The sequence below is a fragment of the Natronocalculus amylovorans genome, assembly GCF_023638035.1.
Taxonomy (GTDB): domain Archaea; phylum Halobacteriota; class Halobacteria; order Halobacteriales; family Haloferacaceae; genus Natronocalculus; species Natronocalculus amylovorans.
Genome location: NZ_JAKRVX010000002.1, coordinates 503,188 through 560,253, shown reverse-complemented (window position 1 = coordinate 560,253; position 57,066 = coordinate 503,188). Strand labels below are relative to the sequence as shown.

Genomic DNA, 57,066 nt, shown 5'->3' with positions numbered 1-57,066 from the left:
TCTACGACGTGAGACTCGACCATCTCCAGTGACCCATTTGCCGTCTCGATAACGTCGATTCCGCGTTCTACGCGTTCGTGCACTGTCTCAAAGTCTGCAACGGTTCGATCGGTCTGTGCTTGCAGGTCATCGACAATTGCTTCGATCTCATCAGCTGCTTCTTGGGTTTCCCCAGCCAGCGACTTGACTTCATCTGCAACAACCGCAAACCCAGCACCCGCCTCGCCTGCACGTGCGGCTTCGATCGATGCATTGAGTGCAAGAATATTCGTTTGCTCAGCAACATCACTAATAAAGTCGGTAATCTCTCCGATATCGCCCGCTCGCTCGTCTAACGCGTCGATCGCCTCAACGGTCTGATCTGCTTGCTGTTTGATGTCGTGAATCTCCGAAATAGCTTCGTCCGTTGCATCTTGGCTCTCAGTGACTGCCGTCACGGCCTCTTCGGAGGTTTTTGCCACTGCCTCCGAAGAAGAAGCGATCTCTTCGATCGTTGCAGAGAGGCTGTTCATCTCGTTTGCCACCTGATCGAGATTTGACTGCTGTTCGTCTGCTCCTTGTGCAATTTCGTCGATCGACTGTGCAACCTCCTCGCTTGCGTCACCAACCTCATCAACGTCCGCTACGAGCGCTTCATTCGACGCGTGTACTTGCTCAGCGAATGATTGGACTTCAATAATTGTCTCTTGCCACTCATCAAGCATCAAATTGAATGAGGTCCCAATCTGTTCAAGTGCCTCACTCTCTGACTGCGGATCAAGTCGAGCGGTTAGATCACCGTCTCGACACGTGTCCATTGTCTCTTCATACTCGCGGGCTTTGGTTTCGAGATGGTCTGCGAACGCTTCTGCCTCGGACTGTGCCTGTGCTGCTTGTGTTGCCTGCTCTTCGACCTCGGTGAGCCTCTTTTTTAGCGTATCTCGTATCCGTGTAAAAAGCACAGCCAATTGGCCGAATTCGTCGGTTCGTGAGCGGTCGATACTGACATCGAGATTGCCTGACTCAATCGACTCAGCATAGCCTGTCATCTCGTCCAATGAGTTGTTGATATCCCGCGAAATCACCACCCCGAGCCCTGCAAGCCCGAGGAATGCAATGCCAATGAGAATAAACAGATTCTCCGTTATTTCACCGACTGCTGAAAAGACAGTGGACTCAGGTGCTGCAATCGTCACCGTCCATGGCTCACCATCAACTGGTACAGAGGCGACAACCATCTGGGTGTCATCGATCAGTTCGTGATCATTCGAAACGGTATCGACCCGTGGTTCAGAAACGGGGCTATTGAGATGCGGGAGGCGGTCAAGCCCAAAGTACTGGTTCAAAATCGCACCGGTATCCTGTGCAATAACGACCTCACCATTCGCGTGTGAAACGACTTCGACAACTGAACCATCGATCGGTGTCGCAAGCAACTCTCCGCGAGCAGCAAGATCAGTGACAATGACGATTGCGCGACTGGAGTCACCACCCACGGGACTAATAAACGCCATTCGCTTTTCACCATCTGCTTCGTATGGGTGCGTTGTTTGGACGTGATTAACGCTGTAGAACGTTGATGAATCACGGGCCCATTCTGCACCATCTGCCTCTGGATTGTATCCAATCCGGGACTCGTCAGTGCTTGTCAGAACCTCATCTTCGGCCATATCATAGTAATGAATAGACCGTACATGATCCGGTAGAATATCTAAGTCAGTGAAGAGAAGCTGTTGAATCTCATCGGGATCGCCGTCTGTTACTTCACTCGATCGTGAGATTGTTTCAATATCGTTCTCTCGATCATCGATCCACCCTTCGATCCCTTGTGCTTCACGCTCTGCAGCGGTAATCAGTGTCTGCTCTGCATCCTGCTCAATGGTTGCTTGGGTCTCAACAACGGTGTATGCCCCCGCAACAAGGAGTACCCCGACAACAAGCAGCGCTGCAGCACCGATCTTAATTACATAGCGTCCACGTAACCGGTCATATATCCGCCGAGCAGCGGTCGGCGATTCCTCATCAGCAGCCATATCGAAACAGGATAACAGAATACCAATAAGCCCGTGGGTGAAAATATCATGTGCGATATTTACACACAGTGACTACGTATTTTTGGTCCCACCATCTGTTGATATTGAGGCCGTTTGTGGGCCTAATCCATGCTGTTCATTCTGTTCGTCCACATCCCCCACAGGCAATACCTCGGTGCTCTCTGTCAACTCCTGCTCCGGTTTCTCTTCCACAATAAACTGCGAGAGTTGCTCGCCGAGTGCTGCAACCCGATCGGAAAGCACGGCAGTTCGATCTACGACATCATCAAGTACCACTCGCTGTTGTTCGGCTGCGGATGTAACCGATCGAGCCTCGGCTGTTGATTCCTCAGAGATCGTCACGACATCATCAACCGTAGACGCAACCTCTTCGGTCGAGACTGCCTGCGTTTCGGTTGACTGGTTAATATCTTGAATGTTTGAATTCGTCTCCCGAACGTGTTCGGACACTGTTTCAAGTGAATCGTTGGCGTTCTCAATAACATCGATTCCTCGCTCAACGCGCGTGTGGACAGTCTCGAACTCTTGGACTGTTTGATCCGTCTGCGCTTGCAGGTCATCGACAATTGCTTCGATCTCATCGGCTGCTTCTTGGGTTTCCCCAGCCAGCGATTTGACCTCATCTGCAACGACCGCAAACCCAGCACCGGCCTCACCTGCGCGTGCGGCTTCGATCGATGCGTTGAGTGCAAGGATGTTCGTCTGCTCTGCAACGTCACTGATGAAGTCCGTAATGTCGCCGATATCGGTTACACGCTGATCAAGTCTCTCGATCGCATCCACGGTCTCGTCCGCTTGTGTTTTGATCCCTCTGATTTCTGCAATTGCCGCTTCAGCGTCTTCTTTGCTTGAATCGACGGACGAAACCGCCTCTTCGGACGTTTCCGCAACGGCTTCCGACGAGGAGGCAATCTCTTCAATCGTTGCAGAAAGGTTGTTCATCTCTCCGGCAATCTGATCAAGGTTCGATTGCTGTTCGTCAGCACCGTGTGCAATCTCATCGATCGACGACGCAACCTCGGTACTTTTGTCGTTCACGTCATTGATGTTTGAGACAAGCGTCTGATTTGACGATTCAACGTCTGTCGCAAACTGTTGCACAGAGATAATTGTCTCTTGCCACTCTTCGAGCATCCCATTGAATGACTGTGCGATCTGTTCGAGTGCCTCACTTTCCGACTCTGGATCCAGCCGCCGGGTAAGGTCACCATCGCGGCACTCATCCATGACCGATTCGTACGCTTTGGCCTTCTCTTCAAGATGCGCCGCAAACCCTTCTGCGTCTGATTTTGCTTCTTCTGCGGCTTGTGCTTGTGCTTCAACTTCGGAAAGCTGCTCTTTGAGTGTCTCTCTAATTCGAACAAAAAGTACCGCAAGCTGCCCAAACTCATCGGTTCGTGACTGATCAATATTGACATCGAGATTCCCGGATTCGATCTCTGTCGGGTAGCCGGTCATCTCTGTTAATGACGTGTTTATGTCACGAGAGACGACTGCCCCAAGTACAATAAGGCCAACCAACGAGATCCCAACTAACAATAGAATATTCTGTGTGACTGTCCCAACAGTTCCATAAATGCTGCTTTGTGGTGCGGCGATCGTTACGACCCATGGCTTTTCTTCGATCGGGACGGACGCAACAACCATTTCGGAATCATCAATCAGTTCGTGATCGTTTGTGACGGTATCAATACGTGTCTCTGTTACGTCTGACTGTAGATGCGAGAGTGCATCTAGTGCAAAGTACTCGCGTAAAATGGCATCTTCATCTTCTGCAATGGTGACGGTCCCGCTTTCGGTTGACATTACCTCCATTACTGAGCCATCGATCGGTGAGGCAAGCAGTCCCCCACGGGCAGATAGATCGGTAATAAGAACAATAGCATAGGTTTCCTGTCCCTCAACTGGACTCATAAATGCAAGCAACTTGTCGCCATCCGCCTCGTATGGCTCGAATGACTGCACATGAGAGTCATCAGCAAAGCTGTTTGGTCCAACAGCCCATGGTCGATCGGTGTCTCCTGCATTGAACCCTTCTCGGTTCTGCTGTGTACTCAGTTCGACCTCACCGGTCTCCATATTGTAGTAGTGGATCGATCGTACATGATCCGGTAGCACATCTTGGTACTGATATAGCGTGGATCGGATTGCTGATTCGCTCCCCGATCGAACATCGAACGTTGATCCGATCGCGACGACATCGTTATTCCGGTCGGAAATCCAGCCATCGATCCCTTGTGCTTCCCGTTCGGCTGCTGTCAGCAGCGTTTGCTCTGCGTCAGATTGAATCTCTGCTTGCGTTTGTGTGAATGCATATGCACTCCCCGCAAGCAACAGTGTCGCAATAACCAGTACGGCTGCAGCAATCTTGAAAATATACCTCCCGCGCAACTGGTCATAGAGGCGGCGAACCCCATTCTCACCGCCCTCGTTATTTTGCATGTACGGCAGTCATAAGGTTGGAATATTAAACCCCTCCTTTGAAAATATCAAATCTGATATCGAATCTACGCAGGGTGGCCTACCTAAGCGTATATTACTTTTCGTACGGCCACCGACCACCTGTTTTTAGTTCTGTGACATATCCATCATCGATCTGTTGACGAACTGTGTCGCGTGGTTTGTGTGGAACCTCACAATCCGTTACTGCCACTCGATACACTGCATCCGCAACTAATGTTGCCAGATCACGGATATCTCGGCTGTCGAGTTTATCGATCGTATCGGCGTGGGTGTGACCCCACCCACGGCCGCTTGCATCTGAGGTACTCCCTGCCATAACAGCAGGCACGCCTTCTTGGACAAATGCCCACTGATCGCCGTGTGGTGAGATTGTTTGGTTCACTGATAACGGTGCATCGAACGAGTCCGTAACATCAGTGAACAGCCGCTGGAGCGAACAGAAGCCGTTTGTATACACCCGGAGATTCCGTGAGGTGCCTGCACCATCGATATTGATCACACACGAGACATCAGAGAGGTCGTGTGTCTCAACCCACTGGTAGGCACCGCGAAGGCCAATCTCTTCGGCTCCAAACGTAATGAATCGCACTGGACGTTTCAAATCGGACTCAACGGCAGTAAGTAACCGCCCGACCTCTGCAACGATCGCGGAGCCTGCCGCATTGTCTGCGGCTCCGTCACTAATATCGTGGCTGTCGATATGTGCTGTAAGCAGTACCGCATCTCCCGACTCGGGCCCAAGCTGTGCTTCAACATTTCGTGAGTATGCTGGCTCGTTTCGACACTCCGTAGTCAGCGTCACCGTTGTCGAATCGGTTTCTGCATACCGCGCCAGCCGCTTTCCAACCTCTGCGCTGACACCGATCGCTGGAATGGCCCCCGGCCGATTGTTGTAGCCAACCTCACCAGTTGGAGGCAATGAGCCATCAATGTGATTTCTGAAGATAAATCCGATCGCGCCTCCGTTGACTGCGTTCGAATACTTTTCCATCCGGTGGATCCATCGATCGGCAGTCTCTGGTGTCTCACTTGAGGCCATGACGATCGCTCCTTCCAGCGTGTCTCCTGCGATCTCAAAACTGTCGTACCCACCTGCATCGACATCAACAAGCGGTGCCGTAACGGAGCCGGATGGGGAGCCAGGAAGCGAAATAACATCGTGCGTTCCAGTATGTGTCCGTTCGTGTGGTGTGTCGATCGTCAGTGACGAAGACGCTCTCCACCAGCCCGGAATCTCAAACTCTTCAATCGTTGGTGAGCGAAGTCCGGCCTCTCTAAAGGCAGCTTTCATAACCTGAGCACCACGCCTTTCGCCGTCTTGACCAGCCATTCGCCCGCCGACATCAACTAGCGACGTAAGGGTGTCCCACGCAAACGTGCTAGTCTGTGCATCACCGATAACGTTCGGTGGAAGTGCAACCATACCACATTCTGTATCCCTGCTGGTATCAACGTGCGGAAACCGGAAGTGGATGTTAACCCGATTTGATGTGTATAAGGCCGTAAGGATCATTTAGGTGTGTTACCAATAGACACAATATGTCTATAGATGGTGACAAGCGCGGAGGTGTTCTCAACGATGCCGATCGGCGCGTCCTGATACACTTGCGAGACTTTGGAGCGGAGTATCCCGCACTTGTCGCTAGCAACACCGGGCTCCACATTCCACTTGTTGAACGCCATTGCCAGACGCTTGCACAGCGCGGACTGATTGAAGCGGTAAGCGGGGAGATAATCTATCGAATCACTGACCAGGGAATTGAGCGACTTGAGGCGCTCACGGATCAGCCACGAAAACTGTAGCCTTATACAGTTGATGTGACTGCTGTTTTAATAGCACTCTCTACTGCCCGTTGTTGTAGCTCTAGCGGTAGGCTTGGCTCTGCGGATGCACCACGTACGGCTGTTTCGTGTGCATTTTCTGCTGCCATCTTAGTCGTCAGTGGAAGATGCAGAAATCCAAATTTCGTGTTGTATCCACCGTCTTCGATCGCTGAACCAAGCGTGTACAACGCATTATTGCACAGGTGTGTTCCGGCAGTATTCGAGACATACGCTGGGATCGATGCATCCAGCAGTTCGGTGACTACCGTTTCAATCGGAAGTGTGGACAGATATGCGGCCGGGCCACCGACAGCAATTTGTTCATTAACAGGATCGTTGCCAGCGTTATCCGGTGTTGTCACTGCATCATTTACGTTCACGCCAATCCGTTCGACACTCACTGCCGATCGGCCCGCGGCGAGCCCACATGCGATCGCCACTGACGGTGTATACTCGGATAGATACGCTCGAAGCTGCTCGCCTGCAACGTCAAACGCAACCGGCAACACCCGGCCAACAACCTGCTCACCAGCGATCGTCTCACCGTCAAGCCGCTCTGCGATCATCGCAGTGGGATTCTTTTCATGCTCGCCAAACGGCTCATACCCCGTAATGAGAACCGTCATCTTACCACGCGTACTCCTCGCGTGGGTCTACCGTGTCCTGCGCTCTGTCGAACACGTGTTCGCCATCAACAAACACATGCTCAGTTTGGCTATCAAACTGGTAGAACGGCCCGTCCCAGACTGCAATATCAGCGTCAGTTCCGACGTCCAATGTTCCAACCCGGTCGTCGATCCCGAGAATCTCTGCGGGGTATCGGGTGACTGACGCAAGCGCCTTTGATTGTGGGAAGCCTGCACGCACGGCAAGTGCGACACAGACATCAAGGTGCTGTTGTGGGAGCACTGGTGCATCGGTTTGGATTGCAACTTTCACGCCTGCTTGATCAAGGATCGCTGGTGTCTCGAAGGTGATGTTTCGGAGCTCATACTTTGCACCGGAGTAGAGTGATGGGCCACAGATTGCTGGCACGTCTCGCTTGCGGAACTCCTCTGCAATGAGATGGCCTTCGGTTGCGTGCTCGATCGAGAGGTCCGACAGGTCGAACTCATCTGCGATCCTGAACACGGTCATAATGTCGTCTGCTCTGTGTGCATGTACTCGGAGCGGGAACCCATCTGTCAGCACCCGTGACAGATGCTCCATCCCGAGATCACGATCAAATGGCTCACCGTTCTTATCTGCAGCCGATCGCTTTTCAACGTAATCCTCTGCCTGCATGAGTGCGCTTCGGAGAAGTGCTGCAACACCCGGTCGGGTTTTTGGGGCTCTGTTCTGCTCTTTTCCATGGAACCGCTTGGGATTTTCACCTAATGCCGCCTTCATTCCATCCTCTTGGATGAACATCTCATCAGCCGTGAGGCCATACGTTTTCATCGAGCAGATAACACCGCCAATGACGTTCCCTGATCCCATCCGCGCAGAAACCGTTGTCACCCCGTTTTGGAACGCATGCTTGAGCTCCTCATCTCGGGGGTGAAAGCCATCGAGTGCGTGTACTTCCGGCGTCACTGGATCTGAGCCCTCGTTAATATCGCCATCTTCTGGCTCACCCCACTCAGCCATCCCCGCATGGCTATGGGCTTCGACGAGTCCCGGCGTGACGTAGCTTCCATCCACGTCAATTACGGTTGCGTCAGTTGGTGGTTCGATCGACGGCTCGATCGCTTTAATTACTCCATCTTCAATGAGTAGGTCACCCTCAACGGTCCCCGTATCCGTTGCAGTCTGAATCCGTCCATTTTGGAGAAGGTACATGCGTGTGACAATCCGGGACGCACACAAAACCGTTCGCTTCCAAGCAAGCGAGTTGATTTAGTCAGTCAATCCGTAGCCGCGTTTGAACAGCCACACGTCGATCGATGCAACGACAACGGTTGCACCGGCCAAAACGGCGAGCGAAAGGTTTGGATCGACCTCTGCAACGCCCAAGAATCCATATCGAACTCCGTTTACCATATACACCATTGGGTTCAGAAGCGAAATATCTCGAAGCAGTGGTGTCAGATCATTCAGCGAATAAAAGACCGCGCCGAAGAACACCAGCGGCCGCAGGATGAACTGATTCATCATCGTCAGATCGTCAAAGTCAGTCGCAAGCAGCCCACCGACAACGCCAAGACTTGCAAAGAGCAACACGATAACGATCATAAATGCCATGAGATAGAATGGGTTCTCAACGGGCACTGGTTGATAAAGCGAGCTGATAATTGCTACCCCAACTGCTGCGATAATCACGCCAACTAACAGCCCACGGAACGCAGCCGAGATGATGTACGCCCACACCATCTGTGTGTACGATAGCGGCGATGTAAGCGTTTCATGAATATACTCGTTCCATCGGCCGTGGAAAATCGAAAACGACGCATTTTCGAATGCGTTTGAGATCGCACCCAACACGATCAATCCTGGCAGAATGAACAGAATATACGGCACGCCGATAATCTCACCAACCCGCGCACCCAAGACAACCCCGAACACCGAAAAGTAGAGAATGTTCGTGATGAGCGGCGGTGCAAACGTATTCTTGGGTCGTCGGACATACCGAAGAATCTCACGCTTTGTGAGCGTATAAAATCCAACAGGTAGCGGTGTCCGCGCTGCAAGCCGATCGATCGCGCTCATTGTGTACGCTCTCCGTGTCCGCCATCCGTTGCGATCGGTGCTGCGTGCTCTTTCTCGTCTTGGTCCGACGGTGTTCGATCGACACCCGAATGTGTCATCTCAACAAAAATCTCCTCGAGCGAGGTTCGAGCAATCTCCATATCCACGATCTCAAGGCCTTCCCGGTCAAGCTCTCGAACCAGTGTCGGCGCAATCAGGCCACCCTCTCGTGCCGTCACGATGAGTTGGTCATCGTTCCACTCGATCGATTCGACGCGATCGTCACCCACCAATAGCTGTGGCCGACTGTGTGGGGCGTTGTGGAGGTGGATCGTAATATGGTCCGCACCGCGACCTTTCAGCGCTTCCGGACTTGCGACTGCAACAACGCGTCCCGAATCAAGAATCGCAACCTCATCACAGAGCCGCTCTGCCTCTTCAATATAGTGTGTTGTGAGGAGAATCGTCGTCCCTTGTTCGTTGAGTTCGGTGACGAGATCCCATAGATCACGTCGCAGTTGCACATCAACGCCAGCGCTTGGTTCATCAAGAATCAACAGCTCCGGCTCGGTGACGAGTGCGCGTGCGATCATAAATCGACGCTTCATTCCGCCGGAGAGCCAGTCGAACCGCGTGTTTCGCTTGTCGTAGATACCAACCCGTTTGAGTGCGTCTGCAGCACGGACGCGTGCCTCCGCAGCCGGAATCCCATGGTAGCCGGCCTTGTGTTCTAACACCTCGTGAATTGGAAAGAACCGATCGACGTTGAACTCCTGTGGTGCAAGGCCGATCGCGTCACGGGCTGCACGGTAGTCTGTTTCAACATCGTGCCCAAAGACGAGCGCCTCACCGCCGCTTTTCCGGACAAGACCGACAAGAATGCTAATAAATGTCGTTTTTCCTGCTCCGTTCGGACCGAGAAGACCAAAAAAACTCCCCTCAGGGACGGTTAGTGAGACACCATCCAGTGCCTGCACGTCCCCGTATGATTTTCGGAGATTGGTAATCTCCAGTGCGTTTGTCATTGTATGAAAATCGGCGCTGAGCGGGTTAAAACGCGCGAAACAACAGTGAGTGCTACTCTTCGTCAAACAGCTCGTCGAACAGTTCGCGTACGTTTGTTTCAATCTCGGAGCGAATCGCTCGAACGCGCTCTGGATCTTTGCCATCCGGATCTTCAAGCGCCCAGTCACGAACGTCCACGTCATCTGCGTCCAGTTCGAGCGTTGAACAGCCCATTGTTGCGACAACATTGCACGACTCCAGCGCTTCTGTTGAGATCTCTTGTGGTGTTTTTTCTGAGAGATCGATATCAAGCTCGGACATCGTTTCAACAACGCCCTTATGGACGTGTCCAGCAGGGTGTGTACCGCCAGTAAGAATCTCGACGTTGGTTAGCCCTCGTCTTTCAACCTCTCGTTCTGCAAACGCTGCAGACATTTGGCTGCGGCCTGCATTCTGGACACAGACGAATGCGAGACGTGTTGTATCACCAGCAGTCTCTGCGTCGTTCGACTCCGACGCGTGGGATTCTGACATAGCGATAGATTTCACAACAAGCCCAATAAACGTATTGACTCAAACGCCGAATTTGGTACGTAGGACTATTGAGAGCTCCATATACAACATATCTTTAGATATAGTGTCACCGTGTGTCATGGTTGGAAAACGTTTATGATAAATCCACCAGATAGCTCAGGTACGGCGTTGTTCACCAACGCACTCACACCACAATGATCACCACACCCTCTCGCAATCGGTCCGCTGTGAATCCTCACAGTGTGGCGGCTGCGATCAAAGGGGCGTGGATGGTCATTGTACGTGTAACACCACTTGCGGCTCCATATGGGGCGGCAGCTGGTGTTACTGGTCGCTTCACTCCCCTCGCGGCATAACATAACTTGTTCACTGCGCGGGACGCGGTTCGATGCCGCATGGGATGGTGCGACCGTCTATCCTTCTTCCTGCGCAGCGACACGTTGAGCCGTGACCCGAAACTGAAACTGAACCGACCGATCCGCTTCCACAGGCGCTGCCTGGGGGCGAGACGGCGGGCCAACTGGCCACGGTCGCCGTTGCTCTCGACGTGTTCGACTCACGATGGAAGCGTTATGTCAGTCACAATCTGCAAACTGACGGTACAAGCCGACCTGACCGTGACGATCTCGCGCCATGCACCTGGCGATCTCGAAGCTGGCGTTCGACGACAGCTCGAGCGAATCGCTGGCGTCTCAGTCCGATCGCTCACGCTCTGTGGTCTCCAACCAGGGTTAAACGATCTGACGGTTGAGGCACATGCAGAGCTGTTGACCGACGATATTGACGAGATCGAGGATTCGACGAGCGATGCTGTTGCAGCGCGGCTTGCATCTGGATTTGGTGTCTCACCACAACAGGTTCGGATCCAACAGCAAGATAGCCTTCCCGATCGCTAGCCCGACTCAAAATTAGTCGTCTGCGGGATAGCTTCGACGCTGCGTTTGGTTTTCGGACTGTATCGCCGAGATATCAACATACTCGTTTTCAACGCTATGCCCACGGCTGAGGCGCGCTTGGATGTGAATAATCTGCGAGGAGACGGTATCCCACTTCAATAAAACAAACCCAACGAAGATGACTGCAAATCCGGAAACGGTCTGTCCGGTGATCGATTCGGATAACATCAGCCAGCCGAAAACTGCTGCAACCACCGGGACAATATAGTTCACGAGGCTGATCTCAATCGCACCGATCTCTTCAAGCAGATCAAAGTAGATCACAAAGCCGATCGCACCGGCGACGATTGCCAAGTACAGAAGCGAGATGACGGTCTCAATGTTCCAAACAACCGTGGAGATCCCAGCCTCGCCACGGAGCGGGCTTCCAATATGCAGGCTAAAAGCGCCAATGAGCATCATCCACGCCTGTGATGGAATAAGCTCCATCCGAGCAGGGAGCCGCTTGACAAGAACAGCTCCAAATGCAAAACTCGCCGCAGAGAGCACAAGCAAGAGGACACCGACGGCGGTTCCGTCAACCGCGCTTGGATCCGGTGAGGCGATGAGTGCAACGCCAACGAGTCCAAGCAGAATGCCGATCGCACCGGAGATCCCAACGCGCTCATCAGGGAGCAACACCCATGCAAAAAGCGGTGTCAGGATTGGTGCCGTGCTCAGAACGATCGCTGCAATTCCACTCGTCACGTAGGTCTGTCCAATGAATAAGAATGCAAAGTGGACGCCGATCACAAGGATACCTCCAACGGAGACGAGAAGCCACTCATCTTTCCCGTGCGGTCGCCACTGATCTGCTGCGATCGCGGCATACGCTAATAAGAGGACGCCAGCGATGTCGTACCGGAGTGCCGCAAACAACAGCGGTGGAAGCGCTTCAAGCCCAACAGAGATGGCTACAAATGAAGTTCCCCACAGAACTGAAAGCAGTGCAAACAGGATCGTATTTCTATATTGTATCAGATTTATAAACATTATCTATGTATCGTGTGTCTGTCGTGGAAAACACGTATGAGGGGCTTAAACAAAAGTATTCTCGGAGTTCTGCTAGCAACCCACACGACTCATTTGGCAGTAAAGCTCGAATAATCGATATATTTCAGTATGGTACCATACCACAGATCTTGCTCCGCAGAAGGGCAAGACAGTTATTCGTTCGCTTGGATGTGTCGGTATGGGTATTCTCGCGGACGCACAGGCTGTTATTGATGCGGGTCCTGTGTGCGATGGCTGTCTCGGTCGGGTTTTTGCCGATCGAAGCTTTGGGTTGACAAACGAACACCGAGGACAAGGGCTTCGAACAGCCGTCGCGCTGGATGACGATGAGCCGTATGAACCAGTTTCCCCGGCGGAGTGTTGGGTTTGTGAGGGCCACTGTGACACCTATGATGAATGGGCTGAAAGAGCAGCAACAGCGGTTGCAGACATTGAGTTTGGAACGTACCAAGTCGGCACTCGAACACCACCGCTCATTGAAGAAAACGATGTGCTCCTCCGCGAAGATGCTGGGCTCGATCCGGATGCAGGCGAGCTATTCAAATCCGCATTCAACCGTGAAGTTGGGAAACGTATTGGCGCACTGACCGGGACCGACGTTGATTTCACCCGGCCGGATGTCCAGTTCACGATCGAACTTGCGGTTGATCGGATTGACACGAACATCAACTCCGCATTTGTCTATGGACGCTATCGGAAACTCGAACGAGATATCCCACAGACTGATTGGCCATGTAGAGAGTGTCATGCGAGCGGACGAAACGGACGACAGTCCTGCGACCACTGCGGTGGTTCTGGCTACCTCTATGACGACAGCGTTGAGAGCTACACTGCACCGATCGTTGAGGATGTCATGGATGGAACGGAAGCGACGTTCCACGGTGCAGGCAGAGAGGATGTTGATGCACTCATGCTTGGAACTGGCCGCCCATTCGTTGTTGAAGTGATGGAACCACGGCGACGGATGATCGATGTTGACCAGCTAGAAGGTGATATTAACGCCTTTGCAGACGGTGCAGTCGAGGTTGAAGGGCTCCGACTGGCTCGCTACGATATGGTCGAACGGGTGAAAGAGTTGGACGCCTCAAAGACATACCGAGCGGAGGTTGAGTTTGGTGATGATATCTCTGCGGATGCACTCCAATCGGCTATTGAGACGCTTGATGGGGCGACGATCGAACAGTACACGCCGCAGCGGGTTGACCATCGTCGTGCAGCACTCACCCGTGTCCGAGAGGTACTGACTGCAACTGCAGAACATGTCGACGATCGGCATGCGATTGTTGAAATTCACGGTGAAGGTGGACTCTACATCAAAGAACTCATCTCCGGTGATGATGGGCGAACCGAACCAAGCCTTGCTGGATTGCTCGATGTCTCAGCAGTTGTCACTGCACTCGATGTTACCGGTGTCGAGGGCGTAGCGGAGCCATTTGAACGCGAAGAGTTCTTCATTGGGGAGTAGTCACACATATGCCAGCGAAGATTCGATGTGGCGTTGATGAGGCTGGGAAAGGACCAGTTATTGGACCGATGGTCGCTGCGTGCGTTCGTGCAGATGAAACCGCACTCCCCTCCGGTATCAACGACTCAAAACAGGTCACCCCAACGAAACGCGAATCGATCGCACAGACGCTTGTTGCCGATCCATCGATCGAGATTGGTCTTGGTATCATTACGGTCGAAGAGATCGACGATCCAGAGACGGATATGAACTCACTCACTGTACGTGGGCAGGTGCGGGCGATCAACGCAGTCGTCAACGAAGCTGATGAGGTCGTTGTTGATGCGGGAGATGTATCTGCAGAACGGTTTGGGAATCGAATTGTTGATGGGGTTTCAACGCCAGTGACTGTTGTCTCTGAACATCGTGCTGATGAGACGTATCCACTCGTTGCTGCAGCGTCGATTGTTGCCAAGGTTGAACGCGATCGTCGAATTGAGACGCTCAAAGCGGAGTATGCTGACTTTGGTGATCTTGGAAGCGGCTACCCGAGTGATCCAAATACGCGATCATTCCTTGAGACATACATTGCTACCCACGGTGATGTACCAGCATGTGCGCGCCGATCGTGGGCGACGTGTGATGACTTGTTGGCGGCCGCCTCACAGTCAGGGTTGAGTGATTTTGACTGAATCAACCTCCCATTGTCTCTTATATATTGATGTCGTACTCATACGTCTGTGACGAGTGTTGATTCCACTCCGGTAGACCCTCCGTTTCATCGATCGCGTCAGCGAGAGTTTTATTCGCTGTGGATTGCAGCAACTTCGACGTACGGCGTCGGTGACATCGTTACGACGATTGCACTCGTTGACTTTGTTTCCGAACTTCGTGAAGCAAATCCGCTTGTTCGATGGGCCATGAGTGCGTATGGTATCGAAGGACTCGTTGCGATCAAACTCGCTGCATTCATGATTCTCATTTGGGTGAGTCTGTTGGGCTCGCGCGACCACGATCGGTTTCTGTACTATTTCCCACCGATCGTACTGACGCTCGTTGGAGTATTTTTAACAGCCTCCAATCTCTGGCTGTTATTCACCGTGTAAAATAGGGGTATTGCAGACCGCAGCGTTACTTATCGGTAAGCAGGTACCGAAGAATGTCACCGTACGCTGGACGGGTGACAAGCACACCAACAAGCACACCGAGGATGGTAAAGATCGCGAATCCACGAAGATCACCGAGCGAAAGGATCGCAAGCGGTGACATCGCAATGATTGTTGTTGCGGCAGCCGCACCAATGACCCAGAAGGCCTTCCGGAAGCGTGAGTCGAACACCTTCCGGCTATGCACATCGCCTTCGGCCATCACCCCATCAGCGATAATAATCAGATCGTCCACGCCGGTACCGATCACCGCAATGAATCCTGCAATGACTGCAAGATCCAGCGGATAGCCAAGTGCAGCAGCAAATCCGAGGAGAATAAACACCTCGGAAAGCGCTGTTACAACCATCGGGGCAGCAACTTTTGGCTCACGGTAGCGTAAGAAGACGAATCCCGCGACACCAAACACGGCCACGATTCCAACAATCAGAGAGTTCGTTCGGAACTCTTCACCCTGTGTTGGCGAAATGAACGAGGTTGTTCCTGCTTCAATATTAAGCGGTGCTGGAAGTGCACCTGCGCGGAGGTTTACCGCAACACGCTGTGCATCTTCGAAGTCACCGGTGGTGAGGATGAAGTTTGGACTCTGTGACCACTCGCCCGATCGCATGCTGTCTGCAAGTCCAGGGTTCATTCCGAATGAGTTGACCACATTGTCATCAACAACAAGCAGGAGACATGGGTCGGTGTTCTCTGGACTCTCCTCATATCGACAGGTAGAGCCACCCGCTTGTGCAACACCAGTATCAACAAGCAGTTGCTCGAACTCCGGTGCCACCGAACTACGCACCGTCACTGGAACGTGCGGGCCGCTTTGGTCATCTTGTTGGGCAGTTCCGATCGTCTGGAAATCATCCTGTGTCAGTGCAGCGGTTTCAGTGACGTACTCGCCGTCATCATCCTGATAATAAATATCAATTCGCACTGACCCTCGCTCTTGAATGAGGTCAATCACATCTTGCCGACCTTCACCAGGGACTTCAACCATGATGAAGAACTCGCCGGCCTCACGGACGGTACTCCCTGAGAGCCCTGCCTCGTTGACTTTGCCTTCAAGAACGCTGATTGCCTCTTTCCGAGTTTGTTGGGTAACGCCTGTGCTTATGTCACCGTACTCGTATCCAGCAGCATCCATTGCAGCTGCGAACTCCTCTTCTGTCACATTCTCATTGACAACCTCAACTGTCCCTGGCTCGTCTTCAAACTCCTGTCTTGCAAGGACATCGGTCTCCTCTATGCCCTCCAGTTCGTCTGCGACGTTCGACGGAACGTCTGCCTCACTATCACCACCAAAATCAACCGAATCTGCAGTCATCCCGATTAATGGCGCTTGGATTCGGGTTCCACCAGCAAGATCAAGCCCATACTGGAGGTTAGTCACTCCTTGTCGTGCATCCGCATCTTCACCCCCGACACCAGCCTCTGGCGCCATCGTTGGAGAGAACAGTGCAAACGCTGCCAGTAAACAAATGATGATGAGCAGCGTCACACGGTAGTTTTCCTTGATTTTCTCGAACATCTATCGTTTCACCCCTTCGTATTTATACCAGCGAAGCAGGCTGACATTCAGCAGATATGTGTTCATCAGATCAGTCAGCAAGCCAATAACGAGAATGATCCCGATCGCCGTTAGGAGACCAATCCCAAAGATCCATGCTGCGATCGTCATCACCGTCATCGCTGCGATCGACGTCACGGTCATCGTGACACCGGTCCGCATCGCCCAGTTTGTTGACTCATAGAAGTCACCTGTTCGCCTGAGAATGCTATTGTTCAACAAGATATCGGAGTCCACACTGTAACCAATCAACATCAGTAACGCAGCAACGGTTCCGAGCGTCAGTTCAATCCCAAGCAGATTCATCATTGCAAGCGGGACCATCACGTCAGAGAATGCCGATGCAACGACCGCAACGGATGGGACAAACGTTCGGAACATGGCAAATACAAGCACGCTCATTCCAGTGAACGCAACTAACAGCCCACCAAGTGCGAGGAACTGCGTATCGGAGCCGAAGCTCGGTGAAACCGAATCGATCGCCCGGACTTCAAACCCTGCATCATTCGCTTGGGATTCCAACTCGCTCGTTGAAGCATCACCTGCCCGGAACGTAATAATGTATGAGCCATCGCTTGCAACCTGTCTCACCGAGTCTGGCTCTGCTGCAAATGCTTCATCGATCTGTGCGCGCGCATCGCCGTCCTCGACGTCAATTCGTAGCTCTGTTCCGCCGATGAACTCCAATCCCGGATTCACCGGATACCCGGTTGCGACATACCAACCACCAATAATAAGAAGGGCAACTGCAAGCACGGCAAGCGGCACCGCCGCAAGTTGCCGGTTGCTGTAGTCGGTATAATCAATCTCCGGTACCTCAAACTCAACCATACAGTTCGGTGGTTGTGGGCGTTGAATAAGCCTTCTCATGTATTCGGCAGAAACCGCCCACTTTTCATCGCTATTGTGACGCTACATTAGAGAATACACGTCCGAAGCTACACACCTGTTAGATCACGGTAGATATCGGATACTCACAACGCCAGGCTCCGATCGAACTTCAACACGATTGACACCGATTCGAGCTGCACGAGAGAGCGTTCCTTCTCGATCGTCCACTACATCTGCAACGGCCTCGTCAGTTGTCTCTTCAGGGACGGTCAACACATGTAGCTCGCCAATCCCTGCACGCGGTTCTCGCGCTAATTCGCCAACAGCTTGCTCAGCTGCAAGCTCGCGTTCTTGTTGTGTCGGTGGTTCCTCGCTTTCGGCAATCGAGAGCGATCGGCGTTCTTGTACGTCCACAAGCTGCCATGAGACCTCAAGCGGTGGATCTGGCGCAACAACCCCTTCGACGGCATCATCGACAGCAATACCCGGGTTTGTTGAGAGCGTGTGTACCTGTCCGTCATGGACGTCTTTGAGCACGGCAGAATCTGCATCTGCATGGGTTACAAGAAACGTGCTCTCTTTTTTTGATTCCTCTGCAGTCATTGACAGCGTTTGGGCAGCAAAATGTTTGGGCGTTTCGGAGCGGAAGAACCGCACCTTATGTTGAGAGTGTTTTGTGTGCGATATAAATTACAATCCCTGCGATCGTTGGTGGGACAACCCCTGCCACTTGTGGGAGTGCATAGAGAAACCCGATGATCGGCGCATGCACACCGGTCACAACCTCTTGTTGCACCGGCTGAACGGTGATAACCAGCCCAACATAGAGCGAGAATAAAAAGACGAATCCAGTGACTGCGAGCATGCTATCATATCGATCGGACACCTCGATAGAGCGTCGATGTCGCCGCGCAACATACAGTGTTGGTGCGAGAAGTGGTCCTGCCAAAAACAGGCCGATCAGCACGTAGAGCGATCGAGAGAGCGTGAGCGCCCCTCCAGGTGATTCTGCGGTCTCACCAAGAAGCACAACAAGCCCTGACAGGACAACCACGGCAATGCCAACCGCCGCTAGCGTTCCGATAACAACATACAGTTTGAAAAGCCGTGAGCTACTCCGCCGGAACGCGTACGGAACTGCGCCAATGAGACCACGGTAGCCGTCTGCCATTGTCTGCTCTATGTATGCAACTCGTTTAATGGCCACGGGATTCCGTTGGGTGGTGTTAGGCACACTGATAGGAAGGCTAAACCATTTTACGACCACGACACGCCACGTTATGTATGTACGTCGACCTCGGTAACATTCTTGAGACTACACCAGGTGTTACGCCGGATATTCTTGACCGACTTGACAGTCGGGTCGCCACTGCACACGATCGTATCCAAACAGGGATGGAAAACGAAGAACACGGCTATGCAGCGCTCAATCTTCCAGAGACCGTTGATACAGACGAGATCAAAACTGCCGTTGATCGGTTTGACGATCCCGAGTCAATTATTACCGTTGGGATCGGTGGCAGCGCACTTGGTGCCGCAACGATCGACGCAGCGCTTTCAACACCGGATCATGCAGACACGTACTATCTGGATAACGTCGATCCGGAGGCAATCAATGCACTCCTCGAAACGATCGATCTTGAAGACACGGTTGTAAATGTTGTCTCGCGCTCTGGAACCACTGCTGAGACGCTTGCAAACTTCCTCGTCGTGCAGGAGGCAATGGCTGATGCCGATGTAGAGTGGAGCGATCGGACGGTTGTCACGACCGGTGATGAAGGAAATCTCAGAGACCTTGCAGATGCGCACGACCTCCCCGTCCTTCGTGTCCCTGATGGCGTTCCTGGGCGATTCTCTGCGCTCTCGACCGTTGGTCTGGCTGTTGCAGCACTCCAAGGCTACGATCTGGATGCAATTGTCGAGGGGGCAGCAAGCGAGGCCGACAAGCTCTCCGGATCGCTGTATGACTCACCTGCGTATGCATATGGTGCTGCAACCTATGCACTCGCTGAACGTGGTGCACTCACGAACGCACTGATGCCGTACAGTGAGGACCTTGAGTACTTCGCGGAGTGGTTTGCACAACTATGGGCAGAGAGTCTTGGCAAAGATGGCGTTGGACAGACACCAGCTCGGGCACTCGGTGCAACGGACCAACATTCCCAACTCCAACTCTACCGTGCAGGACCGCGAGACAAAGTTGTCACATTGGTCCGCCCACGTAACCGACGCGATCGACAGATTCCAGAGACTGACTTGGATGGGCTTTCGTATCTTGGTGGTTCCTCGCTCGGTGAGCTGCTTGCTGCGGAGTTCGAGGCCACCGAAGCAAGCCTTGCGGCAGCCGGTCGGCCGAATATCCGAATCGAGATCGATCGGGTGGACGAGCGTGGCATTGGTGAGCTGCTCTACGGCATGGAGGCCGCCTGTATCATGTACGGCGAACTCGCAAACGTGTCTACGTTCACACAGCCTGCTGTTGAGTGGGGTAAACGTGCGGCCCGCGGACTGCTCGGTGGCGGTGAGTTCGAGGAGGCAGCGGCAGTTGCAGACAAGCGTGAGTTGTTGATTGAGTGAGAGACGAGAAAGATCGGAGCCGCTAACACGCCACAGCACATACTACCGGGCGAATGGCGGAATCCGATGGGTCCCAGACGGTAACACGAGCGCAGACACTCATTGAGGGGATTTTAATCGTCCTCGGTGCGCTCTTTTTTGCGAGCATCGCAGTTATCGCAATCCAAGGAACCGCAGTCGATGCAGGCATATTTGATGCGGAAAGCACCGGTTCGCAGCTGCTTGGGACTGTTGTACAGTTCCTTGCGTTTGGTATTGTTGTGTTCTGGTATCTCCGAACGACCGATCGCTGGGAGACACTCAAACTCGGCGTACCAACGGCTCGCCAGTGGGGTATTGTTATTGCAGGGACGATCGGCCTGCTTGGTGCACAGATCGGGCTCACGGTGGTATTAGATACGATCGGTATCTCAACCGGTGCGAACAGAGCAGTTACCGCTGGACTCGGGAATCCTGACTACTTTCTTGCAATGATCGTTATTTCGATCCTGCTTGTTGGACCGGCAGAGGAACTCTTATTCCGAGGTGTGGTCCAAACTCGGCTTCGTGAAACATGGGGCGCGTGGCCAGCAATTTTACTGGCAACGGTTATTTTCGGCGTTATTCACCTTCCCGCAATTGTTGGTGATACTGGCCAGCAGTGGGCGACGATCGCCTTGATAACGCTCCTTGGTGTTGTCCTCGGCTACCTCTATGAACGTACGCAAAATGTTGTTGTCCCCGCACTCGTCCACGGGGTACACAACGCTGTGATATTTGGGCTACAGTATCTGTCGGCGATCGGTGTCGCCTAAGCCGTCAGTTCAGTTTGGATTCTTTCGAGTAAGCTCGCTGCCACAGATTGGACAGCGCTCGTGTTTTTCATCGTACTCTCGGCCACAGCCCGCACATTGGAAAATCCATGCGCGCTCTTCGGCGATTCCATCCTGGGCGATCACTTCGACAGCGATGCCAAGATGCTCTGCAACGTTCTGCATTGCATAGTCATCAGTGACGAGCGTTCCATCGAGTTCAAATGCTGCGGCTAACAGCCGTGTATCTGTGTCAGAAAGGACGTCTGCATCACCTGTTTCGGCTGCCGCCCGGCCGATTTTTTCCACAGTGCCCTCCGCAGGGATGTGTATGTGCATTCCAGCACCCTCATCTGCATCAAACCGGAAGGCATGTTCGCCTTCAAGCTCATCTCGAACAAGCGGGATCGAAGCCGTTGGCTCGTTGGTGTGATACTCGTGAATAAACGCGGACGAATCGAGAATATGCATTTAACGAGCAACAACAATATAATCTTTCACTGCCTGTACTGACTGGACCGGAATCTGGATCCGTCCTGTCTCGTCTGTGGAGAATCCGTGATTCGTTGGAATGATCCCCTCGTTTGGTGAGACGAGGAGATTGTCGAGCGCGCCGGTTTTCAGGTCCATCGTAATATTGTACAAATCACCAAGCTCAGTGCCGTCTGCCCCCATGACAGACTTCCCCGAGAGGTTTTCTGCGAGTATGTCGACCATATTGGGCGTATTCGGTTGAAATTATATAAACACCATGGACCGTCTGACGCAGCGACAATCTTTCTCGTGTACTCACAGTAATCGTTACGTACGTTTGAAACCCCAACTGGTGCCGAGATACCTGCTGGCCGTATATTTATCTTCTCTGATAATTAATATACAATTGGTATTACCGTGGAAGCATCATTACTGCCGATCGTTACCCTCATTTTTGCACTTGGGATTGGTGCACAAGTATTCGCGAAACGGGTACAGGTCCCCAGTGTCCTATTTTTGATTATCATCGGTGTCGCATTGGGTCCACTCGGTGTTGGACTCATCACGGTCGACACCTTCGGCGATGGGCTGTCAACGATCGTTGGATTGAGTGTCGCAATTATTGTCTTCGATGGTGCGTTCCAACTTCGTCGGAAAAAACTTGCTCGAACAAAAAACACCGTTATTGGGCTGTCAACGATCGGTGCCGCAGGGATGCTTATTGGAACTGCTCTCACCGTCCGGTTCTTTCTCGACACCTCGTGGGGGATTGCATTTGTCATTGGTGCATTATTGATTGCAACCGGCCCGACAGTCATTACACCAATCTTGGATGTGGTTCGGGTTCGTGAACACGTTCAAACTGCAATGGAGGCAGAGGGAATCATCAACGATGTTACCGCTGCGGTACTTGCGATCGTCCTCTTTGAGTTCCTTGTCTTAGAGTCAAATATCATGGGTATTCCTGGCGGACTGCTACTCCGGCTTGCAGTTGGGATCTCAATCGGCATGGGGATCGCAATTGCGGTCCGATCACTCCTTGGTTGGCTCAAGATGCCTGCAAACGATGCCCCGCAGATTGCTCGCTTTGTCGTCCTCGCGGGTGCGCTTCTTTCATACGGGCTTTCTGAAGGTGTCCTCCCTGAGACCGGCGTTGCTGCTGCTGCAGCCTGTGGATTTGTACTTGGAAACAGTGGGCTCAAACATGAAGAATCGATCGACAGCTTTGCTCGAGATCTGACACTTATCGTTCTCTCATTCGTGTTCATTTCGCTGGCTGCCTTGGTTGATTTTGATGCGTTGGTTGATTTAGGGATTGCCGGGCTTGCGGTCGTCGTTTCGGTGACATTGCTTATTCGACCGATCGCAGTCTTTCTCTCAACACGGGACCCACAGTTCAGTCGGAATGAAGTGTACTTTTTGAGCGTCGTCGGCCCACGTGGGATTATCCCTGCAAGCGTCGCGACGCTGTTTGCGATCGAACTTCAGGCCGCAGGCCAGTTTGCAGAGGCACAGACACTGGTCGGGACGATCTTTTTATTGATTTTTGTAACTGTTGTTCTTCAAGCTGGACTTGCAAGACAGATTGCAGAGTGGCTTGATGTGATTCCAATGCCTACAATACTTATCGGTGGTGGCCGGGTCGGCCGGGCACTTGCCACACGACTGGAGAACCGAGGCGAAAATGTCGTTGTCGTTGATACAAACCCCCCTGTTGTCGAACAGTTACAAGCGGATGGCTTCCATGCGATCGAGGGTGATGGAACCGATGTGTCCGTTCTCAAAGATGCTCGGATCGAGAACGCAAAGATCGTTGTTGCAGTCACCGGTGATGATAATACAAACCTGCTGATTTCACAGCTCGCAAAGACAAAATTCAATATCGCATCTGTGTTTGCTCGAGTGAATGATCCTGATAATGTAGATGCGTTTGATGCATTAGATGTGCGGGCGATCGACGCCTCGCTTGCGACGGCATGGTCGATCGACAACGAAATTGAACGGCCTGCAATTTCACACTGGATGAACGAGCTTGGTGACGGCCACGATGTCCAAGAGGTCACCGTTACCGCTGATGACCTTGTTGGCCAGAGCATTAGAGAGCTAAATGCAGAGATCCCTGATGGCTGTATTGTTGCTGTCATCGGACGAAATGGTGAAACACATGTTCCAACGGCAGATGAAGTGATCCAATCCGGCGATCGAATCACGTTCCTTGGGCAGTCAGAATCTGTCAATAAAGCCGTTCGGCGATTCCATCCCCACGAGTAACCCAGACGAGATTTTTGCCTCGGTATACGTATGCATACAACCGGTGAGTTGAAACACTTAACTCGAATGGCCGATTTTCACACAGCAAAGACTTCTTTGGGGTGTGTTCCATGTCCGACAATTCATCTTCATCACTTCGTACACCGATCGTTGCGGTCCTTGGCCACGTCGATCACGGGAAAACGAGTCTCTTAGATAAGATTCGAGGCTCTGCCGTGAGCGAGGGCGAAGCCGGCGCGATTACCCAACATATCGGTGCCACTGCCGTACCGCTTGAAACTGTCTCCGAGATGGCCGGCGATCTCGTCAAGGTCGAGGACTTCGACCTGCCTGGATTGCTCTTCATTGATACACCGGGACACCACTCGTTTTCGACGCTCCGATCGCGTGGTGGCGCGCTCGCAGACATCGCCATTCTTGTTGTCGATGTCAACGATGGCTTCCAGCCACAAACTGAGGAAGCAATTGACATTCTCAGACGGACTGGAACGCCATTTGTCGTTGCAGCAAACAAAGCCGATACAACGCCCGGGTGGAATCCGAACCCGGACTCGCCAATCAAGCCGAGCTATGATGGGCAAAGCGATAACGCTCGAAAGCGACTTGATGAGAACCTCTACCGAATTATTGGTGAGCTCTCTGATGCTGGTTTCTCGGCCGACCTCTACTGGCGGGTTCAAAATTTCCAGCGAAATATTGGTGTAATTCCAGTTTCAGCGCTCACGGGTGAGGGTGTTCCCGATCTCCTTGCTGTGTTGATGGGGCTGTCCCAGCGGTTCATGAAAGAGGAGATGGAAATCGATGTTGGCGGTCCAGGGAAAGGGACTGTCCTCGAGGTCAAAGAGGAGCGAGGGTTTGGCTCGACGCTCGATGTTGTTGTCTACGATGGGATTATCCGTGAGGGAGATACGATCGTTGTCGGTGGAAAAGACGAGCCGATCGTCACCGAAATCCGTGCACTCTTGCAGCCGCGTCCAAACGCAGAGATCCGTGTTGAGAAGCGATTCGATCGTGTCGAAGAGGTTGGCGCGGCAGCCGGTGTGAAGATCGCCGCACCGGATCTCGATGATGCGATCGCGGGTGCCCCAGTTCGAGTTGTGCGCGACCAACCGCTTGCGGATGTTATCGAAGCGGTCGAAAGCGAGCTCGCAGAGATTGAGGTCGAGACCGAAGACAACGGTGTTGTTGTCAAAGCAGACACACTTGGTAGTCTCGAAGCGATGGCAAACGCACTAAAAGAGGCAGAAGTCCCAATTCTGCGTGCCGAGGTCGGAGACATTGCCCCACGAGATGTTGCAGTCGCAGGAACCGCAAACCAGCCGGAGGAGAAAGTCATTCTTGGATTCAATGTGGACGTGCTCTCGAACGCTGAGCGAGAACTCGAGAACTCGGATGTTCGGCTGTTCAACGATGATGTCATCTACCAGCTGATTGAGGAGTATGAAGGCTTTGTTGAGGAACTCAAGCGCGCCCAACAGGAGACAATCTTGGACAAAATCGTTCGCCCGGCACGATTCCGAGTGCTCGAAGATCACGTTTTCAGACAGTCCAACCCAGCGGTGGTTGGTGTCGAGGTGATGTCCGGGACGATGAAAAACAACATGCGCGTCGTCAAATTCGAAAACAACGAGCCACAGCGTGTTGGTGAGCTTTCAGGAATCCAAGAGCAGGGAGACGACGTCTCGCAGGCTCGTGCAGGAACGCGTGTGAGCGTTGCGATCGACGGCCCAACTGTTGGCCGCCAGATCGACGAAGGTGACGAACTGTGGATCGAACTTCCTGAAAAACACGCAAAAATTCTTGAACAAGAGCTTCGAGACGAGATTCCAGCGGATGAGTTGGAGGCGCTTTCGGGCTATCTCAGCAAACAACGCAGCCGTGACCCATTCTGGGGTAAATAAAATCAGATTAAGAACCCTCATTCTACTTAATTGACGCTCTTCGATAGCTCGGCCCCCGCTTTGAATTTTACAGTGTTCGCTGTATTCCCGTCATCCACGAGATGTAAATATGAACCATCGAACGGTGTGGCTACACAGTGAATATCGGTATCACGAACTGAGGCTGTTTGAGCAACAGTTTCTGCAAACTCACTATCTGGAAGCACCCCTATTTCTTCTGCATCACGTAGCGCCCCAGAGAACAGCTGTGACCCAATGGGCAACACATCGTCTGGTAACAAGCGCTTGATTGTGTCGCCGGTAATATCTCTTCCATCTGAGAGTGAAATGTCAACGAACACCGCTTTTCCTGCACCCCCACCCCGCCCACGAGTAGCGGTTAAGACGGTTGTCGAGTTCTCATACAGACACGAATCATCGATTACCCATCCACACGAGTAGACGTATTGATCGTTGTTTTTGTGTCGTTGGACATGTAGCAATGCTGGGAACGGGCATGGGCATCCTTCCGGTTGGACGAGTACCTGACAGACAAAAGCGGATGTGGATGATGCGGACCCATACTCTCGGCCCCACTCATCTAAACGATTACCATCAATCTGTTCTCCATCGGGTGTGACGCCAATCTTTGACTTCTCGTCGGTTGCTACTGGTGGTGTGTTTATTATACCGACTCCGGCGTTCGTTTGAATCACTTCGAGGCTGCCATATGTGTGAATCGGACTTGATATCGCCGTGCTGGAGGTAGATCCCCAACAGTACACCTGATCTGCACTCGAGAGCCCTCCTCGAGAAGCGTTCTGTTCACAAGACGCATCGTCATAGTCCGCGTCGTCTTCGAAAGCCATTGAGGCTGGACTTCGCCCCCACGAGTATACTTTCCCCTCGTCATCGATTCGGCCAGTGACGAACTGGATAATTCGATCTGGGGTAATCAACTCTTCGAGTGTTGGCCCACCGCGCGGTACCCGCGCATCTGGAAGTGTAATAACCGTTCGCTCGCTTATCACCGGCTCTTCTTCGAGATACTCGTACATTGCCCGTATCTCGTCATCGCTCGCACCGGTTAGCGATTGTAACCGTTCAATTGATCGACGGAGATGCGTTTGCGAGTCGTCATCCGAGTCGGCATCATCCTCCTCAATTAACTCTTCGCTAATGCTGCTTCTTCGTTTGTTTGAGCGAACCGAGTTGTAGTCGTTAGCTTTGGCCGTAAAAGATGTGTTCGTCATCCATGCTTCAAGCTCAACCTCTCCTGAGACAAACTGTTCTTCGACACGCACAGTTGGTAGAAATAGCAGGGTGTCGTTGGGTGTCGCCGCGGTCAGGCGATCGTCTCGAACGCCCCCGAACATCGCTGCAGGGGATGCACCCGTATTCGTTGCAACAGATGCAGCACGGCCGAGACAGCCGCTCATGCTTCCAAGAGCGATGAGACCGGTTGCTGTAAGGAGATGGCGACGACTGATGTTGCCATGTAGCATGCCTTGTTCGCCACCGCCCGGTCTCTGTGGATTCATTATCGAACATGAAAAGCGAGGTGTAATGATAAGCTTTCCTATATGTCTGACAATTCACATTTTTATTGCGGCTATCAAAAATGTTTATTTTGTTGTGTATAGCTACTGAGGCCGCTCCGAGAGCGAGTTTAAGCTCTTAGTAATCACCAGTAATCAACAATAGCTTGATACTATTGAATTGAGAAGCCGATCGGTTCAGCAGTCGGTACGATCGGGCTCGCTGGGAGCTCCGTCTCGGAATCCGGATCGTTGTAGACGCTTGGGGCCACATCGTTTGGCGTATCTGGATACCACAGTGAGGCAAGCGTCTGGATGTGATCGCGCCCAACACCAAGCTCGAACTGCCCACCACCATACATTTCGATGTCATTTTCGTTGCAGTAGTCGATCGTCGCAAACAGCGACTGTAGCGAACCAAATCGAGACGGTTTGATGTTTATCCACTCCGGCTCGATCGGCATCGATTTGATATCATCGACGCTGTTGATCGGATAGTCAAACGAGAGTTGGCTCGCATACGATTCAAGGAGTGCTGTCGTCTCGGGAGTGAATGCAGCATCTTCGATGATCGTGTTCGGGAACTGTTCTACAAGCTGTTGATACAACACCGGGTCGGGCTCTTGATCGACCTCGGTTCCCTTGTACCAGCCTTTGAGATCGAAGATTCTGATGCCACCGATCGCCTGTATCTCGTCGATTATCGCGTCGTCCCACTCATCTGTCGGATCAAGCTTAAATTCAGTCTCCGGCACTGCCTCCCGGAGATCAGTGAGCCGATCGGTTGTTGGCGGCGATCCAAGCCGCGTACTCGCAACAAAACGAACGGGATTGTATGGCTTTGCAACCACGCTACCCAGATTCGTATCTGCCTGTTCAAGTGCTAGATCGAGGGCTGCACTCTCAAGAGCCCACTGTCTGTAGTTCACCGAGCCGCTTCGTTCCGGCTCTTTCGTTGGAAACAGATTCAGTTCGGAAACTGCAGCGGAGAATGTGTCGATCGTCCACTCGCCATGCAACTCATCGAATACGGTATCGGGTGCATCCGCAAGCGCTTCATGATCTGGTGTATCATACGTTACGTCTTCACCACGACCGGTGACACCAGCGCCGCTGAATTCGAATGTCGTCGTCCAGCGAACAAAATCGCTTGTTGTATCGGCTGATTGTGTTTTTCGGTCGATCGATTCGAGAGAGAGCGGGAGGTCTGCAAGGGAGTCGTAGGTCGCCATAGAACATATACTGCCGGGAATTATTTAAACAAAAGTGACTGTTACTGCGACTGTCGGGATTCGAGCTTTTGTACCCGCGTTGCGAGTGCAAAAAAGAGCGGCACAATTGTCAGTATCACCGCTCCCCACGCTGCGATTTGAAACGCATTTGCACCACCGATAATGATCGTGTCATACAGGACCGGAATCCGGGTGTGGTGTGGTTGTACCGCGAGGAAATCCGCTGCTGCAGGCTGTCCAACGATCGGAATAAAGTAGTCCACAGTCAGGTCGATCGTGTACCATGCAAGTGCGACTGCGACGGCTTTGACCGGGAAATCAGTGATTCGGTGGAGCACAAACGCTTGTACGACCATTGCGAGATGACTCACAAAGAGAAAGCCGTACATAAGCGGGCCATTGAGCCCGAAGAACGCCTCAAAAAAGGCTGCAAGCACCCATGGCGTCCATAGCCCAAGTTTAATATTGCCAAAGAATGCAAGCGCAGTCACATAGTCGTTTGATCGACCAACAGCCCAGAGTCCGAAGGCGATCGCAATAAACAGCGTCGCCATCGGGCTATCGGGGACAAAAATCCACATGCTCATTGGCGTTTCAGTGAACTGGAATCGATAGTACCAGAATCCGAACGCGGTTCCACCAATGTTGATCGCAACAATGAGCCATACGAGCCGAAGCCCGAGGTCTTCGATCGCTTTTGGAACCGGTGCGATCCACCACGGGAGAGCATCACGTGGGGGCACCTCCTGTGTACTTCCGAGGACACGAGTCATACCAGTCAGTTATCGTGACTCTGCATAGCAATGGCGATCGTACCGGTTCCCTGATGTTGATGTACTCGCGCTGAGCAGAGAGTGTATGGAACCTCCACAGACGGAACGTCGGCCGGTTACAGAGCTGCTCCACGGAACGGAGATCACTGACCCATATCGATGGCTCGAAGCACGTCCAGATGAGGATGATGCCGTTGCGGACTGGACGGATGCACAGAACGAGTACACCGATCGGCTCCTTGCTCTCGACAGCCGATCGACGCTTGAAGACCGATTCGAGACGCTCGCATCGATCGACGAGTATGGCCCACTCAACCCCGTTAATGGCCGATACTTCCAACGATTCCGCCATGCGGATATGGAACAGTCGGTGATTGCGGTTCGAGACAGTCCCGATGCAGAACCACGAGTGCTCGTTAACCCGAACGAATGGAAGGGTGACGCTACTGACTCCGTTGATTGGTACGTACCGGATGATGGTGGCGATCGGCTCGCCTATGGTGTCAGCCCTGGTGGCACTGAGAACTACGATGTCCACGTTATCGATGTTGCATCCGGCGAGGAGATCGACGTCCTCGAAGAGACTGGCCGAACACACAGTTTAGCGTGGGCGAACGATGGCTTCTACTACGTTACCACAGGCACTGCCGATGACGACAACGAAAGCGACGGCCAGCTTCAAAAAGCAGTACAGTACCACGCACTTGGCACGGACCGCACAACCGACCGAACCGTCATAGACGACGTGGGCGAAACAACCTGGCCGGGAGTGAGTACAGATGGCGACACGCTTGTGGTCACGCTTTCGGAGGGGTGGGACAGCACAGAGGTTCATTCACTCCGTGCATCCGATCCGACGAGCGACCCGCTTGAGCTGACACCGATCATAACCGAGATCGAGCAGAGTTTCATGCCTATTCTTGACGGCGAGACGCTCTATCTGCTGACTGATTACGATGCGCCTCGATCGCGGCTCCTCTCAGTGCCGGTTGCCCATGCTCTTTCCACGACCGTCGACCCAGCGACACTCACTGAGGTGCTCCCGGAGTCCGAGGGGGTCCTTCGTGGTGTAACACCAACTGAAACAAAGCTCATTGCACACTACCACGAGGATGCCTGTTCTATCCTCTCTATTCACGAAAAGGATGGCACTGAGGATTCAACGATCGACCTCCCGACAATCTGTTCGGTGGGTGGTGTGTTGGCCGATGATGAGGCGGACGAAATCTCCTATACAGTACAGAGCTTTGACCGACCAACGACCGTCCACTTCCGTACTCTCGATGACGACTCCGATCGGATCATCGCAGAAACCGCGATCTCAGTAGATGTCGATCTCACAGTAAGCCAAGCGTGGTTTACGTCTGCAGATGGGACTGACATTCCTGCCTTTGTTGTTCACGCCGAATCGATCGATTGCGATGGTAGTAACCCCACACTGCTGACCGGATACGGTGGCTTTCGCGTCAACCGAACGCCCACATTCAATCGCTTTTCGCTTCCATTTTTTGAAGCAGGTGGGGTGTACGTGCTTGCAACGCTTCGCGGTGGTAGCGAGTACGGCGAGCCGTGGCATGAGGCGGGCCGCCGCGAGCACAAACAACGCGTCTTTGATGATTTCATTGCCGTTGCAGAGGGGCTGATCGATCGAGAGTACACGAGCCCCGATCGGCTTGCGATCGCAGGCGGCTCCAATGGAGGGCTGTTGGTCGGTGCTGCGATGACACAACGACCGGAGCTGTTCGGGGCAGTGCTATGTCAAGTACCCCTGCTTGATATGCTCCGATTCTATACGTTCTTGCTTGGGGCATCGTGGACAGTTGAGTACGGCAATCCAGACGATTCGGAGGCATTCGAGTACCTTCGTGCATACTCTCCATATCATAACGTAGAGAACGTCGCATATCCAGCAACGCTCATCACGACCGCAGAAGGCGACACGCGTGTCCACCCATTCCACGCACGAAAGATGGCCGCGCGGCTTCAAGCACAGACAACTGGTGATGCGCCGATTCTGCTCCGGGTTCGAACCGACACCGGACACGGAACTGGTAAATCACGATCGATGATCGTTGACGAGCAGGCCGAACAGTGGGCATTCCTCTTTAATGCGATCGGTGTTGACCAATAGTGGTCCGGTAGCGATCCGGGTAACGATTTAATCCCCGTAGGGAGAACAGTACTGTATGAGTATGGCGACCGCTGGCTTGGAAGACGAATTCCGAAACTACGGAATCGATGTCGTAGAGGTAACTGACCCCGGCGATCGCATCGAACTAACGTACATGACCGCATTTCCTGGCTTTGAGATTCACCACTGGGAGATGGGCCGTGCGCTCAATGCGCTCATTGATTTAGAAGCCGATGGCGAGTGGGAGCCAACACGGCTTGATGCCACCGTCGTCAGAGCGCCCGGCGATCCGATGGGAACCTGGTATGCAAAACAAGCGTGGTTCGAAGGCTATGCAAACTACCGACTCTCCGATGAAGATCTGTCGGAAAAGGTGATCAGTACGGTTGAACACGTAGACGAGGAACCCTAACAGTGACTAGACGCAACCCAAAGAACTTCGCACAGAAACGGCTCAAACGACCTGCCAGAGACGCATACTCGACCCGACGCGTTGAGTTTCCAAGCCCACACGACGCAGATCCCGACGATCGAGATTTGGTTGTTGGAACGCTCTATCTGCCCGATCGGCCGAAGAAGCCGCCGCTAATCGTTATGGCTCCCGGCCTTGGAATGTGGCGAACGTTTGGCTATCCGGCATATGCCGAACGGTTTGCGAAGGCAGGCTATGCGGTGTTGTTATTCGACTACCGCCACCACAACGAGAGCGAGGGCGCCCCCCGATCGCTCATTGATGCAACAAAACAACAGCAAGACTACGAAGCGGCGATTAAAGCCGTCAAGCGACTTCACGAGGTTGATGGAAACCGGGTTGTGCTTTGGGGCTTTTCGCTTTCGGGTGGGCACGTCCTCGCCACGGCCGCCGATCGCTACGATGTGAGTGCAGTCATTGCAACGTGTCCATTCACTGATGGCCGATCGGTGATCAAAAGCAATATCAAACGCCCAAAATACTTGCTGGGCTCGATTGGACGGGGGATCCGCGATCGGCTCGGTTCATTCGTGGGATTCGGTCGGACAGTCCCAATTGTTGGCGACCCCGGTTCTGGAGCCGTTGTTGATACCCCTGGTGCGCGGCGAGAGTTCCTCGATCTGGTTGATCGGGAATCCAACTGGAACAACAAAACACCGGCAAGACTCTTCCTTTGGATTGCTCGGTATCGTCCAATCATACAAGCCTCCAATATTCGTGCTCCAACGCTGCTTATCGGTGGGACCGAAGACGAGATCACGCCCGTTGATAACGTTGCGGCCGCAGCAAACGCGATCGAAAATAGTACATTTGTCCGGTTCCCCGGCACCCATTTCAGCATCTTTGCCGAGGACTTCGAACAGACGATCGGCCATCAACTAACCTTCTTGATGGATGTGTTCTCTGACGATCGTTCCACTGGGTAGAACGATACCTGATAACCGATATTCCTTTGCGGTCGCCGTGTTGACCCTGTTATATGACTGACGCCGAGACCGACGCGAACGTTGCAGCACTTGTAACCCGCGTCAAAGATGGTGAGCTCCGACTTCACGAACTTGAACAGCATGCGGATGCAGACACGGCAACTGCGGCTCGACGAGCGCTCGTTTCCGAAGAGACCGATGCCTCTTTAGAGACGATCGGATCGTATGGCTTCCCAGCAGCGACTGCGGAACCAAACATTGAGAACATGATCGGTGCAGTACAGGTGCCGATCGGTGTCGTGGGGCCGGTCTCACTATCCGGTGGCGCATTCGAGGGAGAGTCGTATCTGCCGCTTGCGACAACGGAGGGCGCACTCCTCGCATCTGTGAACCGTGGTTGCTCGGTCATCAACCGTTCTGGTGGCGCAAACGCTCGTGTGACCAAATCGGGCATGACCCGTGCACCGGTGTTTCGCGTACGAGACGTTGTTGAAGCGGAGGCGCTCGTCTCGTGGGTTCGAGACAACAACAAGGCGCTTGTCGATGCTGCAGCCGAGACAACGAACCACGGCGAACTTCTTGACGTAACGCCGTACGTCGTCGGCAACAATGTCTATCTTCGATTCCGGTACGACACGAAAGACGCCATGGGAATGAATATGGTCACGATTGCAACAAAAGCCGCCTGCGACATCATTGAAAATGAAACTGACGCTTCGCTTGTCGCACTCTCTGGAAACATGTGCTCGGACAAAAAACCGGCTGCGGTCAATGCCGTGGAGGGCCGCGGTCGATCGGTCACGGCCGACGTAACAATCCCACGTTCGGTCGTTGAAAACTCGCTGCATACGACGCCGGAGGCGATCGCCGAAATCAACACTCGAAAGAACCTCATTGGCTCTGCAAAAGCCGCATCGCTTGGATTCAATGCCCACGTCGCAAATGTCGTTGCGGCGATGTTTCTCGCAACTGGACAGGACGAGGCACAGGTTGTAGAGGGCGCAAATGCGATTACGACAGCTGATGTGACCGCTGATGGCGACCTCTACTTCTCCGTCTCGATCGCAAGCCTGGAAGTGGGAACCGTTGGCGGTGGGACAAAGCTCCCGACACAGGCAGAAGCGCTCGACATCTTGGGTGTTCGCGGTGGTGGTGACCCCGCAGGAACGAATGCCGATGCGCTCGCCGAGTGTATCGCGACTGGTGCGGTTGCTGGTGAGCTCTCATTGCTTGCAGCGCTTGGCTCTCGACATCTCTCAAGTGCGCATGAGAGTTTAGGCCGATAGGTCGCGTCATCATTATAAAAGACGGTATTGTCCGCCGGTTTCGCTTACGTCCCCTGCTCGAACAAGCCCTTCCAGTATTTTTTCTGACGCAGATTTTGGAACGCCGTGATCGGCCGCGTACTCATGAATGTCTGCTGCTGTTGGCCGATCGCTAGCCGTCTCGATCGCATCTTGAACAATCTCTTTTCGGCTCCGCGATCGGCTTGTTCGCATCTCACCTGCCTCCGTAATTGTGTCTGCATCAAGTCCCGACTCGGTGAGATATTCGTGATCATCCACACCTGCATCCTCAACAAGCCGTTCTAACTCTGCTGTGTGTGCAACGTCCGCAAACGCCTCCGAATCTCCGTGTTTCTTTGCGAGCAGTGCCGCCCGGGCTTCCTGTGCTGCGGCTCTGTCGTCTGATTCAAAGAAATGTTTGAGCTTTTTTGTCTGGTGCTGTTTCTGACAGCGAGGGCAGGTTGCAGTTTTTGCGTGACGAGGATTAGAGAGTAGCCACATCGTATTGCACTTATTACAGCCAACGACCGCGTACATACCTGCAGTTTTCGATGGTCGGGTTTCAAGATACTGCTTGCGACGCCACAGGTTGTGTATCATTGTTTCGATAGTCAACAATTCCTGAAAAATACCTACAAGCGTGTGTCTGTACGACACTGCTATGTCAACGTCGTGGAGCCGTTCAGTTGCTCGAACAACCGCATCGGTCGTGATAGATACGGCGACCCTTGCGAATGAGCGTGAACTGACACTTGTTGCCGCTGCTGTTGCGTACTATGCGCTTGCAGCAGCGCTTCCGCTTGTTGTGCTTGTTTTTATTGGGGCCACGATCGTGGGCGCAGATCAGTTTGTCGAGCAAGCAATTGCTGCTGCGGAGCCATTCCTTTCGGAAGCAGGTGTGTCAACGCTTGAATCTGTGCTGCAAAATCAAGATGGTCGAACAGGCGTGGGGCTCTTTGGATTTCTTGCGGTTCTTTGGGGATCGTTGAAACTCTTCCGCGGCCTCTCAAAAGGTGTTGGAGAGCTCTATAGCGAAACACACGAGAACTCGCTGTTAGACCAGTTTTACGACGGTATCCTCTTGTTAGTGCTCGTTCTCACCGTGTTTTTGCTCTTTGTTGGATTTGAGACGATCGTCTCGTCAATGAGTATGATTGCCGTTGGATCGGTCTGGTCTGCCATTGGCTTTACTATTTTTCTTATGGCGATACTAAGCGCGGTATACGCGGTGTTAGCACCAATTAAAATCGGGCTCTTATCAACGGTTCCGGGTGCGATCGTGGTTGCGATCAGTTGGGTGCTTCTTCGGTACGGTGTTCTCTGGTACGTTGGCACTGCAGGCCAGTATCAGTTATACGGTGTCTTGGGCGGCATAATAGTCCTGCTGACGTGGGTCTACGCACTCTGTTTGGTATTTTTACTTGGTGCTGCGCTCAATCGGACGCTCGCACAAGACAGTCTATCTCTTGTTGGTGCCGCCGATCGCCGCAGGCCGTATATTTTTGCCCGCTCCGAACACCGTAGTGGCATGGACGTACTTCCGTACAACCCAGATAAAGAAGCAGAACCTGTCGATCGTGTCCACCTCCAACAACTCGCCGCCGGTGAAGAGATGAGCGTTCAAAGCTTCCGAATCGAACCCGGTGCAACCGTTCCTGAACATAGTCATCATCACGAGCAAACAGGGTATATTATCGAAGGAACGCTCACATTCGTTGTTGATGGAGAAGATGTCGTTGTCGGTCCCGGTGACTCATACGCAATTCCGGGTGCGGAACCACATGGAGCCGAAAACCGTGGTGATAAAGAAGTGTTTGGGCTCGATATCTTCAGCCCACCTCGGACAGATCCGGATTGGGCTGAATAAAATAGAGTATATGTTAATCGATTAACCGGAGTAGACCGCTTATGCGAGCTTTTCGATGTTTTCGACGATTTCGTCTGCGAATTCGCTGGTTGCGAGTTTCTCGCCGCCCTCAATCTGTCGGTGGAGGTCGTAGGTGACGTTTCCGGAGGAGATTGTCTCTTCGACAGCGTCACGAACGAGCTGTGCGGCGTCTTTCCAGCCCATGTAATCGAGCATCTCGCGGCCCGAAAGGATCATTGCGGTTGGGTTGACTTTGTCTTGGCCTGCATATTTCGGTGCAGAGCCGTGGACTGGCTCTGCGAGACAGCGACCGTGACCGAAGTTTGCACCAGGTGCAATGCCGAGGCCACCGATCTGCGCACCGGCTGCATCGGACATGTAGTCACCGTTCAGGTTCATTGTCGCGATGACATCGTAGTCTCCTGTTCGAGTGAGAAGCTGCTGGAGCATGTTGTCTGCAATACGGTCTTTGACAACAACCGTGTCAGCGGGCTGTTCGCCATCGTACTCGTCCCAGAGGGTATCCTCTGAAATGACGTTGTCGCCGTACTCCTCATCTGCAAGCTCATAGCCCCAATCACGGAAGGCACCCTCGGTGAACTTCATGATGTTGCCTTTGTGAACGAGCGTTACGGATGGGCGATCGTTTGCAATCGCGTAGTCGATCGCCTCACGAATAAGTCGTTTCGAACCAAATTCGGTAATCGGCTTAATACCGATTCCAACGGGGCCATCGTGGATTGTTGAGTCGAATCCCATCTCGTCTTCAACGAATGCTTTGACCTGTTCGACTTCATCAGTACCCGCTTCCCACTCAATTCCGGCGTACACATCCTCGGTGTTCTCTCGGAAGGTGACCATATCCATTGCCTCTGGATTTGTAACCGGCGATGGGACACCGTTGAGGTGGTAGGTTGGACGAACGTTTGCGTAGAGATCAAGCTTTTTACGCAGTGCAACGTTCAGGCTACGGAAGCCAGCACCAACTGGCGTTGTGAGTGGTCCCTTGATCGCAACGCGGTGTTCTCGGATTGCATCAACGGTCTCCTGTGGGAGGTTCTCCTCGTATTTTTCCCGTGCGGACTCACCAGCGTAGACACGCATCCATGCAATCGATCGCCCGGTTGCCTCTGCGGCTGCATCGAGTACCTTCTGAGCGGCTGGACCAACGTCGGTTCCGATTCCGTCGCCGTGGATGATTGGAATAATCGGGTTGTCAGGAACGTTCAGTTTGCCCGTCTCCTCGTCAGCGAGCGTGATCTTCTCGCCGTCTTCAGGAACTTCGATCAGTTCGTTGCTCATAAACATTCACGAGTTTTTACGGCATCCTAAAAGGCCTGCCGTTATTGCTCTGTCTCATGTGTGAACAATAGTCACAGCCGAGCGAGGGCGACGGTATATGTGTCTCCACGACGTACGACGGCTATGAAACGCGGGGCAAAAATAGCGATCGGTGCGGCAGTTGCGGCAGCGGCGACATGGGTCGGATGGGGCGTCTACTCATCTCGAACAACAGCACAGGTAGCGTACGAAGTTGTTGGAACAGCCAACGGTGTTGAACGGCGTCGATATCCTGCGCTTGTTACTGTTGAAACCACTGCTGAGGACCGATCGACTGCATTTAGACGACTGTATCGGTACATTACGGGCGCAAATGATGGTGGCACAGAGATTGCGATGACTGCACCTGTCCGAACCGCAGGTGAACGCATGGAGATGACCGCGCCGCTTCGAACCGAGTCTGCAGGCTCTGGTGTTCGCATGGCGTTCTATCTTCCTGCATCATATGCTCCTGAAACTGCCCCAACACCAACGGAAGTCGGTGTCTCGCTCACGGTTGAAGCCCCACGTGAGATTGCCGTGTATCAATTCAGTTGGTATGCAACAGGCGATCGGATCAAACGAGCAACTGACCACCTCCTCTCAACATTGGAAGAGAACGGTATCAGACCGACCGGGAAACCGTTCATGATGCAGTACAATGCGCCATGGACGCCACCGTTCTTACGGCGACATGAAGTTGCCGTCCCGATCGAACCGTAGTAACCCGTCCCGGATCGCCGGGTTCCGTGGCTTTTATTCAATTGCTATCGGTGCCTCCAGTATGCGAGTTATTGTACACGGCGGTGCTGGTGGTATTCCTGAGGAACCTGACACACGACAGAAGGTGCTAGATGACGCTGCCAACGCAGGTGCAGCTACGTCGGATCCGCTTGACGCGGTCGAAAGCGCACTCAAAGTGCTTGAGTCGAATGATCGGTTCAACGCTGGCTACGGCGGTGCCATTCAGTCGGATGGCGTCGTTCGCACTGACGCGGGTATTATGCGAAGCGATCGGGAAGCAGGCGCTGCAACCTCAATGGCGGGTATTGAACATGCAATCTCCGTCGCTCGTGTTGTCCTCGAAGAGACACCACATGTGCTCATTGCTGGCGATCACGCTGTTGACCTCGCGTCGGATTTCGGCATTGAAACAGGCGTTGAGCTCCGAACCGAGAAAACAACCGCCCGGTTTACGGAAGAAAATCCACCGCAAGGGTCACCTCGTGAGCACCTCCAATGGCTCGAAACACGGTTTGGTACCGGTGCAGATCAAGCGGGTGGATCAACAGCAACACCGCACGACAAACATGCACCTGATCACGATACGGTTGGTGCTGTCGCATACGATGGAACGATGTTTGTTGCGGCGACCTCTACTGGTGGTCGATCGTTCGCACTTGCAGGCCGTGTGGGCGATGTTCCACAGATTGGCTCCGGATTCTATGCGTCTCCTGCTGGTGGGGCAAGTTCCACTGGCGCTGGCGAAGATATTGCAAAGACAACGCTCACTCGGCGTGCTGTTCGTCATCTCGAACGAGGAATGGATGCACAGACTGCAGCAGACCTTGCGATCGAAGAGTTTGGTGAACTCACCGGCTCATCCGCAGGCGTGATTGTCCTTGATGACTCCGGCGCAGGCAGTGCATTCAACAGCGATGGGATGCAGACTAGTGTTGCTCAAAAATAATGTTACTCACTGATCAATCGTCTCTCTGACGTATATCTCATCCAAATTAATCGTTGGCTCGCGCCGATCCGATCTGTCCGGTGCTGGTTCTGTTTCAACATTCGGCGCGGCAGCCTGTGTGCGTTCCATCAACCGTTCATGCGTGCTCAGTTCGTCTTCATCATCCGAGGTTTGTTGTGTATATGAGCCGTCCGCATGCATTACCCAGCGCTTTCTAGTATCCGAGAGCATTATTTCTAAGATGTCGTCCAGTTCGTCTTTGTGTTCCGGATCTGTTACTGGCGTTACGGCTTCGACCCGTCGATCCAGGTTTCGCGTCATCCAATCTGCTGACCCAAGGTAATGTTCCGGCTCACCATCATTCTCGAATCGGAAAATCCGTGAGTGCTCCAGAAACCGCCCAACAACGCTGTGGACGCGCACAGTTTCGCTCACATCTTCGATACCTGGCCGGAGGCGACAGATACCACGGCAGATGAGGTCTATCTCAACACCGGCCATAGAGGCCTCGTAGAGTTCGCTCACGATCTGTGGATCCTCGATCGCATTCATTTTTGCCGTGATTCGTGCCGCTTTTCCAGCCTCCGCGTTCATTCGTTCACGGCGAATGAGTTCGGTCATCCGATCACGAAGCGTCTCCGGTGCAACCAACAGCTTTCGATACGTCTCCTGTCGGGAGTGACCGGTAAATGAATTAAATAGTCTGACAAGGTCTTGTCCAATATCTCGGTCCGCCGTAAAGAGGCCAAGATCAACATACGACTTCGCCGTTTCTGAGTGATAGTTTCCAGTCGCAATGTGTGAGTACAGCGTCACGCCATCATCTGAGCCCTCGTCACGAACCGCAAGCGCAACCTTGCTGTGCGTTTTTAATCCGATCGTTCCGTATGCAACGTGGATTCCCTCTTCTTCGAGCCGTTTGACCCATCGCAGGTTGTTCTCCTCATCGAACCGAGCTTTCAACTCAACCATCACCGCAACCTGCTTGCCGTTCTTTGCGGCTTCGATCAAACTGTTGACCACCTGTGAGTCTGGCGCAGTTCGATAGATTGCAGCCTTGATTGCAAGCGTATCAGGGTCATGTGCAACGGTGTCAAGAAACGTTTGCACTGTTGTCGAAAAAGAGTGATATGGATGATGGACGAGAATATCTTTTTTCGAGATTTCCTCAAAGAGCGTCTCTGGAGTCTCCTCATCGACACTGCTGAACCGTGGATGTGGCTGTGGTGTCCATGGCTCAACTTTGAGGGCTGGTCGATCGAGTTCGAGCAGGTGCCAGAAATCCTCAACTGCAAGCGGCTCGATACGCTCAAACACCTCTTTGGGATCGAGCGCTAACTGTTCGATAAGTAGCTCTTTGACGTTCTCGGGCATATCTGCGGCCACTTCGAGCCGAACAACCGTCGCAAACCGACGCTGTCTGAGAACGTCTTCAATCATCTCGATAAGGCCTTCTGCAACGTCCTCATTTCGTCGTACCTCCGCATTCCGGGTCACACGGAACGTTGAGGCATCCACAACATCCACGTTCGGGAACAACAGATCAAGGTTGTGTTCGACCACCTGTTCGATCGGTACAAATCGGGCCGTCTCAATTTCTGAAATATCTCCTGTATGTGGTGACTCAACAGGAACGAGCCGTGGGCGATTTTTTGGGATTTTCACTCGAGAAAACTTCGTTTCCTCTCCATCTTGTTCTGTGACCACTGCAAGCGAGAGACTCAGATTTGAAATGAACGGAAACGGGTGAGCTGGATCAAATGTCAGCGGTGTGAGTGTGGGGAGGATCGATCGCTCAAAATATGATCGAAGCGATTGCTGTGTCTCTGCCGAAAGGGCTGTGTAGTCTGTGATTTCGATTCCCTCCTCCGCAAGCGCAGGCAGTATCTCATGTTGAAAACAGCTCACATGGGTATTGAGTAGCTGCCGACTGAATTCTAAGACCTCTTCCCACTGTTCAGTTGGTGTTCGGCCATCAACCGTCTGTTCTGTCACGCCGGCTGCGATCTGCTGTTTGAGCCCTCCGACACGTTTCATAAAGAACTCGTCCATATTCCCAGTGAGGATTGCGAGGAACTTCAACCGCTCAAGTAGCGGATTTCTTTCATCGAGTGCCTCCGTAAGCACACGCCATTGAAACGAAAGTTCGCTTAGCTCACGATTGAGATAGAATGTTGAATCATCGAGCGGGAGGTCAGGTGATACGGTCCTGTCTGACTCACGGACGATCGGCGGAATCTGTGCTGGCTCACGTTCTCTCTGTGCCTGCAACTGACCATTGTCTACTTGTCCGTCTGCGGGGTCTCCATGTTCGCCTTCGTCTTCTTTGGAGGTCATGTCGATGCGTATTCTAGGGCGTTTGTGCTGGTGGCGAGACGAATTTTTTGTCTGGCCGCTCTTGGATCGTTTCTGTTGCGTTGTACTGAATGATCTTGTCAGCACGCCAGTCGTACGCCGTGAGTGTGCCGCCGTACACACAGCCGGTATCAAGCCCGACTGCATGCGCTCTCACAATCGGGCGCTCGAGGACGGTATGACCGAAAAAGACACGCTGTGGGCCTGCATATTTGTCGAACCAAAATGGCCGGTCGTAGCTTCCGCCCGGCACAAGTGAGCGGGTGTTCTGTAGATCATCGACATCGTGATCAGCCAGCGGCTTTCGCGGATCAATTCCACCGTGAACGATCAACGTGTCCGCAAATGAAATCGCAACCGGAAGCGACTGAATCCATGCCAGATCATCCGTAGTCAACTCTGGAAGGGATTTTGTGCCACGAAGGAGTTTCTCCTCGTTGTTCCCCCGAACTGAGAAGATGTTCGGACTGTCTCGAACCAACTCTATGACCCCCGCGCTGTCTGGACCTTTTCGAACGAGGTCGCCAACAACGACAACAAGGTCTGTTGCGGTTACATTGAGCTGTTCGAGAAGGTCAGTAAATTCATCAAGACACCCGTGTACGTCTCCGACTATGTAGACATCCTCCCAGTTGTCAGGATCCAGTCGTTGGTGCTGTGACTCGATCGTTGCGCTGAATTCAGGAATCGCCATTCGTTATCTCAGTATGGGTTTCAAATGGATAAACAATTGCTAAGAGTATGTTATATGTCTATATAGACCACACCAAAATCGAGTTTGAAAGACAGACCATCGAACTCCCGCAACTTCTTTGCCGTCCTCTTGCAAATTCACCTCATATGAGCATTGGACCGCTTGATGATGATGCAGTTGACAGCTACAGAGAGGCAGGAGCGATCCTCTCTGATGTAATGAATGAAGCCCGAGCGATGGTTGAGCCGGGAACCACCCATTTAGAGGTTGCAGCGTACGCGGAAGATTACATCCGAGAAGAGGGTGCTGGACTTGCCTTCCCTGTTAACATCAGTATTGATGCGGAAGCGTCACACGCGACGCCTGGGCGTGACGATGAAACCGTATTTGGTGAGGAGATGGTTTGTTTAGACATCGGCGTTCATGTCAATGGCTACATTGCAGACGCTGCCGTCACCGTTGACCATTCTGGGACACCAGACCTCGCTGATGCCGCAGAGGAGTCGCTTGCAGCGGCCGTTGATGCGGTTGCTCCGGGCGTCGAAGTCGGCTACATTGGTGGCGAAATCGAAGACGTCATTACGAGCTATGGATACACTCCAGTTCTCAACCTCACTGGCCACGGCGTCCAGCAGTATGACGCGCACACGGGTCCAAATATTCCAAACCGTGGTGTCGAACGGAGCGTTGAATTGGAGGTTGGGCAAGTGATTGCGATCGAACCGTTCGCAACAGATGGCCGCGGGAAGGTAACTGAAGGGACGGATGAAGAGATCTACGAGCAGGTTGGAAGCGGCTCTGTCCGCGATCGACGCGCGCGCAAAGTCTTAGAAGAGATCGAAGCATTCGAAAACCTTCCATTTGCTGCTCGATGGCTTGACAACTCCCGTGCGGATATTGCACTCCGTCGCCTCAAAATGGCAAACATCGTCAAAGGCTATCCAGTATTAAAAGAAGATGACGGGCAGCTTGTGAGCCAAGCAGAGCATACACTCATTGTCACTGAGGATGGCTGTGAGGTCACAACCGCAGGGATTCACAGCTTCGATTAGCCCCGCAGTGACGGAATAGCTATCAAACCCGCTGCAAACTGTTTGACATGGAACCGCTGTTTGCACCGTGGCGAATTGAGTGGATCAAGCGTGAGCGCGACCCGATCGATGGCTGTCCGTTCTGTGTCCTCCCGGAGGAAGCGGATGACCGGTCGAACCGGATTGTTGCGCGGAGTGAACATAGCTTTGTTCTGTTGAACAATTATCCGTACAATCCGGGGCATGTGATGGTCATTCCACGACAACACACTGGCAAGTACACCGATCTTTCTGAAACGGAGGTTCTCGATCATGCGCTGTTACAACAGCGAACATTGGAGGCAATCGAGTCCGGAATGGGGTCAGAAGGCGTCAATACCGGGCTAAATCTTGGGCCTGCAGCAGGGGGTTCGATCGGTGACCATCTTCATACGCATGTCGTCCCACGCTGGCGCGGTGATACGAACTTCATGCCCGTTCTGAGCGACACAAAAGTGATCGTCCAAGCGCTAGAAGAGACGTATACACAGCTCTATGCAGCATTCGCAGCACTAGATGAGGCAATCGTTCCGGACGTAACAGACGATGAAACCGAACCGACGGCTGCTGTTCACTTTTCGTTTGATCTATAGTTGGACACGCTCGTAGCAACAGCTATGGAACCGCTTGACACTCCCGTTTTGGACAACCACATGCATCTTGACCTCGAACACGGGCAAGGGCTCTCCGCTGTGAACGATTTCGTTCATATGGGTGGGACACACCTGTTGGTCGTCAACAAACCATCATGGCACCTCGGTGTTGAGGCTGATGAGCCCGCAGCGTTTGCACACGTGTTCGAAACCACCATCGATGCGGTCGCAGACGCAACCGAGCTTCTTCCAGGCCGCGGCTGGCCCGTCCTTGGTGTACACCCCGGACTGATATCTCGACTCGTCGACGAGCGTGGGTTTACACCCGAGGATGCAGAATCGCTCATGAGAGGTGCGATCGATGTTGCCGCGACATATGTCGATCGTGGCGACGCGCTTGCGCTAAAATCCGGTCGGCCGCACTACGAGGTTACGGATGCGGTGTGGGAGGCGTCGAACAACGTGATGAAACATGCGTTCAAGCGTGGCGCAGAGCTGGATTGTGCGGTGCAACTGCACACAGAGGCATCGGAGGATTTGACTGAGATCACAGCGTGGGCCGCCGATCGCGGCCTGTCACCACACAAAGTTGTCAAGCATTACGCAGGGGGGAGACTGGCCGGCCCTACGCCAAGCGTGATGAGCAACAAATCGGATATTGAGACTGCGGCAACCGAGGACGCGCCGTTCTTGATGGAGACTGATTTCATTGATGATCCCGATCGCCCCGGGGCAGTGCTCGGATTAAAAACGGTTCCACGGCGTGTTCGATGGCTGCTTGGAGAAGGGTATGATGAAGCTGTGCGGAATGCACACATTGACACACCAAAAAAGGTATATGATATCAATACAGAGGGGACTCTCGGCTAGCGGTTTTAGTGAGTGTCTGAGACACCCTCGCGTACACCGGCAAAGAGGAAAGGCATTTGAGTACAGCGTGGAACGTTCAAAACATGAGTGACGAGCCCGCCGAAACGTTCTACTCGGAAGAACGATGGCAAAACTGGCTAACCCGTGTCGAAGAAGAAGAGCTTGATCCGGAGAACGAAGACTCAGCACGACTGCTGATTAATCTGCAAGATGATGCTGCAATCGCTGTCGTCAAGGTGTTGACTGCATTCGATGACGATCGAATTGATGAGGAGCTTGCTGTTTCGAAACTCGGAGAAATCCGTGAAATCGTTCTCGCACAGGTCGAATTCGAGGATGAAGAGAAGACGATACTTATTGATGGCGTTCAGACAAGCCTTGTTCCTGTCTTTTACGCTGCAGAGGAGTTCATTATCGCAGGCGAAAGCGGTGACGCACCGGTTGATGAGTATATTGCAGCCGCAGCAGACGCAGAAGCAAGCGAAGAGCTTGATGCCGCACTGAGCTATATTGTGCAGGCTGGCACGCTGATTATTGCTGGCGAGGAACTGGATATGTCGATCGCCGAAGAACTCGAATACGGGCTTGTTGCAGAGTGGGTCAACGGACTTGACAGCCTCCAAAGCGCACTGAGCGATCCGGAAGTCGTTGAAGAAGACTAATACTACGGTGCGTAACAGGGTACCAGTACTCCACCGTCGGGCGACTGCACCTGTTATCTTCTGACAACATCCCATAGCTGATCTCCAGCCTAATTTGGTCTGTGCTGAAGGGGTGTTGTTTTTACCACTTGACGTTCTCACTTAGCGTAATGTCTTTATTTGGGGACAATCGGGCACAGTCAGTGCAGGTTGGTGCTGTGCTCCTGTTTGCGATTTTGATTATTTTTCTGTCGATCTGGCAGGTACAGGTTGTCCCTTCTGAGAATAACCAGGTGGAGTTTCAACATAATATAGATGTTCAGGGCGATCTAGAGGACTACAGAAACTCGCTATTGACTGTCCCACCTAGATCCGACGCTCAGTTTTCATCAGAGCTCCGTCCGACTCGAATTCGGTTAGGAACACAGTATCCGACTCGTATTATCGGTGTCAACCCGCCTCCTGCTACTGGGTCACTTAGTACCGACCGAGGAAGCGTAAATATAACAGCGGAGGTTTCGGACGACATCTCTCTTGAAGGGAGCGCAGAGGAGATACTTCTTGCCGATCGGAATACAACGCTTCTGACGTACCAGCCTCGGTATTCGGAGTATACTGAAGCACCGACCACACGACTTGAGCACACGCTCTTATATAATCAATTTGATGAGCGATCCCTCTCAGTCTCAAATCAACGGTTAATTCGGTCAAGTGATACTGGAGACAACCTGATTAATTTGGTACTCTTGGAAGGTGATGTCTCCGAGCAAGGGATGCGCACAACACTGGAGCCTGTTGTGATCGACGGTCCGACGATCAACGTGCCGATCGAACCAGACTCAGATGGCGAATTAACGCTTTCTCTCCCAACCCATTCGCCAGCGATCTGGAATGAGACTATTGGAACCGATTTCGGCGATAACAATGCCCGCGTTGCGGCATATGATGGAGAAAATATCACGATTGAGTTTGATGATGAAATTTTGGGTGATTGGAAGATCAGAGTTAGTAAAATCGGATTAAATGGCGGCGACACCGGTGAAGATGAGCTCTCTTCAATCCGAACGATTGATGAGTCGTCTGAGGAGGCCAATGAATCAATTCCGGCCGCGGAGTCACAGTACAATATTTTGTGGGAGGAGCCAGTGGAATCAGGTGGAGACCACGAAGTGGGTCCTGGAGGGGAGATTGCGGGGTCCGTTCGCGTCACTGACAGAGAGACCGGAGAGCCAGTAGAGAGTGCAACAGTTGATATAGCAACCTCAAATGGTACCCTATTCAACGAGAGCTCTGACGAGGTATTCACTGAGACTGGAGTGACCAACTCTAGCGGCTATTACAACTTCACCATCACTGTTGGTGAAACTGAGGGGAGTGGATCGCTCTACGCGGCAGCCGGTGATGATGTCGATCGAATTCAGGCGACCGTGACACAGAATGACACAAGCGGTCAAGCGGGCCAAGTCCAAGAACTATCAGGAGAAACAGCAACTGCGGGTTCTAGTGGACAATTGAATTTCATATTGAATAATACCGGAGACACCGATGTCACTATTACTGAGATTGGAATTAACGAGACAAGTACAGCTGCGACTGAATTAAGTAACCCGGGTGAGATTGAGGCTGATGGAGATCTAGTTTATGAGGGTGGAATTACCATCGATAGCAACAGCCCAAACTCCGCAGATGTAGTTCAATTAGATCTCCCTGTTACAATCCTTTCTGGTAACGATGCTGCATTTAATTTTGATAAATTTAGGAATCCAAGTGCCACGGGGAGTCCAAATGTCAATATGGATGGGGAAACAGTCTCGATATATCTTATATTTGAGGATGGTAGTTCGACAAGAGTTGAATTACAAGCATAATCCGGATTTTGATCGACGATCGACGTAACTCCCATCGACAGACCCATATGTCACTGTTCTCAATCACTCCCTATGACAGCAGTCGGGATCGACGCCATCGAAATCTGGTCCGGCAAACTCAAACTTGACCTTCCGAACACGTTCGCCCCGGTGAAGGGAGACGACCCGGAGAAGTACACCAAAGGCCTCGGCCTCGAAGACTCCTCGTTCCCTGATACCTACGAAGATATCGTTACGATGGGCGCGAACGCCGCAAAGCAGCTCATGGACCGAAAGGGGCTCAAACCAAGCGATATCGGCCGCATCGATGTCGCCACTGAATCCGCATTCGACCACTCAAAACCGGTTTCGACCTACATCGCAGGCTGCCTCGAACAGGTTTACGACGGCGATTTCAGACACGCCAACAAGGGAGAGCGGAAATTCGCGTGCGTCGCTGGCACCCAATCGATCGACGATGCGTACAACTGGATCAAAGCCGGCCGGAATCGTGGCCGTGCAGCGCTCGTCGTTGCAACCGACACCGCACTCTACGCCCGTGGTGACCCCGGAGAGGCGACACAGGGTGCCGGTGCGGTGGCGATGCTCATTACCGAAGAGCCAAGCATTGTCGAGCTTTCAACCGAGCAAGGCTATGGCAGCATGGACGAGACGGACTTCCTCAAACCAAACCAACAGTTCCCATCCGTTGATGGAAAACGATCGATGCAGGTGTATCTCGCACGGATGCGCGAAGCGCTTGAGGATTTTGAGTCTGTTGCATGGGACACCCATCCGGAAGACTTCGAATACATTCCGTTCCACACCCCATTCCCGGGAATGGTCCGAAAAGCGGGACTGCTCGGCTTCCGGCATATGATTCGTGATACCGAAATCGAAGACGAACTTGAGCCGGAGATCGGCCGCCAGCCACGGGAAACTGACTTCGAGAGCAGAGAAGCGTTCGAAGAAGCAATTCGCGCGCACATGGACGAACTCAAACGAACCGATCGCTACCAGAGCTGGTATGCAGACACGATCGCACCAACACTTGAACTCTCACGCCGGGTTGGCAACTGGTACACCGGATCGGTCCACATTGCCCGTGCGAGCGCACTCCGTCATGCAGCTGCAAATGGAACCGATCTTGTAGGCCAGAAACTGCTTGTTGGCTCCTATGGCTCCGGTGCACAGGCAGAAATCCACGCCGAAACCGTTCGTGACGGCTGGAAAGAAGAGATTGAGGGACTCAATATCGACGACCAGCTTGAATCCCGATACGACCTCACGTGGAGCGAGTACGAACTCGTCCACGATGTGCACGAGTACGACAAAGAGACCGATATTGATGTTGAGGAGTTCACACAGCCATCCGGTGAGTTCGTGTTCACTGGCTGGGGTCGGATGAACGAACGCCGCTACGACTACGTCGAATAACGATCGATCGCCTACAGTACCCAGAAGCTATTCTACGCGATCGAGGTTAGCTGAGCGTCCGGAGATCATTTAGCGCGGTTTCGATGTCGCAGTTTGTTACCGCAAGCGAGAAGCCATCAATATTTGCAAGCGCTGGCGCATGCTCCCAGAGATCATCTTCACCCAGTCCATGCAGAACAACCGCGTTCGGGGTTGGTGTGACGACGCGCATTGCAACCAGTGGTGACTCCCCACGTGTAACGTCTGTAAACATCAGCGCCCGATCGGTACTCTGTCCATACAGTCGGTAGAACTCCTCGCTGGAGAGTCGTGTAATCGCTTGAATGCTGTTGATGACGGTATGGCCGTTCACATAGTCGCGCTTCCCACGAGTAATCTCTGTGGCATCGATCGCATCATAGAACCGATCGAGCGGCACTGCAGTCGGGTACTCACGAAGGTCGTGAACAATGTCGCTCTCAAACCCAGCAGAAAGTACGCGGGCAAACTGTCTAATGTGACCGCCCCCGCGTGTCTCATCGATCGCCAACAGTGCATTGACCATCCGCCGTATGACTCCAATACCAGGACTCTCTCGGCGGCCACTCTCGTAATCGGAGACGACTGAAGAGGAGACATCCAACTGTGCAGCAAGCTCGGTTTGTGAAATATCGAAATCCGTCCGCCATTTTCTGAGTGTCGCACCTGGATCGTCACTCAACGTGATTTCACCTGCAATTCGCCGAGCAAGCTCTTCTCGTGCAGTGTCGCTCATCTCCAACCCCCATTCATACCACTACGTCGGGCCGATCGCTGCAAAAGCGTATCGAACCCTCCATTCGACAATTGCCGAAGTAGCCGCCGAAAGATGGATGCTGTTTGGTTGGTATGTACGTACATGCCACCAACCACGGTTCATATGGCGATCGGCGGGCTCATCGCCTGTGCACTGCTTCACGAGCATTTTGATACCCGGGCCATTGTGATTGTCCTTGCTGCAACAGCAATACTCGATATTGATGCGTTTTTTGGCGTCTTTATGACTGGTGCGCACCGAACGGTACTCCATAACATCTGGCTTCCACTTGGTGTGCTTGCGCTGTTAACGTGGGATGTAAAGGCCCGATCGAACTCATTTGTGCTCGATCGGTGGGGTGAGTACGGGTGGCGTGTTGGCTGGGTGACTGTTGTGGCCGTCCTATTTGGCCACATTTTGCTCGATGCGTTCTACAACGGAGCAAACCTCTTTTGGCCGTTGCACGACCAGTTCTACAACCTTTCGGGACACCTTCTTATCTCAAATCACCAAGGAATCGAGCAGACGTTCATTGAACTTGGCGAAGACAGCACCACTGCTCGTGGCTCCTCTGCAGACGTCCACTATTGGACCGCTGTTGAACCGCCGGCATCTGAACCAGCAGAAAATCCAGAGCGGATTGCATATGTCGCAGAAACTGGTGAGCAGATCTTACTGACCGTTATTGGTTTTGGCGTGGTTCTCTACCGAATTGCCGAGTACCGACTCTCCGGAGACAACTAATACAGGACTCACCGGAGCCGAAACCACTACACACTATGATGGTGTCCTTCTCGTATGGACACCCGACCGTACGACGCAAAAACGGATACAGAGGCACTCTGGGCGCTCAAAGAACAGTTCGAACGCGGGCTTGGAGAGAATACTGGTGGCGATGACAAACAGGCAGTCTACGATCAAAAGCTCACAGCTGCGTATCGCGAGCGGTATCTTGGGTGGGTTGATCGCTGTATTTCCGAAGACCCACGAAGTGTCACCCTCGCGATTTCTTCGGTGGACGATGTTGTTGGCTACGTCTTTGTCCTTCCGGAGTCGCTCTCATTTATTTGGGACGCTGCAATTCTCAACGAACTGTACCTCCATCCAGCTGTCAGAGGGAGCGGCGCAGCAGATCTGCTACTGGATGCTGCAATTGAGACCGCACGGGCACAGTCGCTTCCACTCGATCGAATCGTCTTGGATGTCGATCGGAAAAACGACCGTGCGCAGGCGTTTTATAAAAAACATGGCTTCGAACACTGGGGCGAAATGGTTGCTCGAAGTCTCTAGTTACTCACGGATTGTTCCTGCAACTGCACCACCGATCGCACCGAATACAAGCGGATAGACAATCCCTGCAAGCAGGAGCGCTGTGATTGGGTCCGGCTGTATCGATCCGGCTGTGCTCTCATATTGCAGTAGTGCAACGCCAACCGCAGCAAATATGAAGTACCCAATCGCGACAGTACTCCCTACTGTTGCACCCTCACGCGGCGACTCTACTGCGGTATAATACGCGACCGCTGCACCGACAAGTACGAGCATGAGCGGGGCAAGTAGATAGAGTGCTGTGAGCCCGCTTCCGTCCGCTTGGGTAATGAAATTCATCGATCGTGTGCCACCAAATGACTCGATCTGTGTATCTACGAAGTGGCCGTTGTAGTGTAGCCACCCAACGCCAACCCATGATGGAATGGGTTCCCCACCAAACAGATCCGCAATGAAATTCACCCCACGCAGTTGTGATTCAACTTCACTTGCGTATGCAAGATATGCAACAAGATACCCACCAACTGCGGCAATAACCCCACCAACGGCGCCACTCGCAACCGATCGCTTCGAAAGCGATCCGCGATGCTCCGTCTGTTTTGTCGCTGCTTGAGAACTCATGGTGGTTTTGCTGTTGGACACCACCATGATGTGTCTTGTGTTCTACGCTGGGTCTATGTCTGGATCGATCGTCTCTGTAAATGTAACACTCACAGGGTCGCCTTCGATCGCTTCTTTCCACTCGTCTTTGCTGATCGAGTACCGATGCACATCACGAATGTCGCCGTTCGCGTATCGGTGGCTGTTCCGAATGTAGCCCTCGTGACGACCACCAAATCGGCCAACGTATTGCTCGATCGCACGCTGTGACTTCGTATTCTCGGGTTCATGCTCGACAGCAACAACCTCCAACCCAAGCCGATCAAACGCCAGCGAAAGCAACGCACCAGCACGCTCACCGGAGTAGCCGCGGCCCCAAAATGGCTTCCGGAGCCAAATACCGAGCGTTCCAAGCTGCCGATCCCAATCGATGTGAAGGCCAGTGTTTCCAGCGAGCTCACCTGCACCTGCTTGTCCATCCCGAGGATAGAGCGCGTAGGTTGCAGCCTCATGATTCTCCCATCCTGACGTAAATTGTTCGAGCACAGTTGCGGATTCTTTGAGATGCTCGTGCGGTTCCCACGTTAGCTGTGTGGTCTCTTCTTCGATCGTCTCGCTCGCTCCAGCAACCGAATAGAACTGCGTGATGGAGACGTTCGATTCAGCGAACCGGTCGAAGCGAAGCCGTGGCGTCTCAATCCGTTCTGGGAACATTACTTGATGCTCTCACAGCGCGCACAAAAGTGTGATTTAGCGATGGTATCACTTCACAATCAATCATCGACGTGTGCTTCTTTTCGCCCACTGAGGGTTTCTGGATCAAGTCGGAAAAACGCAAATTCAACCTCTTTTGTCGGGTGATCGTAGATGTCAACAAGTGGGATGTGGATTCGACGGAGCGCTTCTGCAGCAACGTCGTCAACAGCAGGCTCTGAAATCCCAGTTAGCGTTCCTGATGCTATTGCGCTGTGCCATCCTGTCGGTGTTTCTGAAAACGTCACAAACGTGACTGGGTTCTGCGTCGGTTTCGATGGGAGTTCGTCACTTCTCGGCGCGTGTGCAAGCCGAAAGAAGAACTGCCGTGTCTCGCTGTCGAATCCATAGGAGACTGGAATTGCGTATGGTGGCTCCGATCGATCGGTTCCGAATGCAAGCGTTCCAGTTCCACCGGTTCCAAGAAACATCTCCAACTCATCTTCCGAAAGTGAGACCGATTGCTGGGAATCCATACAAAGATAACGACGCGCGAATGAAAAAAGCGGACTTACCATTTGATTCTCGGATTATTGTCGTCACAGACTCCGCAACCACTAAACGCGGGTCTACCCTTGATCTGATAATGGTAGATTGGACGGAACGATATCGTCCACAGTCGCTTTCGGAGCTTCGCGGCAACAACAAAGCACGCGATGCCTTCCGCGACTGGGCGACATCGTGGGATTCACACAGAGAAGCGGTAATCGTGTACGGCAGTCCCGGAATTGGAAAAACGTCCGCCGCACATGCACTCGCAAACGATATGGGATGGGAGACGGTCGAACTCAACGCCTCCGATCAACGAACTGCTGATGTAATCGAACGCTTTGCAGGTCGTGCCGCACATAATGCAACTCTTGATGGATCGATCGCCAAACAACATGGTGACACCACTGCTGGCCGGCAGCTCGTTATCCTTGATGAGGCAGACAACATCCACGGAAACTACGATCGCGGTGGCGCGTCTGCAATCACCCGACTGGTAAAATCGTCAGGCCAGCCGATCGTCCTCATTGCAAACGAGTTCTATGACATGAGTCGTGGGCTCAGAAACGCCTGTCAAGAGATAGAGTTCCGTGATGTCTCAAAACGATCAATTGTCCCGGTGCTTCGAGATATTTGTCGCCGTGAGGAAATTGAGTTCGAACAGGATGCGTTGGATCGAATCGCAGAGACAAACAGCGGAGACCTCCGCGGTGCAGTCAACGATTTGCAAGCAGTTGCCGACGGGAAAACACACTTGAAGCTTGCTGATGTTGTCACAAGCGACCGCGATCGATCGATGGGGCTGTTTCCATTTCTCGATGCGGTACTGAAAGAGCAGTCCGCACAAGACGCACTCCAATCTGCGTATGCAGTCGATGAGACGCCAGACGATCTGACGAAGTGGGTCGAAAACAACCTCCTTTCAGTATATGACACACGTGAGGCTGTCCGCGCATATGATTTCTTAGCAAATGCAGACAACTGGCTTGGTCGTGTTCGAGCAACACAAAACTACAGCTACTGGCGCTACACAACGGATAATCTCGCTGCAGGTGTTGCTGCGGCGCGAGACGAAAAAAAAGGTGGTTGGACACGGTTCAGTCGTCCGCAGTTTTGGCCATCCTCGGATGCAACTGGTGATGAAATCTGTCAGCGCATCGCTGAACATGGTGGAATGAGCATTGATATTGCACGCCGAGAGGTGTTGCCGTATCTGTCCGCAATGACCTATCATTGTAAGCCGCGTGAACTGACGGTTGCGATGGCTGCTCGGTATGAACTGAATGAAAAACACGTCTCATACATTACTGGCAGTGGTGAAACAACGAACAAGGTCCAATCGATCGTCGAAGATGCAAACGCAATTCGAGAAGACCAGGTGACTGCACACAGCGACGGCGCATTTGAAGCCTCTGCTGCAACAGAGACTGCCGAAGAGCCAACAGAGCAGAGGTCGTCGGCTGAGACGGCTGTTTCTGAGAACACAACCACGGCTGAGGATGCTGCAGCCGAATCGGACGACGAGACAGATGATGGGCAAGCGGGGCTATCGGACTTTTTTTAGTAGGACAAGGACCGGTTCCAGAGCACCACGCGACGGTACTCGTTTATTTACCATTAACAACTTTTACATCTCGAAATTCAAACCGTGCGCCTCCGGCTTCACTCTCGGTAAGTTGTGTTTCCCAGCCGTGTGCGTCTGCAATCTCTTGAACAATTGCGAGGCCAAATCCAGTGCCACCTACCTCTGTTGAATAGCCTGGCTGAAACACATCCGATCGCGCTGGTTTTGGAATTCCTGGGCCGGTATCCGATACATAAAACCCGGCGTCCAGACAGCCGACACACACCGTCGTCTCACTCTCTTTGCTCGCTGGCTGTGCATGTTCGGCTGCATTATTAAACAGATTTTCAAAGAGTTGTCGCAGTCGGCTCTCTTCGGCTTCGATTGCCTTCTGCTCTGTTTCGATCGCTAGCGTAAGCCCATCTGTCGGGACGGTCTGCCATGCATCGGTTGCGACCGAATCAAGGAGCACTGTCGTCGATGTAAACTCTGGCTGTCCACTTCGTGCAAGTGTGAGCAAGTCCGCTAGCAACTGTTGCATCCGATCGAGCGCATTTTGTGTTGTCTCAAGATGCGCTGTTGGTGCTTCCGTCTCAGCTGCGTGTTTTGCAAGTTCAACGCGGCCCTGTGCAACATTCAGTGGATTACGAAGATCGTGTGAGACCACACGAGCAAACTGTTCAAGCCGGTCGCGCTGTCGCTCCACCTCTTCCTGTCGGCGTTTTCGCTCCGTAATATCACGAGAGAGTCCAATCAGTCCTCGAATCTCTCCACTCGGCCCTCTCCACGGTACTTTTGAGGTGAGATTCCACTTCTCGGATGAATTAATATACTCTTCTTTGTCGAGAATCGGCTCACCTGTTTCAATCACGTGCATGTCGTCCTCGTATGCCTCTTTTCGGTGTGATTCATCCACACCACAAAGCTCAAGATCGGTTTTCCCGATCATCACGCCATCATACGCTTCGGTATGCTCTTCGCTTACGTAGAGATGTCTCCCATCACGGTCCTTGACAAACAGGTGGATTGGGATCGAATCAAATACTGAATCGAGGAGTTGCGCTTTCCGCCGCTGTTCGGATGCAAGCGGTCTCTCTGTGGCAATCTCTCTAATATAGCCCTCGATAAGCATCGGTGTGTCTTTTGACTGGTCGTCCAATCCGGTACTCCCGATTTCTCCGGTCGTTCCAGGGACTTGTGTTGCGCCTGCTTTGGAAACACCATGGCCGGATTCATGAACCCATTTCACGTCGCCATGTTTCGTCTCAATCCGATACGCTACCTCAAAGGCCTCACCCTCTGCAAGTGATCGTTGAACGTCTTTGCTCACTCGCCTCCTATCATCGGGATGAATGAGATCATGGCCAAATGTGACACTACTAGATTCAAGAATATCACATTCATAGCCAGTGAGCGCGCTACAGCCACCATCGGCTCGGAGCATTGTCCATGAGTCGTCATTTAGACACCAATAGACAACACCTGGGAATGATTCGCTTAGCTCATATGACATTCTCGCCCTCCGAAGAATTCTCGCAATCTACCATCACATGTCATATATTCGTGAACTAGCCGTACACTGTTCTCCATGTAAACGTTTCCGCTCTATGTTTCGCCTCTAGCTATGGATTTTTCACCCTGTTTTGTGATTTCTGTGCATGCGCGCTGCTGTCTTGACAGAATATGATGAACCACTCTCCATCCAAACGGTCTCTGAGCCATCGCTACAGCCACACGGTGTGATTGTTGCTGTTGAGGCCTGTGGCATCTGTCGAAGCGATTGGCATGCATGGAAGGGGCACGGCGAGTGGGCAGACGATCGGGTTTCGATCGGCCAAATTCTCGGTCACGAGCCTGCTGGCACCGTTGCTGCAGTTGGTGAGCAGGTATCCACACTCACTGTTGGCGATCGAATTGCAGTCCCGTTTAGCGTCGGTGACGGCACCTGCCCATACTGTCGCAACGGCCGTGGGAACATCTGTACGGATGGGTATGCGATCGGGTTTCAGCGTGATGCACAAGGTGCCTTTGCAGAACAGGTCCACCTCCCACACGCAGACTACAATGCAATGCGACTACCTGATAGTATCTCTGCACGTGATGCTGCTGCAGTTGGCTGTCGATACATGACTGCCTTCCATGCACTTGCACATCGTGTCACTATACAACCGGGCGATTGGGTTGCGGTTCACGGCTGTGGTGGTGTCGGTCTCTCTGCAATCCAGATTGCTGCCGCGTTGGGAGCACGGCCGATCGCGGTTGACATTCGGGCGGATGCACTCTCACACGCCACCTCGCTTGGAGCCGTTGCGACTGTCAATAGCTCGAATGAACCGGTACATGAGGCAATCTCCGCAATCACTGATCGGCCAAGTGGCGTCTCCGGTGCTGACGTTTCGATTGATGCGCTTGGAATCGAGGAAACCTGTCAGAACTCAGTTCGTTGTCTTCGCCATGGTGGCACACATATTCAACTCGGGCTCACGACTGAAAAAGAAAAAGGAGCGATTTCGCTCCCAACGGACTGGATGACACGGTGGGAAATCTCGTTTGTTGGTTCGCGTGGGATGCCACCAACGCGACATGATGAGCTATTTGGAATGATCGATGCAGGACACATTGATCCGGGTGCACTCGTAACAAATGAGGTATCCCTTGATGCGGTCTCCGATCGGCTTCGGGCAATGGACGAGTACGCAATCTCTGGTGTCGAAGTTGTCACCGAGTTTGCGTAAGTAGCCACCGACCATATATTAAAAATGCAGAACTAGTCGCTTCGACTTACCGTCACACCACCCGAGGAATCAGTCGTGATGCCTCCGGTTGTCCGCCAAAGCCCAGCAACAACACTTACAGCGATGATGCCAATAAGGACCAGATTCACCAACTGGACGGTCCCTGTGTAAGCGACGATATCGCGTCCAAACAGCATCGTCACAAAGAGTGCTGTGACACCAACTGATGCAAGTGTGGAGACCACTCGATCGGTATTCCAGCTCCAGACGATCGTTGCGACGAGTCCAACATATGCAATCAGCGATCCAGTAACAAACCATGACTGCCCCGCAGCATCGTATACGAGCATTGGTGTTGCGCGACTGAATGGGAGACTCATTGCTAACCCAACAAACGTTACTGCAAGTGCCAACTGTGCCCGCTTTCCAGGTGGTCGCCGGTGATGATTCCTGTATGCTTCAAGCGTTGTCAGAAGCAAGAGTGTGAATATCGTCAGTGCAACGAGCAGATGCGCTGCGTGTGTTGGCACTGAGTATCCCCATGGGATGAGACCGCTCACAGTGACGGTGACTGCACCGATGCTAATCTGGAGCGGAAGCAACAACACAGCGAGCGTCGCTGCTTTTTTTGCGTTTTTGCCACCCCCACCGCGCCATGACCATGCCGCAGTA

54 protein-coding genes and 1 pseudogene (2 of these 55 cut by a window edge) are annotated in these 57,066 nt (G+C 52.8%); 27 read left to right on the top strand and 28 right to left on the bottom strand.

Features of this window, described 5'->3' with window-relative positions:
* From AArcSt2_RS07270 to AArcSt2_RS07260, 3 genes are all read right to left on the bottom strand, one after another.
* Positions 1–2,012, bottom strand: the 5' portion of a protein-coding gene (locus AArcSt2_RS07270) for a methyl-accepting chemotaxis protein (protein ID WP_250583567.1). 424 nt of this gene lie to the left of the window's left edge; the window shows 2,012 of its 2,436 coding nt (coding positions 1–2,012); it begins with the start codon at positions 2,010–2,012; its stop codon lies off the left edge, out of view.
* A gap of 72 nt (positions 2,013–2,084) precedes the next feature.
* Positions 2,085–4,475 carry a methyl-accepting chemotaxis protein gene (locus AArcSt2_RS07265; protein WP_250583566.1) on the bottom strand — a complete coding sequence of 797 codons (2,391 nt, stop codon included), beginning with the start codon at positions 4,473–4,475 and terminating at the stop codon, positions 2,085–2,087.
* A gap of 94 nt (positions 4,476–4,569) precedes the next feature.
* Positions 4,570–5,919, bottom strand: a complete 1,350-nt coding sequence (locus tag AArcSt2_RS07260) for a M28 family peptidase (RefSeq protein ID WP_250583565.1) — start codon at positions 5,917–5,919, stop codon at positions 4,570–4,572.
* Between the two features lie 116 nt (positions 5,920–6,035).
* Here AArcSt2_RS07260 and AArcSt2_RS07255 point away from each other — a divergent pair, with 116 nt between their 5' ends.
* Positions 6,036–6,299: a DUF2250 domain-containing protein gene (locus AArcSt2_RS07255; protein WP_174652207.1), complete on the top strand. Its 264-nt coding sequence runs from the start codon at positions 6,036–6,038 to the stop codon at positions 6,297–6,299.
* 2 nt (positions 6,300–6,301) lie between these two features.
* Here AArcSt2_RS07255 and AArcSt2_RS07250 read toward each other — a convergent pair whose 3' ends face one another.
* The 5 genes from AArcSt2_RS07250 to AArcSt2_RS07230 are packed head-to-tail and all read right to left on the bottom strand — an operon-like array spanning position 6,302 to position 10,526.
* Complete coding sequence (locus AArcSt2_RS07250; RefSeq protein WP_250583564.1) at positions 6,302–6,946, bottom strand: pyroglutamyl-peptidase I; 645 nt, start codon at positions 6,944–6,946, stop codon at positions 6,302–6,304.
* Between the two features lies 1 nt (position 6,947).
* On the bottom strand, positions 6,948–8,141 hold the full coding sequence (locus AArcSt2_RS07245; RefSeq protein WP_250583563.1) for an amidohydrolase family protein: 1,194 nt from the start codon (positions 8,139–8,141) through the stop codon (positions 6,948–6,950).
* 57 nt (positions 8,142–8,198) lie between these two features.
* Complete coding sequence (locus AArcSt2_RS07240; RefSeq protein ID WP_174652204.1) at positions 8,199–9,008, bottom strand: ABC transporter permease; 810 nt, start codon at positions 9,006–9,008, stop codon at positions 8,199–8,201.
* Positions 9,005–10,012 carry an ABC transporter ATP-binding protein gene (locus AArcSt2_RS07235; RefSeq protein ID WP_250583562.1) on the bottom strand — a complete coding sequence of 336 codons (1,008 nt, stop codon included), beginning with the start codon at positions 10,010–10,012 and terminating at the stop codon, positions 9,005–9,007. The genes AArcSt2_RS07240 and AArcSt2_RS07235 overlap by 4 nt, the downstream gene beginning before the upstream one ends.
* Positions 10,013–10,064: 52 nt before the next feature.
* Positions 10,065–10,526, bottom strand: coding sequence for an arsenate-mycothiol transferase ArsC (locus AArcSt2_RS07230; protein WP_302928524.1), 462 nt, complete (start codon positions 10,524–10,526; stop codon positions 10,065–10,067).
* A gap of 572 nt (positions 10,527–11,098) precedes the next feature.
* Between AArcSt2_RS07230 and AArcSt2_RS07225 the strand changes: the two genes are divergently transcribed.
* On the top strand, positions 11,099–11,422 hold the full coding sequence (locus tag AArcSt2_RS07225) for a hypothetical protein (protein ID WP_250583561.1): 324 nt from the start codon (positions 11,099–11,101) through the stop codon (positions 11,420–11,422).
* Positions 11,423–11,434: 12 nt separating this feature from the next.
* Here the strand turns inward: AArcSt2_RS07225 and AArcSt2_RS07220 are convergent, their stop codons facing one another.
* Positions 11,435–12,454 carry a DMT family transporter gene (locus AArcSt2_RS07220; RefSeq protein WP_250583560.1) on the bottom strand — a complete coding sequence of 340 codons (1,020 nt, stop codon included), beginning with the start codon at positions 12,452–12,454 and terminating at the stop codon, positions 11,435–11,437.
* A 199-nt stretch (positions 12,455–12,653) separates the two neighbouring features.
* On the opposite strand from AArcSt2_RS07220, the gene AArcSt2_RS07215 reads away from it, so the two are divergent.
* Genes AArcSt2_RS07215 through AArcSt2_RS07205 form a run of 3 tightly spaced genes read left to right on the top strand, consistent with a single transcriptional unit; the run spans position 12,654 to position 15,025 of the window.
* Positions 12,654–13,940: a tRNA pseudouridine(54/55) synthase Pus10 gene (locus AArcSt2_RS07215; protein WP_250583559.1), complete on the top strand. Its 1,287-nt coding sequence runs from the start codon at positions 12,654–12,656 to the stop codon at positions 13,938–13,940.
* Positions 13,941–13,960: 20 nt separating this feature from the next.
* Positions 13,961–14,611 (top strand): ribonuclease HII, encoded by a 651-nt coding sequence (gene rnhB / locus AArcSt2_RS07210; RefSeq protein WP_250583797.1) that lies wholly within the window; start codon positions 13,961–13,963, stop codon positions 14,609–14,611.
* Positions 14,612–14,659: 48 nt separating this feature from the next.
* Positions 14,660–15,025, top strand: coding sequence for a DUF5658 family protein (locus AArcSt2_RS07205; RefSeq protein ID WP_174652199.1), 366 nt, complete (start codon positions 14,660–14,662; stop codon positions 15,023–15,025).
* Between the two features lie 25 nt (positions 15,026–15,050).
* Here the strand turns inward: AArcSt2_RS07205 and AArcSt2_RS07200 are convergent, their stop codons facing one another.
* The 4 genes from AArcSt2_RS07200 to AArcSt2_RS07185 all read right to left on the bottom strand — a co-directional run bounded on the left by AArcSt2_RS07200 (position 15,051) and on the right by AArcSt2_RS07185 (position 18,645).
* Complete coding sequence (locus tag AArcSt2_RS07200) at positions 15,051–16,604, bottom strand: preprotein translocase subunit SecD (protein ID WP_250583558.1); 1,554 nt, start codon at positions 16,602–16,604, stop codon at positions 15,051–15,053.
* Positions 16,605–17,474: a protein translocase subunit SecF gene (secF, locus tag AArcSt2_RS07195; protein ID WP_250583557.1), complete on the bottom strand. Its 870-nt coding sequence runs from the start codon at positions 17,472–17,474 to the stop codon at positions 16,605–16,607.
* Between the two features lie 123 nt (positions 17,475–17,597).
* Positions 17,598–18,077: a DUF5812 family protein gene (locus AArcSt2_RS07190; RefSeq protein WP_174652196.1), complete on the bottom strand. Its 480-nt coding sequence runs from the start codon at positions 18,075–18,077 to the stop codon at positions 17,598–17,600.
* Between the two features lie 55 nt (positions 18,078–18,132).
* Positions 18,133–18,645: a DUF8056 family protein gene (locus AArcSt2_RS07185; protein WP_174652195.1), complete on the bottom strand. Its 513-nt coding sequence runs from the start codon at positions 18,643–18,645 to the stop codon at positions 18,133–18,135.
* 113 nt (positions 18,646–18,758) lie between these two features.
* On the opposite strand from AArcSt2_RS07185, the gene AArcSt2_RS07180 reads away from it, so the two are divergent.
* The gene (locus tag AArcSt2_RS07180) at positions 18,759–20,051 is read left to right on the top strand and encodes a glucose-6-phosphate isomerase (protein ID WP_174652194.1); all 1,293 of its coding nucleotides are present in this window, start codon (positions 18,759–18,761) and stop codon (positions 20,049–20,051) included.
* Positions 20,052–20,104: 53 nt separating this feature from the next.
* Positions 20,105–20,845, top strand: a complete 741-nt coding sequence (locus AArcSt2_RS07175; protein ID WP_250583556.1) for a CPBP family intramembrane glutamic endopeptidase — start codon at positions 20,105–20,107, stop codon at positions 20,843–20,845.
* A gap of 9 nt (positions 20,846–20,854) precedes the next feature.
* On the opposite strand, the gene AArcSt2_RS07170 is transcribed toward AArcSt2_RS07175, so the two are convergent.
* Positions 20,855–21,313 (bottom strand): NOB1 family endonuclease, encoded by a 459-nt coding sequence (locus tag AArcSt2_RS07170; protein WP_174652192.1) that lies wholly within the window; start codon positions 21,311–21,313, stop codon positions 20,855–20,857.
* A complete protein-coding gene (locus tag AArcSt2_RS07165) occupies positions 21,314–21,559 on the bottom strand; it encodes a PRC-barrel domain-containing protein (protein ID WP_174652191.1) in 246 nt (81 codons plus the stop codon). It lies immediately after the preceding gene.
* A gap of 195 nt (positions 21,560–21,754) precedes the next feature.
* Here AArcSt2_RS07165 and AArcSt2_RS07160 point away from each other — a divergent pair, with 195 nt between their 5' ends.
* Both AArcSt2_RS07160 and infB read left to right on the top strand, forming a co-directional pair.
* A complete protein-coding gene (locus AArcSt2_RS07160; protein ID WP_250583795.1) occupies positions 21,755–23,587 on the top strand; it encodes a cation:proton antiporter domain-containing protein in 1,833 nt (610 codons plus the stop codon).
* A 110-nt stretch (positions 23,588–23,697) separates the two neighbouring features.
* Positions 23,698–25,488, top strand: coding sequence for a translation initiation factor IF-2 (gene infB / locus AArcSt2_RS07155; protein ID WP_174652190.1), 1,791 nt, complete (start codon positions 23,698–23,700; stop codon positions 25,486–25,488).
* Positions 25,489–25,514: 26 nt separating this feature from the next.
* On the opposite strand, the gene AArcSt2_RS07150 is transcribed toward infB, so the two are convergent.
* The 3 genes from AArcSt2_RS07150 to AArcSt2_RS07140 all read right to left on the bottom strand — a co-directional run bounded on the left by AArcSt2_RS07150 (position 25,515) and on the right by AArcSt2_RS07140 (position 29,010).
* Entirely contained in the window at positions 25,515–27,008 is a 1,494-nt protein-coding gene (locus AArcSt2_RS07150) for a hypothetical protein (protein WP_250583555.1), read from the bottom strand.
* A gap of 170 nt (positions 27,009–27,178) precedes the next feature.
* A complete protein-coding gene (locus tag AArcSt2_RS07145) occupies positions 27,179–28,237 on the bottom strand; it encodes an enolase-like domain-containing protein (protein ID WP_174652188.1) in 1,059 nt (352 codons plus the stop codon).
* 41 nt (positions 28,238–28,278) lie between these two features.
* Complete coding sequence (locus AArcSt2_RS07140) at positions 28,279–29,010, bottom strand: DUF1405 domain-containing protein (RefSeq protein WP_174652187.1); 732 nt, start codon at positions 29,008–29,010, stop codon at positions 28,279–28,281.
* Between the two features lie 85 nt (positions 29,011–29,095).
* Between AArcSt2_RS07140 and AArcSt2_RS07135 the strand changes: the two genes are divergently transcribed.
* Genes AArcSt2_RS07135 through hmgA form a run of 4 tightly spaced genes read left to right on the top strand, consistent with a single transcriptional unit; the run spans position 29,096 to position 33,825 of the window.
* The gene (locus tag AArcSt2_RS07135; RefSeq protein WP_250583554.1) at positions 29,096–31,141 is read left to right on the top strand and encodes a prolyl oligopeptidase family serine peptidase; all 2,046 of its coding nucleotides are present in this window, start codon (positions 29,096–29,098) and stop codon (positions 31,139–31,141) included.
* Between the two features lie 55 nt (positions 31,142–31,196).
* A complete protein-coding gene (locus AArcSt2_RS07130; protein ID WP_174652185.1) occupies positions 31,197–31,553 on the top strand; it encodes a DUF8159 domain-containing protein in 357 nt (118 codons plus the stop codon).
* A gap of 2 nt (positions 31,554–31,555) precedes the next feature.
* A complete protein-coding gene (locus AArcSt2_RS07125; protein WP_250583553.1) occupies positions 31,556–32,539 on the top strand; it encodes an alpha/beta hydrolase in 984 nt (327 codons plus the stop codon).
* 53 nt (positions 32,540–32,592) lie between these two features.
* On the top strand, positions 32,593–33,825 hold the full coding sequence (gene hmgA, locus AArcSt2_RS07120) for a hydroxymethylglutaryl-CoA reductase (NADPH) (RefSeq protein WP_250583552.1): 1,233 nt from the start codon (positions 32,593–32,595) through the stop codon (positions 33,823–33,825).
* Positions 33,826–33,837: 12 nt separating this feature from the next.
* Here the strand turns inward: hmgA and AArcSt2_RS07115 are convergent, their stop codons facing one another.
* A complete protein-coding gene (locus AArcSt2_RS07115) occupies positions 33,838–34,362 on the bottom strand; it encodes a DUF5817 domain-containing protein (RefSeq protein ID WP_250583793.1) in 525 nt (174 codons plus the stop codon).
* Between the two features lie 124 nt (positions 34,363–34,486).
* On the opposite strand from AArcSt2_RS07115, the pseudogene AArcSt2_RS07110 reads away from it, so the two are divergent.
* Both AArcSt2_RS07110 and AArcSt2_RS07105 read left to right on the top strand, forming a co-directional pair.
* Positions 34,487–35,269 (top strand): annotated as a pseudogene (locus AArcSt2_RS07110) (YihY/virulence factor BrkB family protein); the annotation flags it as partial.
* An 84-nt stretch (positions 35,270–35,353) separates the two neighbouring features.
* Positions 35,354–35,692 carry a cupin domain-containing protein gene (locus AArcSt2_RS07105; RefSeq protein ID WP_250583791.1) on the top strand — a complete coding sequence of 113 codons (339 nt, stop codon included), beginning with the start codon at positions 35,354–35,356 and terminating at the stop codon, positions 35,690–35,692.
* A gap of 39 nt (positions 35,693–35,731) precedes the next feature.
* Here AArcSt2_RS07105 and icd read toward each other — a convergent pair whose 3' ends face one another.
* Positions 35,732–36,994: an isocitrate dehydrogenase (NADP(+)) gene (gene icd / locus AArcSt2_RS07100; RefSeq protein ID WP_250583551.1), complete on the bottom strand. Its 1,263-nt coding sequence runs from the start codon at positions 36,992–36,994 to the stop codon at positions 35,732–35,734.
* A 123-nt stretch (positions 36,995–37,117) separates the two neighbouring features.
* Between icd and AArcSt2_RS07095 the strand changes: the two genes are divergently transcribed.
* Complete coding sequence (locus tag AArcSt2_RS07095) at positions 37,118–37,735, top strand: SOUL family heme-binding protein (protein WP_250583550.1); 618 nt, start codon at positions 37,118–37,120, stop codon at positions 37,733–37,735.
* A gap of 61 nt (positions 37,736–37,796) precedes the next feature.
* A complete protein-coding gene (locus AArcSt2_RS07090; protein ID WP_250583549.1) occupies positions 37,797–38,702 on the top strand; it encodes an isoaspartyl peptidase/L-asparaginase in 906 nt (301 codons plus the stop codon).
* A gap of 6 nt (positions 38,703–38,708) precedes the next feature.
* Here the strand turns inward: AArcSt2_RS07090 and ppk1 are convergent, their stop codons facing one another.
* Positions 38,709–41,039, bottom strand: coding sequence for a polyphosphate kinase 1 (gene ppk1, locus AArcSt2_RS07085; protein WP_250583548.1), 2,331 nt, complete (start codon positions 41,037–41,039; stop codon positions 38,709–38,711).
* Between the two features lie 13 nt (positions 41,040–41,052).
* A complete protein-coding gene (locus tag AArcSt2_RS07080; RefSeq protein ID WP_174652173.1) occupies positions 41,053–41,751 on the bottom strand; it encodes a metallophosphoesterase family protein in 699 nt (232 codons plus the stop codon).
* Positions 41,752–41,897: 146 nt separating this feature from the next.
* Between AArcSt2_RS07080 and map the strand changes: the two genes are divergently transcribed.
* The 6 genes from map (at position 41,898) to hmgB (ending at position 48,209) form a co-directional block, all read left to right on the top strand.
* Positions 41,898–42,803, top strand: a complete 906-nt coding sequence (map, locus tag AArcSt2_RS07075) for a type II methionyl aminopeptidase (RefSeq protein WP_250583547.1) — start codon at positions 41,898–41,900, stop codon at positions 42,801–42,803.
* A 47-nt stretch (positions 42,804–42,850) separates the two neighbouring features.
* Complete coding sequence (locus tag AArcSt2_RS07070; protein ID WP_250583546.1) at positions 42,851–43,414, top strand: HIT family protein; 564 nt, start codon at positions 42,851–42,853, stop codon at positions 43,412–43,414.
* Between the two features lie 24 nt (positions 43,415–43,438).
* Positions 43,439–44,284, top strand: a complete 846-nt coding sequence (locus AArcSt2_RS07065; RefSeq protein WP_174652170.1) for a TatD family hydrolase — start codon at positions 43,439–43,441, stop codon at positions 44,282–44,284.
* Between the two features lie 83 nt (positions 44,285–44,367).
* Complete coding sequence (locus AArcSt2_RS07060) at positions 44,368–44,946, top strand: DUF2150 family protein (RefSeq protein WP_174652169.1); 579 nt, start codon at positions 44,368–44,370, stop codon at positions 44,944–44,946.
* Positions 44,947–45,095: 149 nt separating this feature from the next.
* Positions 45,096–46,793, top strand: coding sequence for a hypothetical protein (locus AArcSt2_RS07055; RefSeq protein ID WP_250583545.1), 1,698 nt, complete (start codon positions 45,096–45,098; stop codon positions 46,791–46,793).
* A gap of 72 nt (positions 46,794–46,865) precedes the next feature.
* The gene (gene hmgB, locus AArcSt2_RS07050; protein WP_174652167.1) at positions 46,866–48,209 is read left to right on the top strand and encodes a hydroxymethylglutaryl-CoA synthase; all 1,344 of its coding nucleotides are present in this window, start codon (positions 46,866–46,868) and stop codon (positions 48,207–48,209) included.
* Between the two features lie 46 nt (positions 48,210–48,255).
* On the opposite strand, the gene AArcSt2_RS07045 is transcribed toward hmgB, so the two are convergent.
* Positions 48,256–48,963, bottom strand: coding sequence for a helix-turn-helix domain-containing protein (locus AArcSt2_RS07045; protein WP_174652166.1), 708 nt, complete (start codon positions 48,961–48,963; stop codon positions 48,256–48,258).
* Between the two features lie 123 nt (positions 48,964–49,086).
* Here AArcSt2_RS07045 and AArcSt2_RS07040 point away from each other — a divergent pair, with 123 nt between their 5' ends.
* A complete protein-coding gene (locus tag AArcSt2_RS07040; RefSeq protein ID WP_250583544.1) occupies positions 49,087–49,728 on the top strand; it encodes a metal-dependent hydrolase in 642 nt (213 codons plus the stop codon).
* A 54-nt stretch (positions 49,729–49,782) separates the two neighbouring features.
* Positions 49,783–50,274 carry a GNAT family N-acetyltransferase gene (locus AArcSt2_RS07035; protein WP_174652164.1) on the top strand — a complete coding sequence of 164 codons (492 nt, stop codon included), beginning with the start codon at positions 49,783–49,785 and terminating at the stop codon, positions 50,272–50,274.
* Here AArcSt2_RS07035 and AArcSt2_RS07030 read toward each other — a convergent pair whose 3' ends face one another.
* From AArcSt2_RS07030 to AArcSt2_RS07020, 3 genes are read right to left on the bottom strand one after another with little or no spacing between them, the layout of a single operon-like run.
* Positions 50,275–50,874 carry a DUF7978 family protein gene (locus tag AArcSt2_RS07030; protein WP_250583543.1) on the bottom strand — a complete coding sequence of 200 codons (600 nt, stop codon included), beginning with the start codon at positions 50,872–50,874 and terminating at the stop codon, positions 50,275–50,277.
* Between the two features lie 42 nt (positions 50,875–50,916).
* A complete protein-coding gene (locus AArcSt2_RS07025) occupies positions 50,917–51,567 on the bottom strand; it encodes a GNAT family N-acetyltransferase (protein WP_250583542.1) in 651 nt (216 codons plus the stop codon).
* A gap of 59 nt (positions 51,568–51,626) precedes the next feature.
* Positions 51,627–52,082 carry a pyridoxamine 5'-phosphate oxidase family protein gene (locus tag AArcSt2_RS07020; protein WP_250583541.1) on the bottom strand — a complete coding sequence of 152 codons (456 nt, stop codon included), beginning with the start codon at positions 52,080–52,082 and terminating at the stop codon, positions 51,627–51,629.
* Between the two features lie 110 nt (positions 52,083–52,192).
* Here AArcSt2_RS07020 and AArcSt2_RS07015 point away from each other — a divergent pair, with 110 nt between their 5' ends.
* The gene (locus AArcSt2_RS07015; RefSeq protein ID WP_250583540.1) at positions 52,193–53,659 is read left to right on the top strand and encodes a replication factor C large subunit; all 1,467 of its coding nucleotides are present in this window, start codon (positions 52,193–52,195) and stop codon (positions 53,657–53,659) included.
* A gap of 43 nt (positions 53,660–53,702) precedes the next feature.
* Here the strand turns inward: AArcSt2_RS07015 and AArcSt2_RS07010 are convergent, their stop codons facing one another.
* Positions 53,703–55,172: a PAS domain-containing sensor histidine kinase gene (locus AArcSt2_RS07010; protein ID WP_174652159.1), complete on the bottom strand. Its 1,470-nt coding sequence runs from the start codon at positions 55,170–55,172 to the stop codon at positions 53,703–53,705.
* A gap of 145 nt (positions 55,173–55,317) precedes the next feature.
* On the opposite strand from AArcSt2_RS07010, the gene AArcSt2_RS07005 reads away from it, so the two are divergent.
* Positions 55,318–56,394, top strand: coding sequence for a zinc-dependent alcohol dehydrogenase family protein (locus AArcSt2_RS07005; RefSeq protein ID WP_250583539.1), 1,077 nt, complete (start codon positions 55,318–55,320; stop codon positions 56,392–56,394).
* Between the two features lie 32 nt (positions 56,395–56,426).
* On the opposite strand, the gene AArcSt2_RS07000 is transcribed toward AArcSt2_RS07005, so the two are convergent.
* A protein-coding gene (locus AArcSt2_RS07000) for a COX15/CtaA family protein (RefSeq protein WP_250583538.1) crosses the window boundary here: on the bottom strand, positions 56,427–57,066 show its 3' portion. 236 nt of this gene lie beyond the right edge of the window; only the last 640 of its 876 coding nucleotides appear in the window; its start codon lies beyond the right edge, outside the window; the stop codon is at positions 56,427–56,429.

Excerpts from the sequence above, each read along its gene's own strand:
- AArcSt2_RS07215 (WP_250583559.1), top strand. The coding sequence starts at position 12,654 with ATGGGTATTCTCGCGGACGCACAGGCTGTTATTGATGCGGGTCCTGTG.
- AArcSt2_RS07025 (WP_250583542.1), bottom strand. The coding sequence starts at position 51,567 with ATGTTCCCAGAACGGATTGAGACGCCACGGCTTCGCTTCGACCGGTTC.
- AArcSt2_RS07140 (WP_174652187.1), bottom strand. The coding sequence starts at position 29,010 with ATGACTCGTGTCCTCGGAAGTACACAGGAGGTGCCCCCACGTGATGCT.
- AArcSt2_RS07255 (WP_174652207.1), top strand. The coding sequence starts at position 6,036 with ATGTCTATAGATGGTGACAAGCGCGGAGGTGTTCTCAACGATGCCGAT.
- AArcSt2_RS07170 (WP_174652192.1), bottom strand. The coding sequence starts at position 21,313 with ATGCATATTCTCGATTCGTCCGCGTTTATTCACGAGTATCACACCAAC.
- AArcSt2_RS07145 (WP_174652188.1), bottom strand. The coding sequence starts at position 28,237 with ATGGCGACCTACGACTCCCTTGCAGACCTCCCGCTCTCTCTCGAATCG.
- AArcSt2_RS07005 (WP_250583539.1), top strand. The coding sequence starts at position 55,318 with ATGCGCGCTGCTGTCTTGACAGAATATGATGAACCACTCTCCATCCAA.
- AArcSt2_RS07045 (WP_174652166.1), bottom strand. The coding sequence starts at position 48,963 with ATGAGCGACACTGCACGAGAAGAGCTTGCTCGGCGAATTGCAGGTGAA.
- AArcSt2_RS07230 (WP_302928524.1), bottom strand. The coding sequence starts at position 10,526 with ATGTCAGAATCCCACGCGTCGGAGTCGAACGACGCAGAGACTGCTGGT.
- AArcSt2_RS07080 (WP_174652173.1), bottom strand. The coding sequence starts at position 41,751 with ATGGCGATTCCTGAATTCAGCGCAACGATCGAGTCACAGCACCAACGA.
- ppk1 (WP_250583548.1), bottom strand. The coding sequence starts at position 41,039 with ATGACCTCCAAAGAAGACGAAGGCGAACATGGAGACCCCGCAGACGGA.
- AArcSt2_RS07130 (WP_174652185.1), top strand. The coding sequence starts at position 31,197 with ATGAGTATGGCGACCGCTGGCTTGGAAGACGAATTCCGAAACTACGGA.
- AArcSt2_RS07150 (WP_250583555.1), bottom strand. The coding sequence starts at position 27,008 with ATGAATCCACAGAGACCGGGCGGTGGCGAACAAGGCATGCTACATGGC.
- AArcSt2_RS07035 (WP_174652164.1), top strand. The coding sequence starts at position 49,783 with ATGGACACCCGACCGTACGACGCAAAAACGGATACAGAGGCACTCTGG.
- AArcSt2_RS07040 (WP_250583544.1), top strand. The coding sequence starts at position 49,087 with ATGCCACCAACCACGGTTCATATGGCGATCGGCGGGCTCATCGCCTGT.
- AArcSt2_RS07090 (WP_250583549.1), top strand. The coding sequence starts at position 37,797 with ATGCGAGTTATTGTACACGGCGGTGCTGGTGGTATTCCTGAGGAACCT.
- AArcSt2_RS07015 (WP_250583540.1), top strand. The coding sequence starts at position 52,193 with ATGGTAGATTGGACGGAACGATATCGTCCACAGTCGCTTTCGGAGCTT.
- hmgA (WP_250583552.1), top strand. The coding sequence starts at position 32,593 with ATGACTGACGCCGAGACCGACGCGAACGTTGCAGCACTTGTAACCCGC.
- map (WP_250583547.1), top strand. The coding sequence starts at position 41,898 with ATGAGCATTGGACCGCTTGATGATGATGCAGTTGACAGCTACAGAGAG.
- AArcSt2_RS07220 (WP_250583560.1), bottom strand. The coding sequence starts at position 12,454 with ATGTTTATAAATCTGATACAATATAGAAATACGATCCTGTTTGCACTG.
- AArcSt2_RS07190 (WP_174652196.1), bottom strand. The coding sequence starts at position 18,077 with ATGACTGCAGAGGAATCAAAAAAAGAGAGCACGTTTCTTGTAACCCAT.
- AArcSt2_RS07105 (WP_250583791.1), top strand. The coding sequence starts at position 35,354 with ATGGACGTACTTCCGTACAACCCAGATAAAGAAGCAGAACCTGTCGAT.
- AArcSt2_RS07055 (WP_250583545.1), top strand. The coding sequence starts at position 45,096 with ATGTCTTTATTTGGGGACAATCGGGCACAGTCAGTGCAGGTTGGTGCT.
- AArcSt2_RS07020 (WP_250583541.1), bottom strand. The coding sequence starts at position 52,082 with ATGGATTCCCAGCAATCGGTCTCACTTTCGGAAGATGAGTTGGAGATG.
- AArcSt2_RS07180 (WP_174652194.1), top strand. The coding sequence starts at position 18,759 with ATGTACGTCGACCTCGGTAACATTCTTGAGACTACACCAGGTGTTACG.
- AArcSt2_RS07165 (WP_174652191.1), bottom strand. The coding sequence starts at position 21,559 with ATGGTCGACATACTCGCAGAAAACCTCTCGGGGAAGTCTGTCATGGGG.
- AArcSt2_RS07010 (WP_174652159.1), bottom strand. The coding sequence starts at position 55,172 with ATGTCATATGAGCTAAGCGAATCATTCCCAGGTGTTGTCTATTGGTGT.
- infB (WP_174652190.1), top strand. The coding sequence starts at position 23,698 with ATGTCCGACAATTCATCTTCATCACTTCGTACACCGATCGTTGCGGTC.
- hmgB (WP_174652167.1), top strand. The coding sequence starts at position 46,866 with ATGACAGCAGTCGGGATCGACGCCATCGAAATCTGGTCCGGCAAACTC.
- AArcSt2_RS07065 (WP_174652170.1), top strand. The coding sequence starts at position 43,439 with ATGGAACCGCTTGACACTCCCGTTTTGGACAACCACATGCATCTTGAC.
- AArcSt2_RS07135 (WP_250583554.1), top strand. The coding sequence starts at position 29,096 with ATGGAACCTCCACAGACGGAACGTCGGCCGGTTACAGAGCTGCTCCAC.
- AArcSt2_RS07200 (WP_250583558.1), bottom strand. The coding sequence starts at position 16,604 with ATGTTCGAGAAAATCAAGGAAAACTACCGTGTGACGCTGCTCATCATC.
- AArcSt2_RS07240 (WP_174652204.1), bottom strand. The coding sequence starts at position 9,008 with ATGAGCGCGATCGATCGGCTTGCAGCGCGGACACCGCTACCTGTTGGA.
- AArcSt2_RS07095 (WP_250583550.1), top strand. The coding sequence starts at position 37,118 with ATGAAACGCGGGGCAAAAATAGCGATCGGTGCGGCAGTTGCGGCAGCG.
- AArcSt2_RS07030 (WP_250583543.1), bottom strand. The coding sequence starts at position 50,874 with ATGAGTTCTCAAGCAGCGACAAAACAGACGGAGCATCGCGGATCGCTT.
- AArcSt2_RS07060 (WP_174652169.1), top strand. The coding sequence starts at position 44,368 with ATGAGTGACGAGCCCGCCGAAACGTTCTACTCGGAAGAACGATGGCAA.
- AArcSt2_RS07185 (WP_174652195.1), bottom strand. The coding sequence starts at position 18,645 with ATGGCAGACGGCTACCGTGGTCTCATTGGCGCAGTTCCGTACGCGTTC.
- AArcSt2_RS07245 (WP_250583563.1), bottom strand. The coding sequence starts at position 8,141 with ATGTACCTTCTCCAAAATGGACGGATTCAGACTGCAACGGATACGGGG.
- AArcSt2_RS07265 (WP_250583566.1), bottom strand. The coding sequence starts at position 4,475 with ATGCAAAATAACGAGGGCGGTGAGAATGGGGTTCGCCGCCTCTATGAC.
- AArcSt2_RS07250 (WP_250583564.1), bottom strand. The coding sequence starts at position 6,946 with ATGACGGTTCTCATTACGGGGTATGAGCCGTTTGGCGAGCATGAAAAG.
- secF (WP_250583557.1), bottom strand. The coding sequence starts at position 17,474 with ATGGTTGAGTTTGAGGTACCGGAGATTGATTATACCGACTACAGCAAC.
- AArcSt2_RS07260 (WP_250583565.1), bottom strand. The coding sequence starts at position 5,919 with ATGGTTGCACTTCCACCGAACGTTATCGGTGATGCACAGACTAGCACG.
- AArcSt2_RS07235 (WP_250583562.1), bottom strand. The coding sequence starts at position 10,012 with ATGACAAACGCACTGGAGATTACCAATCTCCGAAAATCATACGGGGAC.
- AArcSt2_RS07175 (WP_250583556.1), top strand. The coding sequence starts at position 20,105 with ATGGCGGAATCCGATGGGTCCCAGACGGTAACACGAGCGCAGACACTC.
- icd (WP_250583551.1), bottom strand. The coding sequence starts at position 36,994 with ATGAGCAACGAACTGATCGAAGTTCCTGAAGACGGCGAGAAGATCACG.
- AArcSt2_RS07225 (WP_250583561.1), top strand. The coding sequence starts at position 11,099 with ATGTCAGTCACAATCTGCAAACTGACGGTACAAGCCGACCTGACCGTG.
- AArcSt2_RS07115 (WP_250583793.1), bottom strand. The coding sequence starts at position 34,362 with ATGTACGCGGTCGTTGGCTGTAATAAGTGCAATACGATGTGGCTACTC.
- AArcSt2_RS07070 (WP_250583546.1), top strand. The coding sequence starts at position 42,851 with ATGGAACCGCTGTTTGCACCGTGGCGAATTGAGTGGATCAAGCGTGAG.